Origin of the sequence: Campylobacter concisus, from assembly GCF_902460415.1 — a bacterium.
In the GTDB taxonomy this organism is placed as follows: Bacteria; Campylobacterota; Campylobacteria; order Campylobacterales; family Campylobacteraceae; genus Campylobacter_A; species Campylobacter_A concisus_Y.
On record NZ_CABPTY010000002.1, the window covers coordinates 356,564 to 407,540 of the forward strand.

The window sequence follows — 50,977 nt, forward strand, 5'->3', positions numbered from 1 at the left end:
GTAAAGATACTCTAACTCTAGATCAAGACTCTAACAATAACGAAACAGTAGCTGATATCTCAGCTTTACAACAAGCCATCTTAAAAGGAACAGATCTTAATGCTCTAGAAGAAACTGCTGCAGGTGGTCCACAAGCAGGTGGTAATGGTGGAGATGGCGTAAGCTTATCTTCTACTAGCTTTGCAGAAGGAGGCCACATTAGTAACATATATGCTAATTATGGTAATCTGCCAGATAATGGAGGTAATTACGTAAGTGATTATTCTGCAATAAGTGGAGGTAGATTGGATACGCAGGATGCGACAAATACCATTATACCTCCTACTCCGACCGTAAAATTTACGGAAGATAAAAATGGTGACCACCTACTAAATAAAGACGAAAACAATACCGACGGCGATCAAAACAAAACGACGGTAAGAATAACCGTTCCTAACAACGGTAGCGTCGAAGTTGGCGATACTTTAAATATCGTAATTTATAAACCGAACGGTTCTAGCGAATCTAGAAAAGTACCTATAACGCAGCAAATTATAGATAACGGACACGTTTTGACTGACGTTCCGGTAGAAAATAACAAAAATTCTGTAGTAACCGCCACTATAACTAACAAATACGGAAACACCGGCGGCGAAGGCAGTGATACGGTAACTACCGATACGATCGCTCCGACTACTCCAACCGTAAAATTTACAGATGATACAAATAATGACAAATTTTTAAATGAAAGCGAAAATAAAGCAAATGGTGATACAAATACTACTCCTGTTAAAATTACCGTTCCTGCGGACGCAAAGGTAGGAGATAAGCTAGAAATTACTATTACTAAGCCAGACGGTACGACCGAGAATATAACCAAAACCATTACTCCTGAAATAAAAAACAACGGTTATATAATACCTGACGTTCCAGTTAAGAACGGAGAAACTTCTACCGTAAGTGCTTATATAACAGATCAGGCTGGAAATAAGGGCGGTGAAGGCAGAGATACGATAACTACCGATACTACGGCTAAAGCACCGATTGTTACGTTTGTCGAAGATAAGAACGCGAAAGCTACGCCAAATCCTACAAACCCTGACGATACGAGTGACGGTATACTAAATAATCCAGAAAATGCGAGCGACGGCAAGATAGATACCTCAAAAGTTGAGATAAAATTTCCAGGCGATGTAACCGCTGGTGATAAACTAAACATAACCATTAAGGATCCAACGAACCCTAGTCCTACGACGCAAGAAATAACTATAACTCAAGCCATGATAGACAACGGCAATAAATACTCGCTAGACGTTCCAGTTAGAAACAAACAAAATTCTAAAGTAGAAGCGACTATTACCGATAAGGTAGGAAATACTAGCGAAAGCGCATACGACGAAGTAAAACTAGAATCCGATAAACCTAAGCCGCCGGTAGTAAAATTTACGGAAGACGTATACGTTGATCATATTTTATCTCGCGAAGAGAAGGGAGATCCGAAAGATACTTCTCCGGTAAAAATAACTATACCGGATCAAACCGGACTGCCAGATAGTGAGAAAGTTAAAGTAGGCGATACACTAAATATAAAAATCTTCGGTGGAGGCAACAATGAAACATTTAACGTCAAAATTACTAAAGATATTTTAAACGACTTAAAAGGCAACGGCTTTAAGTTAGACGGTTCAAACAGCTTTGAAAATATAAAATCGGACGGCTCCACCGAAACTGTGAGGCCTAATCCTAAAGTTAGAAATTTCGATCAAACGACCGTTACCGCTACGATAACAAACGAATACGGCAATGCTAGCGATCAAGGAAAAGACTATGTTACGCCTAAAGTTGCTCCGAGAGTTACCTTCACGGAAGATTCTAGTAACAACGGAATGCTAAATTTTTATGAAAACAGAAGCGGCGATAGTAATCTAAAAACTACGACGGCAAAGATTGAGCTTCCTTACGGCGTTAAGGCGGCTGACGATTATTTAAAATTTGATATTACAACAGACAGTACGTCTAATATAAAGCTTAAACTAAGTAATCTTTCGGATACGACCGAGACTACGATAGCTCCCGGTATAACAGCGACTATTTCGGCAGATAAACAAAGTATTACGCTAAAAGGCGTACCGGTATCTAGAGATTTTAAGACGACCATAGAAAATGCCGTAGTTTTAGAAAACAACGGCGTTACCAAAAAAAGCGACGAATCTAATAAAGACGAAGTTATAGTCGAAAAAGAGGGCATATACGTAGAATTTGCCGAAAAACAAAGCGTAAAAGTAGGTGGTGGCAACGACGCGCTATCAAGATCAGACAGCATGAAGGACGGCAAGGTAAATGAAATAGATGCAATCATCTCAATCCCTAAAAACGTAAGAGATGGCGATATATTAAGACTTGAAATAAAAGATCCTATCAAAGGGACGACAACGAGAGAATACACTATCCACACGGACGCAAAAGGATTTTTAAACTCTATAACGTCAAATAAACCAAGCGATTATCCTGACCTAGAAAGTAAATTTCCGTCTGCCGAACCGACTTCAAATCAAAAATACGAATATATACTCAAAGGCGTAGGGCTAGAAGCCGGCAAAAAAACTACCGTAGAGGCTACCTTAGACTACCGAAAAGGAACGGATGACGATACGGTAACGACGGACGTAAGCAAAAAAGCGACTACCCAGATAGAGAACATCAAGGCCCCAGAAGTAATATTTGAAGACGCAAAAGGCGGTACAAGTGTAAGTAGAACCGATGCTAGAAAAGGCGCAAATGGCGACTACCTAACCGACGTTACTATAAAAATTCCATCAAATGCGGTAAACGGCGATAAGATAGAGGTAAAAATATATGAACCAGGTAAGCCAACCCCTACGCCAAAAATTTACACCATAAATAAAAGCAATAGTAAAAGCGGAAAGATCGACAGCCTAACTGATGAAAAAGGTCATCAAATAAATACTACGGCGGATAAAAAAGGTTTCGTTATAAAAGACGTAGTGATGAAAACCGGCAAGCAAACCGAAGTAACAGCCAAAGTACTCTCGGATGCTACTCATAATAACGTAGCCGTCGATGAAAGCCCAGTAGCTGAAGCCTCTATAACCGTTTCTAATCTAAATAGAGTTTCAATAGCGTTTGATAAAGACAAGAATGAAAATTCGCTACTCTCAAGACCTGAAAGCGCAAGCGAAAATAATTTGGCGATCTATAAAACTACCGCTAAAATAACGCTTCCGAATAATATCTTGGAAAAAGACAAGGTAACTATTGATATAGATGGAACCCAAAAGGATTATATCGTTGAAAAAGATTCAAACGGCAATCTGCTTCTTTCTCATGGAAGCGAAAAATTAGAAATAAAAGACGGTGCGGTAACTATAAAAGATATAGAACTAAAAACGAGCGGCGATACGAAGATTTCGGTTAGCGTTACCGATAAAAACGGAGCGGTCGCAGAGGCTAAAAATAATATATCTATGGACACCTTAAATAACGATATGTTAATTAAGTTTGACGAAGACAAAAACAACGACGGAGCCGTATCTACGGATAAGGACGAAACTACTGCGAGCATTAAGCTTCCGTCGAATACGGTTCACGGAGATATATTAAAGCTTAAGATAGGCAATGAACCAGAAAAATCATATATCATTGAGAAGAATGCGAACGGAAAATTTGAAATTACCGAAATAGATTCCGCTAAAAAGAAAATAGACAGGCCGATAGAAGCCGACGATAATAAAATAGTTAAAGTTCCTGTTCCTATTAATGATGTAAGTCCTACGAAAGTTAGCGCCGAGGTAGTCGATTACGAAGGTAAGGGCGTAGCCGTGAAATCAGAAAACGATATTAAAAAAGCTTCCGGCGGCGGCGATTCGTTGATGGTAACTTATGAGGAGGATACTAATAGAGATGCTAAATTAAGTAGAGCAGAAGCTAATCAAGACGGAACAGCGAGCAAAACGAATGCCGTTATAACGCTACCTGTTGGCAAAATAGTAACCGGTGATAAACTAACGGTAGATATAAACGAGCCAATCAAGCCAAGCGAGCCAAACGGCAATAGAAAGCTAGAGTACATTCTTACTAAAAATAGCGACGGCTCCGTAAGTGCTGTGGACGAAAACGGTAATCCAGTAAATATCGAAGAAGGGCTCATCAAAGTTCCGGTAAACGTTAAAGTCGGTACGCAAACGACTACGAAAGTAACGCTAGAAGATAGCACCGGGGTTAATAAGGGCACACCCGGAGAAAAATCTATAGAGTTAGAGAAAGGACTAGATAATAAGCCTATTAAGGTAACGTTCGACGAAGATAATCTAAATAGGGATGGCACGATAGACCGCGTAGAAGCCAACGAAGATGGCAATATTTATACTACTACGGCAACTGTGACTATACCTTACAACGCATCTATCGGTGATAAATTAAAAGTAGAGATTAGTACTGAATTGACGCCTAGAGAATACGAGCTAAAAAGCGTAGACGGTAAAATAAAAGCGGTTTCGTCAAGTGGCGAAATACTAGACGTGATAGATAACGCGATAAAAATTCCTAACGTTAAGCTTGCATATACTGCGCCAACTTCGGGAAATCCGGCTCCAGCATTGGTTCCGACTACGGTAAAAGCTACGTTAACCGACGCATACGGCGAAGATAAAACGATAGACAATAAGAATATAAATTTAAATATGGGCTTTAGCGGAAAACTCGAAGCGGTATTCACCGAGGACTTAAATCACAATAAAGTTCTAAGCAGAGACGAAGCGGCGATAGACGGCAATGCCGGTAAAACTACTCTCAGCCTAAAACTTCCAAGTAATGTTATTGCTGGAGATAAGATTAGTGTTACTATAAAAACCGACGGTCAAGTCACCAGAACCGAAAAATTTACGCTTGAAAAAGAAAACGGTGAACTTGTTGCTAAAAGCGCTAATGGCGACAAGATATCTCTTGAAGGAGGAGCGATAAATCTAAAAGATATAGACGTGAGCGAAGGCCATAAGTACAGTGCAGAAGCTAAGTTAACTAACAGTAAAGACGAATACGAGCAAACGTCTACGAACGAGGTCGAGCTAGAAAAGATGCAATATATAAGCTCTTATAGTGAAAGCGAAGATGCGAGCAACAAAGGCTTGCATAACGTAAAGCTATATTTACCGGAAGATGCTAGAGAGGGAGATAAAATTTCTCTTACTTATACAGATCCGAACGATCATAGTAAAACCGTTACGAAAGAGCTAAACGGACTAACTCAACCAGACATAGATAATGGTTACATTTCGACTCAAATAAACGTAAATCCGGAAAAAGACTACGACGTAAAAGTAGTGGCTCAAACGGCTGATTCAAGTGGTTCAAATCACAGCGTAGCATCTTCGTTTACTATAAAAGTAAAGCAGGATAGCGGTGACGATACGGTAGAATTTAACGCAAACAACAATAGAATGTACGGCGGCAACGGTACGGATACTTTAGTATTTAAAGAAAGCGTAGATCTAAGTAATGTAGCGAATCTGGGCGATAAAGTTTATAAATTTGAACAAATTAAGCTTGGAGATGACGGAGCGAGCGGTGCGGTTAATCTAACGATTAATCCGAAAAACGTTTTAGATATAACTGACAATAAAGACGTTAGATTAAAAATTATGGGCGACGATCACGATAAGGTTAATTTAGATAGTCATGAATGGAAAAGAACAGCAGATACCAATAGTGGCAACAAGACCTACGAAAGTATGTATGAAATCAATGGACATACCGTTAAAATAGAGGTAGACCAAAAAATTCATACCGACTTCTAAGAAGGTTTTGCGACGAGCTTAAAACTCGTCGCAATTTTTATCTTCATATATTGATCTTGTTTGCATTATTTCTAATATAAATTTTTTTATCAACAATAGTATTAAGACGTTTTGCTAGATGGCTTAGTCTAAAACCAAACACATAGACTACAAAGTACCTACAGTTTTTGGTTCCGATAAAGTCGATAAAAAATGGATAGTTAAATTTAGTGTAGTTGGTTGATTTTATTACACTAATAGGTTGATCTTGCTGGTAGCCTAGCATCTACCTTTCATTAGTAATTCAAAGAACCATTATAAAACGATCTATTTGCTCTTTAAAAATTCTCAGTGCTATATCTTTAAAAATTCTCAGTGCTATATCTTTAAATATTCTCAAGTTTTTATTGGATCCTTAGTTATAATTTAAATGTTTTATTACCAAAAATCATATTTAATGGATAAAGTTCGTCTAAATTTTTATATTTTTCTTTGCTCGGTCAAATAAAAATTTTGCCCGTCTGGCTAAGACCTTACAGCAAGCTCAGCCCGAGCTTGCTAAGTAAGTTTATCAACATATAAAAATGTTGATGCTTAATAGGGGTGAATCTAGATAATTAAAGTGTATGGTAGCATAATTTTACGTAATGTTACATAAAGTAAAACCACGTAAAACACGTATAGTGAAGTACAGTAAGGTAAAACACGTATACCAAAGTAAAACTACGTAAAATAGGTATACCTAAGTATAGTAACGTAAATTAAGTATAGTAAAGTAAGTATACGTAATTTACGTATAGTGAAGTCACGTGAAGTATAGTTAAGTGAAGTTAGGTTAAGTATAGTAAGGTATAGTGAAGTAAAACAAGTATACCTAGGTAAAACCACGTAAAATAAGTATAGTGAAGTAAAGTTACGTAATAAAATGTATTATGAGATATATTAGTAACTTACCATTTCAACTTTTGCTTTTAATACACTAGCATTTATATTTGTAGCATAGGTTCCTAATAAAATTTTATACTGCTTCTCATGTCCTACTATTTGAGCTATGATATTTGGCTCTACTTCTTGTTGGACAAGCGTATCTATAAAATAGTGTCTAAAAGAGTAAAAAGTCTTTTGCTTGTTGCTACTTATTAGTTTTCGTTGTATTTGAGATCTAAAAATTTCTGAAAAGTCTTTATTGCTTACTTTGAAGATACTTTTGTTTGTACTAGCTCTTTGTTTTACAAACTCTATTAATCCAAGCTCTATTAACTTACTATGAACTGGTACAAGCCTTATGGAATTTATATTTTTAGTACTCTTGCCATCATCTCTATTTATACTAAAACAAAGCACGTTATTATGATAAATGATGTCACTTGCTCTTAGCTGAACTATCTCATTTATTCTCATGCCACTATATGCTGCTATCATAGTTATATAATATAGATCATTTGCGTTTATCCGTTTGCTTGGTGACTTGTTTATTTCTTTAAAATTTTGGACTATTTTAAAGATAGTATTAGCCTCTTCTTTGCTATAAGGCAGAACCTTACGCTCCATTGGATTTATCTCTACTTTTACGTTTAGATCATTTACGATGCTCTTACTTATGTAGTCACTGTTATAGCAATACTTAAAAAACTGAATAACCCTTATCATATACTTTTGTATAGTTACTTGTGATAGCTTGGGATCGTTTTTACCTATGCGTATGATTTGCTCTAAGTTTTTGTCTTTGTATTTAGCTTTTTGATTTAGCTTGGTTGGTATGAGGGCCAAAGTATTTCTAAATTTAAGCAGATCATCTCGTGATATGGTTGTGATATCTCTGCTTGGATGAAAAAATTTAAACAATATATTACCTACTATATTTACCAGATCCATAGTGCTATTTGACCACTTTTGGCTAATGCTAGTATTTGCTATAAAATTTTCAAATGCTGTTTTTAGTGTGATGATCTCTTTATTCTCTACATTTCTTTGGCTGGTAGAGCATGGTACTATCTCATATTCTTGTCTTATTTCATCATTTAAAATACCTACACTAAAGCTTTTATCTCCTACTTTTATGCGTTTACCTATGATATGACTACCGCTAGTTAGTATCTGCTCTACACTTCTCTCATCATCTTTGGTTTTTACTAGCTTAAGAGGAGTGTTGAGTCCATATTGTTGCTTGGCAGTTGTCATTATGGCATGTGAGAAATTTTTAGTTAGATTTTTAATGCCTTCCTTATTAAGAGGTAGTCCATGTGTTTCATTAAGGGTTTCAATATTATCCTGAAAGCTATCTATATTGTTTGATTCAAATCTATAATTTTCATCTTGTTTGTTTAAAAATTTAAGCTTTTTAGAAACGAGGTTTGTGCTTTTATCAAGCTTTGATATAAGATAGTTTAGTGATAATATATGTTTCTCAAGCAAGGTTTGAGCTATACTGGCTTTATCATCTTGATCTATGGCTTCATCTAAGTTGTTAGATAAAATTTCAGCTTTATTTATTAAAGCCTCATTACTTTGTTTGAGAAGATTAGGAAAGCCATCATTTTTTAAGGCTTCTTTGAAGTGCTGATTTAGTGCATCCGCAAAGTCAACATCTATCTTTTTATCATAAAGTGAATGCTCTTTTATGCTCTTGTCTACCTTTGCTTGCATAAAACTATCAACTAATGAATCTATAATTCCTTGATTTAGCTTCATATCCACTGCCTTTGTTATGAGATAAATATATCTATCATAAATTCTAGCAGATTTTCTGGCTTTTAATATGGAACAAGTCCCCAAGGAGAAGCATAACTCTCTTGAACAATTAAAAACTTTTCTTGCTTTTGGGGTGATGACACTTCGGTAGTAATAAATTCCATTACGATTTTTTAGATGTACCATGGATTTGTAGTGGAACAAAAGTGGGACACTTGACTAATGCTTATTGGAAAAAGTTGTTTGTAATGGTGATGTAGCAGGGCTTTAAGCGATATTTAAAAATTTATCTCATAAGCCGGAGGTCGGGAGTTCAAGTCTCCCCCGTGACACCATAAATACCTAAACTACGATGTTTCTACAATATTATATTGCAGTCACCTTTCATGAAATATAGCTTAATGTTTGTAGCAAAATAAAATTTTATGTAGCAAATTCTTAAGCTTGCAGTAATTTTAACACGTTTTTGTAAAATTTTTAAAAAACAAGTAAAATTTTTTAACGAATAATCTACTATAATATAATCTGTCACTTTGCCGGGTTAAATTTTTATCATAGTTTAAATAAAATAAGTATAGATGTATAGTAGAAATGGCGTTTGTAGCTATTGAATATTGGCTAAAAAATATTTTTGATGATTATTATACATTCATACCCCTAGTGATAAAACACAAAATAGAGATAGGCTGCATAAGCATCACGAGATCCTGCGTATGTCAAATACTGGCTACCATTTATAAAGATAAAAGAGTCAGAGTATTTAAAGGCAAAATTTGAGAATTTGTTTGGAGAGTATTTGGTGCGCAATTGATGATGATGCAATAATTTTTATTTGGTAATTTTAAGATATTTGTTTCGATTCCTCATATAAATACTAGCATTAAGTAATTCATAAGTATTTTTATGCTATACAATCAATTATAAGCAAAAACCCCTTGATATATCGTGCTTTTTAAAACATAAAATCATTTTTTTATTCTACTTACTATCAAATTCATTGACTCGACTATAAAAAAAGATTATAATGCTCACAATTTTTAAAAATAAAATATTTTTAACCAAAGGAGGTTAAGATGATCAAAATTAGTTAGAAGCAGAGGTTCTGTTTAAGTGTTAGAAAAGAACCTCTACGATAAATTTTAGCGTTTTTATTGTAACCGTTCTCTACTTTTAAACTACTTAAATAAGAACTTCATTAATACCAACCATATTGAGTTTATTGGGCAAACTATAGGTATGTCTATTTTGGTGAGATGGCTATTGCTGTCTTTATAAAATTTTAAAAAGTCATAGGAGAAAAACATGGCTAATAAAAAAATGCTTTTAAATGATTTAAAAGCTATCAGAAAAAATAAAATAAAACAGGAGATTAAACAAGCATGCATTGAAGCCTTGTTTCCACAAAAAGCTACGATCAAAGAGTGCAGGCTAGTAATCGAAGATCGTTTTGGTATCAAGCTATCAAATAATGAGTTTTCCAAATGGAAGAAAGAATATGAGGCAAAAAATGCAAACCAACCCTCTGATGCATGTCATATTCTCGGTTCCAAAGAAGACGAAAAAAACGATGAGGAACTAAGCAATGGCACTAACAATCAAGAGTAGTGATACAGCAGTTGCGGCAAACGCAGTAATTGCTCTACAAGAACATATCGAAATTGGTAATAAGGTTAGTGAAAATATTAGAAATAATATTGAACTTTTTAATCAAGCCGCAGATAGCTTTGATAAAAGCTTTAAAGAAAAAATAGAACTTATAGAGCAAGGAGGTATTGAACTTATAAATGCAACAAAAGAGATTCAAAACAACTTTCAAAATACTCTAAAGAGTGCAGATAAAACTATATCAAAGATTAACTCATCTTTTACCTCTTTGATGAAAAAGATAGCATATGTGTTAATTACCATTGTGTTTATAGAAGCACTCTTCTTTTTTGGCTACTTGTTTTATGATAGCCATAAGACAAATGAAACCAAATCTTCACTACAAAATAGGCTAGATAAAGCACTTTATAACGTGTCTAATCTTCAAGGCTTTATTATCCATATTTACAACCAAGATGGTCAAAAAGCTAGCGAGGATTTTACTAAATGGCTAAACACAAATGGTGACAGCAATGTTCAGTAGCAAGCAAATTTTTCTAATAGCAAGACACATACAATGTATGACACTTCGTTTTCATACCTTGTATAATCTTGCTCTGCCGAGGGCTGCAATGCGAGACATAAGAAGCGTTAAAACGCTTCTTCTCGCTATCACATTTTATGAAAGGATATCATATGTCAAAAAATGTCAAGGATAAGATGCTCTCCGTAAGGATCACTTATCAACAATACAATAAGTTATATAAAATAGCTCTAGAGCTAGATATGTCAAGATCAGAAATCATTTCCTATCTTATAGATAATGGCACTATAAATTCTGAATCTATAAAAAAGAAAGAGCTATATCCAGCAATAATTGCAAATTTTGCTAGACCTTTTAATAACATTAATCAAATAGCAAAGAAACTAAATATAGCTTATAAGACTAGTGGCAATATAGCTTTAGAAGTGATACTGCAGACACAAGAAGAGTTGTACAAAGTTCAATCAGTGCTAACTGAAATTTTAAGCCTAATAAAGAGTAGCTATGATAGCTAAGATCTCAAAGGGAGAAAAAGGCATAGCTGATTATCTAAAAACTGGCAAGAAAAGAGATTCAAAGCTAACTAGAGATGAAAAAGATGATAGATTACCACTGGCTGGAAATTTAGATCTTATCGAGATGTCTGAAAAGCACCAGAGCAAGAAAAAGAATAAGAAACATAACTACTATCATATATCCTTGTCATTTACTTCAGAGGAGTGGAACAAACTATATGAAAGTGGCAATATAGATGAGCTTATAATAGACTTTCTCAGACTCACTTTCCCAAATCACGACATAGATGAGCTACTTTTTTATGCTGAAGCTCATCTGCCTATAATCAAAGAAGAGCCATATATTCCTCGCCCAGAAGGGGCACTAGAAAATAGAACATTAAACAAGAAACATAAAAATGGTGAACCACTAAAAAGAGAGCCTCATGTTCATCTAATAGTCTCTTTTGAAAATATGAAATTTACCCATAGTGTAAAAACCGGTGGAGTTATATATACAAAAGGTGCAGCCAAGCAACAAATAAAAGCTGTTATGGCTAAATCAGCAGAAAAATTTAAAAGAGTGGTTAATGACATCTTATCTAACAAGTATGGTCTAAATAATATAGAGCCTTTAGGTATGGATGAAGACCAACTAAATAAACAATATGAAAGCTTTAAAAGTGCAGCACAAAAGGTTAAGAAAGGCAAAGAAAAAGATACACAGATAAAGATAGAAACAGATGTTGTGATCGAGCCAAAAGCTAATACAAAAGAGCAAAATATAAGTGTTGAAGAGTTACTAGCTGATGCTAAAAATTCTACAGCTGATTATCTATTAAGAATGATAGAAGAAGATGAGAGTTTCAAAAAAGACTATTATGATAGGGCAAAGAGGCTTAACGCAATGGATATAAGAGAATTTTTGCCTATGATCAATGCAAAATTTAACATTACCGCAAAACCTGAAATGGTAAATGACAAATATAAAGTAAGAGTGGATGGTTTTAATGGAACTTATAATCTAACTGACCTAATGTGTAAGATAGTCTATAATGGCAGAAAAGGAGCGTTGTTTCACGTAGTTAATGAGCTAGAGCAAATGCTTATAGAGCTTGAGGCCAATAAAAATGAGCCAAAGATAACATTAAGTGTAAGTAGTGACTTTGGCACGCCAAATAAAGACCCAAAAGCTCAAGTGTTAAATAGCTGGAAAACGATACAAATAGAGCCATACAATCTAAAATCAATACTTAAAAACTATTCAGCTATATCAGTGGCAAGTTTCAAAGATAAAAGTGAAGAAGCTAGCAGTATTGATGGCATAACTCCTACGCTTATATATGATATAGATAACTCTAAATTTACTGCAAATGATGCTCAAAATTTACTACAAAGTAAAGGAATAAAAGGCTTCATACACCCAACCACCTATCAAGCGCCAGACACAAAAGTAGAGAAATTTAAACTCATCATACCCACAACAAAGACTCCAAGCTTAAATGAATATGATGAATACATAAAAGAGATAACAAGAGAGCTTGGGTTATGTAACATAGTAAATAACTCCAGCTTGCATCCTAGTAAATTTCACTACACTCCAGTGCCAGGATCTGAACTTGTAAGCATTAGTGGAAAAACTTTTGATAATACAAGAGCCATTGAAGATGCTGGCTTAAAAACAGATATTAATAATATGGATATTAAAGCCATATATGAAGATTTACAAAATCTAAGAAAATATGAGCTTGGTCATGAAACAAAAGATACCAACTCACATATTAAAAGAACAAGCTACCAAGCTATATCATCAAAGATTCCGATAAAAGAGTTAATAGAATACTTTGAAGAAAACACTATGGTTAAAAAATATGAAGATTGTCAAATACTTTTTAATAATAACAGTAGATATCTATACTTGCCAGAAGAAAACACAGCCTATTCTTTTAACCAAAATAGACACTATACTCCATATATCTACATTAGAGATAAATTTTATGAAGCAGCTAGAAAGATAAAAACTGGATTTTATGATGATGATCTCATTCAAAAGCTAAGACTTAAACAAAATGAATATAAAGGCTTCGTAAAAGGTATCGATGATCATCTAGATATAAATAGATACTATTTAGCTTTTATAAATAGAACTGAAAACTTTAAAAAATATCTATCGAATATAGCTAAGACTAACTATAAAGGCTTAATTTATAATATAAAAACATATATGAAAGATTGGCAAGATATGCAAGGTTTTAATAAGCTAAAGGAGCGTTATAGAACAGATAAGATATATCTAACAGAAGATCATATATTATTTGGTTCACTAAAAATAACAAAGCAAGAGCTATACGATCAAGGACTTGATAAGAATTTTGAAGTAGAGCAATCAAAACAACAATCAAATGAGATAGAGGGCAAAGAGCAAAATGTGAAGTCAGAGTATGATGGTTTGGGAAGGTAGATTATCGTAAGCTGTTATAGAAGACAAATTATTAGCATTGTATCTTCTTGTCCTTCTCTCATCCCATAAAACCAAACGGCAATGCAAACATATCATCATCTAGCTTCATAGCCGTATCTCCAGCATAAAAAACTATGCCTTTATCAAATTTGCTTTGTAAATTTTCTTTTAGATGGTAGATATGCTTAAAGTCATCTTTACTGATAGTTTTTGAGGACTTGACCTCTATGGCTATGAGTTTGCCTGATATCTCAAGGATAAAGTCTATCTCTTTTTGATCACTCGTTCTATAGTAGTATATATTTGCTCTTTTTTTGCTACTGGTATTTGCTTTTAGTAGCTCATCAAATACAAATGTCTCATATATGGCGCCTTTATAAGGAGAATTCGCAAGCTCTTGCGCTGATGAAATTTGAAGTAAATGTGCCAGCACCCCTGTGTCGGTAGCAAAAATTTTAGGTGTTTTTATGAGCCTTTTTAGAGCGTTGTTAAAATATGGCTGAAGCTTTTGGATCTGATAGGTATGCTCTAGCACGCTAAAATAGCTATCAAATGTCTTATTATCAAGCCCAGACTCTAGACATAGCTCGTTTTTGTTAAAGATATTGCCACTTCTTAGCATACATAGGCGGTACATAGTGATAAATTTATCCATATTTCTGATGTTGCCTATCTCTTTGGCATCTGATTCTATATATGTTCTTATATATGAGCTAAACCAGAGATATTTTGATTTCTCTGAGTCTATCTTTGTGATCTCCGGGTAGCCGCCGTTTATGATCTTTTCAGATAAGCCGTCGTTGTCATACTTCTTTAGCGCTAGATGGCTTATATCGCCACTTAAAATATCTATCAAATTTTCATCACTATGGCTTAACTCTTTTTGAGAAAGCGGATAGAGTTCCACTATGCCTATCCTACCAGCCAAAGAGTCCGAGATATCTTTAAAGCCTTTTAAATTTGCAGAGCCAGTTAGTATAAACTGCCCGTTTGTTCTATCTTTATCTACAAATTCTTTTATTGCTAAAAGCAGTATGGGCACTCTTTGTATCTCATCTATCACGATAGGCTTCTCGCAATGCTCTATAAAGCCTTTTGGATCGTTTCTTGCGGATTCATATATATTAATATCGTCAAGCGTTACGTAATTTGGTATATCTAAATTTAAAGCAAGGGTTGATTTGCCAACTTGTCTAGCTCCGCTTATCAAAAGCACAGGAAAGCTTTTCATATACTCTTTTATTTCGTCGCTTATGGCTCGTTTGATGTACATAGTATTTTATCCTTAAATATTTAGGAGTATAATACTATGATTTATATAAATTTACAAGGATGGTTTGGTTAAGATAATTGTATATTTAAATTTAATTCGAACTAAAACTGGCAAGATTAAGTCAGTCACTGTGATTTTCCATCACACTGAGTATTTTATTGGTAGAGTTTTAAGCAATATCACCTCAGATTTTCATATTGACAAATGGCAGTCAAATTTTACCTCAAAAGGAGCAGCACAATAACCATTTTTGGAATATTGCACAGGCTCTTTTATACTGCGACCTAACTTCCCAATAAATTTTTACCTCATAACTTTATCCAGTAGTGATTTATAGCTATCCACTACGTCATAGACCACGCTATCGTTGCTTATAGCCTTAAAATGCTCCTTTGCGCAGTGGATTTTGGACTCTTCGACTTGGCGAAGCTGCATAGAGTTCATAGACCCTTTAGTCTCCGCGACAAAATAAATATGCTTAATATCTCCCTCATAAAATGCAATCGCCCTAAAAAGACAAACCTCTCCAGATACATCAGTCATATATATAGACGAATTTAAAGGAAATATAGAAAAAGAGAAATATCAGCTAGCGATGTATGATAAAAACCGTAAACTAGTAGATATATTAAGAAATAGACATTCACAAACAATAAAAAATATAATAAACGAATTTGAAATACAACCACAAGTAGTTGTAATGGATATGTTTAAGCCATTTAGAAGCATAATAAATAGTAATATAGTTCAGGCCCAAATAGTAGCAGATAAATATCATGTAATAAGACAAGGGATATGGGCATTAAGAGATTTAAGAGTAGAATTATTTAACAAAGACAATGAAAAGTATAAGAAGTTAAAAAAATATTGGAAAATACTAAGTAAAAGCCCAATAAGTCAGTTTAGTCAAAGACAAAAAGAAATATTAAAAGAGATATTAAAAGTAGATAAGACATTGAAAAAGATGTATAGAATAATAAAAGAATTTTACAAGATGTTTGAGAGCAAGACAGTAAAGACAATGAGAAGGAGAATAGAGCAATTAATTGAAAAATTGAGAGTATTTAATATAAAGCAAAGTATAAAACTAGCAGATACAATAACAAGTTGGAAAAAAGAGATAATAAATATAGTAGAATATAAAATAAACAATGGGTTTATAGAAGGAAATAACAACAAAATAAAAGTAATAAAAAGAGTATCTTATGGACTAAGAAACTATGAAAGATTTAGAAAATTGATATATTTACGTCTTTGCAATAGATAGAGGTGTTTTTACACCCCCACTATTGACAAAGAACCATAATAAATTTTATCCGCTCTATAAATTTAAAAATTGAATACCCTTTTTACATACATTTAAAAGAAAAATTTATATATAATCCTAAGATAAAAAATTAATAATTATACTTAAGGAGCAAACGTGCAAATTCCTATTCGCTACGGCAAAGATGATATCATCGACCTAAGCGTTCCGGAAAAAAATTTACTGGGAGTTTTTAACCCCAACCCCGTGGCTAAATTCGACGAAGCAGCGCTTATCGCAAAGGCTCTGGCAAATCCGATAAACCAAAAAAGCTTTGACGAGTTTATCGCCGGCGATGAAAAGATCGTTATCATCGTAAATGACGGCACAAGGCCTACGCCAACTGCTAAAATTTTAAAGCAAATTTATCCAAAAATTCGCGATAAAAATAAAATTTTCATCATCGCCACCGGCTGCCACAGAGAGGGGACGCTAGATGAATACAATATGATATTTTCTAAAGAAATTTACCCAGAGATCAGAGCTAAAAACGAGGTTCATGACCACGACTCAAAGCACGATGAGATGGTATTTTTAGGCGAGTCCAAAAACGGCACGCAGATGTATCTAAACAAAATAGTAGCTGAAGCTAAAAAGGTGATCGTTATAGGTTCAGTCGAGCCTCACTATTTTGCAGGCTACACTGGCGGTAGAAAGGCGTTTTTGCCAGGCACTGCCTCATACGAGAGCATCACGCAAAACCACAAACTAGCCCTTAGTCCTGACGCTCAGGCTCTGCGTCTTGAGGGCAACCCTGTGCATGAAGATATGATCGATGCGATGAAGGTTCTTTCAAACATCGATGTCTTTTCTATACAGACAGTGCTTGATAGCGAGCATGGCGTCTATTACGCGAGTGCTGGCGATCTAAACGATAGTTTTTATGACTGTGTGAAAAAGGCTGATGAGGTCTTTTGCGTAAATATCCCACAAAAAGCTGACATCGTGATCTCGGTAGCGCCTTATCCTATGGATGTCGATCTTTATCAGGCGCAAAAGGGTGCGGACGCAAAAATAGTCATCTTGCCGTTTGGCTCTATGACTGTGCCTAAGGTTTAAGTATGGCTAAAATTTTATACTATGATGCTAGCTGCGGTATTAGCGGCGATATGAATTTAGGCGCGCTGGTGGATCTGGGCGCGGATTTTAGCTATCTTTGCGCCGAGCTTGCTAAGCTAAATTTAGCTAGCGAATTTTACCTACGCAAGCGCAAAGTGCTAAAATGCGGTATCTCTGCAACCAAAATAGACGTCGTTTGCGCGGCAAATCCGAGCCAAATTCCGCTTGGCCTCTTAGGCGCTAAATTTAGCCCGCGTCAAAATTTAAACGGCAAAATTCACGGCGCCGAATTTAGAGCGGATAAGCCCGCCCAAAACCATCCGCGTCCGCGAAATTTCACGCAAATTTTAGAGCTTATCGAGGGTTCTAGCCTAAGCGCTTTCGTAAAAAAAACGGCAAGCGAAATTTTTAGCGTTATCGCGCAGGCCGAGGCCAAAATCCACGGCACTAGCGCAGAGCAAGTACATTTCCACGAAGTGGGCGCCGCGGACAGCATCGCGGACGTAGTGGGTGCGGCTATTTGCTTGGAGGCCTTGGGTGCGCCGCAAATTTTTGCTTCGCCTATCGAGCTTGGCGGCGGTTTTGCGCACTGCGCTCACGGCAGGCTGACCGTACCGGCGCCTGCGGTTTGCGAAATTTTAAAAGGCGCTCAAGTAAGCCTAGGGCGAGCGAATTTCGAGATGACTACGCCCACAGGAGCGGCTATTTTAAAGGCCTGCGCACTAAATTTAAGGGAGCAAGACCGCCGCGAGTCGCCGCGAAATTTTAAAATTTTAAGCACGGGCTACGGCGCTGGCGATAAAGACGTCGCAGATTTTGCCAACGCGCTTCGCGTGATACTTTGCGAAACGAGCGAGGATTTAGGCTTGAGAGATGAGCCAAATTTGAGCGTGCAGATCGGCTATGGCGAGCTTTGCGAGCGGATTTTAATCTCCACTAATATCGACGACATGGACGCCGAGAGCTTTGCCTTTGCGTGCGATATTTTGCGAGATAGCGGCGCGCTGGACGTATTTAGCAGGTCTATTTTTATGAAAAAGGGGCGCGCGGGCTTTGAGCTAAACGCGCTGTGCCGCAAGCAGGACGCCGCGCGGATAAAGGGGCTAATTTTCGCGCATACGACGGCGATCGGAGTTAGAGAGTGCGCCGTGAGGAAAACGGAGCTTGCGCGCGAGTTTTGCGAGGTAGAGACTAAATACGGCAAAATAAGGCTTAAAATTTCGCGCGGCCGAGTTTGCGGTTTTAACGCCGAACAAAATTTAACGGACGAAAATTTAGCCCGAAATTACCCCGAAATTTTAAAAATCAAGCCCGAATTCGAGGACTGCAAAAAAGCCGCGCAGAGATTTCAAACGACGATCCGCGAGGTTAGAAACGAGACTTTAAAAAAATATGACGAAACTAGAAATTCTAAAAAATGATATAAAAAAGCTGGAAAATTTAGCCGTAGCGTTTAGCGGCGGCGTGGATAGCTCGCTACTGCTAAAGGTCGCTGCGGACGTGCTTGGCGAAAATGCGCTAGCACTCACGGTAAAATCGCCCTACATGTCTTTGCGAGAGATAGACGAGGCGGTAGAATTTGCTAAATTTTATGGCATCAGGCACGAGATATTTGAGGTAGGCATCGCTGATGAGATAAAGCTCAATCCGCAAAATCGCTGTTATCTTTGCAAAAAAGCAGTTTTTTCAAGGCTTATCGCGCGTGCAAACGAGCTAGGCTTTACAAATGTCGCTGACGGCACAAACAAAGATGATCTTGGCGAATATCGCCCGGGGCTTAAGGCAAAAGAAGAGCTTGGCGTGCTTTCTCCGCTTTTAAATTTGAGCAAATTTGAGATCCGCGAACTCTCACGTGAGCTAAATTTAGCAACTGCTGAAAAGCCAAGCTATGCATGCTTGCTAACTCGTTTGCCGCATGAAAAAGAGATAAGCATAGATGAGCTAAATTTAGTAGAGGCGGCTGAAAATTTACTGATAAAAAGCGGCTACGCAAATGTGCGAGCAAGGCTTGATGATAAAAAAATGAAGCTGCAAATGCCATTTTCTAGCATGCAAAGCTTTTTAAACGATGTGAAATTTAAGTCTATCGTTAAAGAGCTAGTAGCACTTGGTGCAGCAGAGGTGATGCTTGATCTAAAGGGGCTTAGAGAGGATGTTTTGGCATGAGCGAGGCTGAAATTTTAGAATTTATCGCCAGTATAAAAAATGGCAAGATGAGCGAGCAAGATGCGCTAAAGTATCTAAAAAACTATCCATTTAATGACATCGGATGTGCTAAGATCGACACTCAGCGTGCTTTACGAAATGGTACTGGTGAGGTGATATATGGGGCAAATAAAACAGATGATGAAATTTTGCAAATTGCTAGTGCGATCGGCGAAAAAAATGAAAATATTCTAATCACAAGAACAAATGAGAATGTTTTTGAACGCATACGTGAGATCTTTCCGCAGGCAGATTTTAATGCTCGTGGCAGGGTGATTAGCGTCAAATTTAAAGAACTAGCACCCACAAAAAGCTACATCTCGATAGTCTCTGCCGGAACTGCCGATGGTGCAGTCGTGGAGGAGGCCTATGAGACGGCAAAATTCTTAGGCAACGATGTGAGAAAATTTACCGATGTTGGTGTGGCAGGACTACATAGGCTGGTCGCAAAGCTCGATGAGATACGTGGTGCAAAGGTCGTCATCGCCGTTGCTGGTATGGAGGGCGCGCTAGCTAGCGTGTTAGCAGGCCTTGTAAGCTCTCTAGTGATCGCAGTGCCTACCAGCGTGGGATATGGGGCAAATTTTGGAGGACTAGCGGCACTGCTAGCCATGCTAAATAGCTGTGCAAACGGCGTCAGCGTCGTAAATATCGACAACGGATACGGTGCTGCGTATAACGCTAGCCTGATAAATCATCTATAAATTTATGCTTGCGTAGCGGCGGATAAATGAGCTAAATTTAAGGAAAAAACGTTGCAAGAGATAAATTTAGGCGATCAAATAAAAACGCAAAGACAAAGCGTACGAACAAGACTAGCCTTTTTAGTCGCGGCTGGCGTGATCTTGGCGGTCGAAATTTACATCGCAGTTTGCGTAAAGGGCGGCTTCGTGCGCCATTATCTGGGCGATGTTTTGGCGGTTATCTTGCTTTACGCGTTTGTGAGAGCTATATTTAGCGCGCCGCCATCAAATTTAGCGCTTAAAATTTTTGCCTTTGCGGCAGCTTTGGAACTTGTGCAGTATTTTGGCACAGTGCAAATTTTAGGCATAGAAAATAAAATTTTAAAAGTAATAATCGGCGGAACGTTTGATTTTACCGACCTGCTCTGCTACGCTGTGGGCTGCGTCCTGGCGAGCGCTTATGAAAAATTTGAAAGTAAAATTTAGCAAAGGAGAGGCGATGGATAAAGAAAAAGCCGTGCAAAAGATGACTGAGGTCATGGCGAAATTCGTCGGCTACACGGGCAAGGTGCTGCCAGACGACATGACGGCGAAGCTGCACGAGCTCGCTGAGCGTGAAACGCAACCACTGGCAAAAGAGATCTATAAAACGATGTTTGAAAACCAGCGCCTTGCAAAGCAGCTAGACCGCCCGTCCTGTCAGGATACGGGCGTGATCCAGTTTTTCGTCCGTTACGGCGCAAATTTTCCGCTAATTGGCGAGCTTGAGGAGCTGCTACGAGAGGCGGTGCTGCAAGCGACTCGTGAAGCCCCCACTTCGCCATAACAGTGTCGAGACGTTTTACGAGTACAACACCGGCAAAAACGTCGGCAAGGGCACGCCGAGCGTATTTTGGGAGATCGTGCCAAATAGCAGCGAGTGCGAGATACACACCTATATGGCGGGCGGTGGCTGTAGTCTGCTAGGTAAGGCAACCGTACTGATGCCCGGCATGGGCTACGAGGGAGTCGTGAAATTCGTCATGGACATAATGACCAGCTACGGCATAAACGCCTGTCCGCCGCTATTAGTGGGCGTTGGCGTGGGGACTTCGATCGACGTGGCATCCTTGCTATCTAAAAAGGCGCTGATGAGACCGCTTGGCTCTAAAAATTCAAACGAACGTGCCGCATTAATTGAAAAGTTGCTAGAAGATGGCATAAATAAAATAGGTCTGGGCCCACAAGGCATGAGTGGTGCAAGCTCCGTGATGGGCATACATATCGAAAACTGCGCCCGCCATCCAAGCGTCATAGCCGTTGCTGTAAACGTGGGCTGCTGGTCGCACCGCAAAGGGCATATCGTCTGGGACGCTGATCTAAATTTTGACGTAAAATCGCACAAGGAGTTTGCGCTATGAGTAAGAAAATTTTAACCACGCCTATAAGCGCCGAGGATCTTTCAAATATCAAAATCGGCGATGTGATCTATCTAACGGGGCACATCAGTTTGTAGATTTGGCTAGCACACAAAGAGAGCTAGCAGATGAATTAGGAGCTAAGTTTTTAGAATTTTGTAGTTCATACCTAAATTAAAAATGTGTTATTGCCAAAAGTGAATTTACTTACCAAGAATCTTTTTTGCCAGCAAGCCTAACTATCGAAGCCTACACTAAAAAACCGACTGCTAACACAACAATGGTAGATGCGTACATTGGTAATGTGCATTTTAGGTTAAATTATGATTATGTATATGAAGAGTATGATGATGATCATTTTAAAGATGAATATGCGTATCAATATCTTGACTTTCAAATATAACAAGTGCTATAATACAATCAAGTTACATTTAAAGAAATGAGGGTAAATCATGGCAAACGGAGATTATGAAGTAACTCATAATAGGATTCTTAATAGTGTAAAGAAAAAATATCATTCATACAAAGGTAAAGTAGGCAAGATTGCTGATAATATAATAGACAGAAATTTTAAAGCTGATAAGCCGTTACAAAAATGGAGTACTGATGTATCTCAATTTAACTTTTCATGGAGTAAATGCAACATTTCACCAATACTTGATATGTATACAAATGAAATAATCTCTTATGACTTATCCTTAAGTCCTAATTTAGAGCAAATATCTAAAAAAATTTTGTTAACTTCTTTATATTGAGGATAGGAGACTATATAAAAGATTTTTACTATTAATTAGAAAGAGTGGATAAATGGGGAAAGGTTTCTTTAAGAATAAAAAATTATGCATATTGGTTCTCTTTGTATTGCTATTGCTTTTAATACTAACTTGTATTTGTTTAGGAAGATATCAGGTTAGCCCCTATAAAGCATTTATGATTATATACAAAACAATAACCGGAGATGTTAGCGGCTTAGATGTACATGAAACTAGTGTAGTAATTGACATAAGACTACCTAGAATACTTATGGGAGTTTTAGTAGGTGCAGGGCTATCACTGGCAGGAGCAGCATATCAAACTGTTTTTTCAAACCCTTTAGTTAGCCCGGACTTACTAGGGGTGTCTTCAGGAGCAGGTTTTGGGGCGGCTTTATCTATATTATTATCCCTAGACATGATAGTGACTCAGCATGTTTCTTTGCTTCTGGGGCTTTTAGCAGTTTATATAGTTTTAAACCTATCCAGAGTAAAAAAACGAACAGATTTGTATGTGTTAGTTTTATCCGGAGTAATTGTAAAGTCACTATTTGATGCTTCAATATCATTTATTAAATATATAGCAGATCCGGAAGATAAGCTTCCAACTATCACTATGTGGTTGCTGGGAAGTTTAGCAAGTGTATCCTATAGAGATCTTGTTATTTGTTCAATAATAATAATACCTTGTATTTTCGGCTTCTTTCTATTAAGGTGGAAATTGAATCTTTTATCTCTAGATTCTGATGAGGCTAGGTCTTTAGGAATTAATGTAAAAAAATTACGTATTGTGGTTATCTTACTCTCAACATTGATAACTGCAACTACAGTTTCTGTATGTGGAATTATAGGATGGATAGGTTTAATAATTCCCCATTTGGCGAGAATGGTTATCGGAAATGATAATAGGTACCTTATTCCAACTTGTTGTGTTATGGGAGCAATTTATTTATTACTGATAGATACCCTTTCAAGAGCAGCTACAAGCAATGAAATTCCCATTTCAATATTAACAGCATTTATAGGTGCGCCATTATTCATAACTATACTTAGAAAGAATTCGGGAGAAAGAAGATGATACTCCAAGTTAAAAAAGGTACTTTTTCATATGACAAGAGAAAAATTTTAAAAGATATTTCATTTGATTTAAAAGAAGAAGAAGTAATGTCCATTCTTGGACCCAATGGGGTGGGTAAAACTACTTTCTTAAGGTGTCTTATGGGATTTTTAAAATGGGACACGGGAAAAGCCTTATTGTTCGGCAAAGATATAAATGAATATGCAGAAAAAGAATTATGGGAAAACTTAAGTTATGTTCCTCAAGTTAAGAAAAGTGTGTTTAGTTATGGGGTTTTAGAAATGGTTGTGATGGGTTTAGACAAGGAAAACAGTTTTTTCCATATCCCTACGAAGGAAGATTATGATAAAGCTTATGAAACTTTAAAAGAATTAGGAGTTGAAAAGCTATCAAATAGATACTGTGATGAGCTATCCGGAGGAGAGCTTCAAATGGTTATGATTGCGAGAGCTCTTGTTTCTAATCCAAAACTTCTTATTTTAGATGAACCGGAGTCAAACCTGGATATGAAGAATCAAATTAGAATCATAGAGGCAATTAAACATATAAATGTAAATAAAAAATCTGCTTGCATAATAAACACTCATTTTCCTAGTCATGCATTGCAGATATCTGACAAAACTTTGTTTATCGGTAGTGACTACAAAACAACCTTTGATGAAAGTTCGAAAGCCATTACTGAAGATAACTTACAAAAGTATTTTCAGATCAAAGCTAAAATTTTAATTTTTCAAGCAGAAGAAGTTGAATACAAAACAGTTGCACCTTATAAAGCCATATAGAACTGTTAGAAGGAGGTTAATGAATGGAATATAGAAAATTAGGATCTACAGGCATACAAATTTCAAGAATATCTATGGGAAGTCATCACTTAAAGAATCCCCAAGATATAGATAAACATGCAGAAAATTTCTTCTATGCATATAAACAAGGAATAAATTTCTTTGAAACCGGCGATACTTATGGAAACAATTGTTCAGAACTTATATTAGGTGCAGCCATAAAAGAAATGAAGAAGCATAAAAAACCATTTTATATTATGTCAAAGACACATGCCGGAGATTCTAAAACATTTCGAAAAAATCTTGAAAATTCTTTGAAGAATTTAGGAATAAGTTGTATTGACTCCTTTACTTGTCTTTGGGGTGTAAAATCTTTTGAAGAATGGAGAGGAGCTAAAAACTATGGAGCTATAAGAGAGATGGAAAAAGCAAGAGAAGAAGGACTTATTAAGCATATTACTTTTTCTTCACACTTACAAAATAAAGAACTAATTGAGATGATTGGGGAGTATAAATTTGATTATAGTTTACAGGGCTTTAATATAATTAATTCCAAATACAGATTAAAAGGAATAATGAAGACTCATGAAAAAGATATAGGGACAATAGCTATGAATCCGCTGGCAACAGGAGACTTGTTGCTTTATGAAGATATATTTAACGCTATTCGTATAAAAGAAGACCAAACTTTGGTTCAAGCGGCATATGCATATATTCTGTCCTTTCCTTTTATAGATTCTGTACTGGGAACCTTTAATTCAAAAGATGAAATTAATGAAGCTATTAAAACCCTATATCAAGAACCTTACTCTGCTAAAGAAAGGAGTGAACAAGAAGGAAAATTAAAAGAAAGAATTAATCAAGTTGATTTAGAAAGAAAGATAGAAGTTGGCAAAGCTCTTAGACAAAGACCTCATATATTAAGAGAAGAAGTTGCAGATTTGTTTGGAGTTTATCCACTAAGTGTATAATTTTCAAAGGAGGAAAAATGAAAAGAAGGATTAGTTTATTATTATTTTTAGTACTAGCATTAATTTTAAATGCTTGTGACGGCAGCTCTCAAAGTAATAAAAATGAAATCAGTGAAAACAAGGAAAAAGAAGCTAGTCAAGTGCGAGAAGTTAAAGAGGTAAAAGAAAGCGAATACTCGGTTACTGATGTTAGAGGAAAAACGATTAAATTTGAAAAAACACCGGAAAGAATTGCAACGGTGGACAAGCCTCTTCCGTCTATAATATATGCAATTGATGGAAAGACAGATAAAATTGTAGGATGCAACCCATCTTCTATTAAAGCTTTTGAAGAAAGTGTTTTAAAAAACATGTATCCACAACTAGCTAATGCGAATACTAAATGGTGTTCAAAAGACTCAGTTGTTAACGTGGAAGAGTTATTGAAGCTAAAACCGGATGTAGTGTTTATTTATTCGAATATTGAGAAAGAAATTGAAAAAATGGAAGCTGCAGGACTTAAGGTAGTAGCTTTAAAGAGGGCAGAATTTGACAGTATAAAAGAAAATATAAAAATGATATCTGAAGTACTTCAAAAGAAAGAACGTGGCGACTTATTAGTTGAATATATGGACAAAGGAATTAATGAAGTAACATCAAAGTTAGCTGAAATAAAAGATGAAGATAAACCAAAAGTTATAGAGTTTTATAGTGACATGAAAATAGCTGTAAAAACATACGACCATTGGATGAAACCAAGTGGAGCCCATAATCCGGCCCACGAGCTTAAGGGTAAATTGGCTGAAGTGGACATGGAGCAGATGATTGTATGGAACCCTGATATCATTTATTTAGGAAATCATTCAGACTTAATGCCGGAAGACTTTATTGAAAATAAGCAGGAAGGTAGAGACTGGTCAACAATTAAAGCTGTAGCTAACAAACAAGTATACAAAATTCCTATAGGTGTTTATAGGTGGGATCCTCCTGGGGTTGAAACTCCGCTTACAGTTAAATGGGCTGCAAAAATACAGTATCCACAATTGTTTTCAGATATGGACATGGAAGTAGAGTTAAAGAATTTCTTTGAATATGTATATGATTACAAATTATCAGATGATGAAGTTGCTACAATATTGAGGAAGTAGTTTTAACAAGAAAGGAAGAAACATGGATAAATAAAAGTATTAGAAATATGATTACAAATTATCAGATGATGAAGTTGCTACAATATTGAGGAAGTAGTTTTAACAAGAAAGGAAGAAACATGGATAAAATAAAAGTATTAGAAAAAGGACATGAATTAGAATATAGCTTTGATGATTTACTAAACTATCATGGTGTAGGTTATCCCGGGGGAGTAGCTCATGCATTTCAAGTCATGAGTAGAGCCTTTCCACTTTTAGATGATGGGAAATTATTAGAAAGAAGAGAGATATATCTTATTACAGCATTTCCGGGACCGGGAGGGCTAGATGCTTTTGAAATGGTAACAAGATGCGTAACAGGTGGTAGAATTTCCGTTGATATTAATTTAAAAGAAGCTGAAGAAGTCTTAGAAAGTCCCCATGGAAGATATTATTTTAAATTCAAGTATAGAGATAAAACAGTCGTTATAACCATAAAGCCAGGTTTTGTACTAAAAGAATTTATTGAATTATCAAGAAAAGAAGATAGAAGTGAAGAAGAAGAGACTACTTTGATTCAGATGAAAAAAGATATGGCAGCAAGACTATTGGCCGCTAAGCCCGAAGAAGTATATAACGCAAAAGTTCTATAAAAGAAAAAGAGAAGGGTTTTGATATGTACCCTCTTTACTGGACAAACCAGTAAGGAGGGTATTTTTTGAAAATAAAGATGCGTTTGAGTTATTAGTGTTTGGTTCTTATGGAACAAAATACAGTAATTTTTTAGGCTGTATAATAAATATGGGGTTTTAGGGACTATCCCTAACGAGGTATTTTTGTCTGACTCGTCAGACAAAAAGTATCCTCGCCCAAATGAAATACAAGATGGCTTTTGGATAGCAGATGCAAGCTGGTTTAGGTTATGTTTTTCGTTGTTTATCGATCCGTTTAAGATAAATCAAATAACATATAGTAAAATATTAAAAAGCCATAAAATTAAGCATAATTTTAGAATCTTAAATAACCTTAAATTATAAATCAACCTTTACTATTTATGTTAACAATCCCATCATTTTAAATAGTTTACTACGCTCACCCTTCCCCTCCTTGATAAAAATTTACCTCCTCGACTAGATCCTTTAGAATTTTAGGAGTTACTGGTTCGCCATAAGTATTCATAGTGATCTTGTATTGTTGCTCATGCCCTACAAGGGCAGCTATATGCTCAACCCTCTGGCCGCTTTGGATGAGCTTGTTTATGAAAGTGTGTCTAAATGAGTGAAATGTCCTTGTTTTATCACCATCTTTTATAACTTTAGTATTGATCTTCTTTCTAAAATACTCAGAAAAGTCTTTATTGTCACAGCTAAATAGCCTAACTGCTTTGCCGCATTTCCTAGCTAGATTCTTTTTACTCTCTATAAATTCAAATAGCCCAATGCTACTTAACTTAGAATGGATAGGAACTATCCTTACAGAGTTTCTAGTCTTTAAAGTCTTACTCTTACCTGTTTTTACATCTATTTTTGTATTTAAACTAAAGCATACTATGTTATATTTTTCAACTATGTCATCTGTGTTTAACTGGATTATCTCATTTAGTCTCATGCCAGAATAAGCTGCTATATGAGTAACAAAAAATAGCTCATCTTTGCTAATCCTTTGGCTTTTGGTATCTCCACTTGATCTAATCTTACTCACAATATCCAAAAGTGCGTTTACGTCACTATCTTCATAAGGGTTTTTATTTGTAACATCATCTTGGTTTATATTTATTTGCAGATCTATAGCTGGGTTCTTATCTATATAGTCGCTATCGTAGCAGTATTTAAAAAACTCACTAACTCTAACAATATACTTCTTAATGGTTGATTTAGAAATTTTTGGTCTATCCTTTGCTAAAGCTATGATCTCATCTAAGCTTTTATCTTTATAGAGACTATTTTGAGAGAGCTTGGTTGGTAGTTGTAGTAAGATATTTCTGAAATTTAGCAAGTCATCTCTTTTTATCTTTTTAATATCTAGCCCATCACCAAATTTCATAAACATCAGCTTTCCTACATGTCTAACAAGACCAAATGTGCTATCACTCCAGTTGTTTGAAATACTCGTGTTTGATACATAGTTTTCAAATGCACTCTTTAGTGTGACCATGTCAGCTTTGCTCTCGCTTTTGGTAGTTGATGTTAGATTGGATTTAAAGCTTTTGGCTCTATTTGAGAAGAGCTTTTGAAAGAAATTTATAGCTTCATTGAAAGTCATGCCACTAGCATCACTTGCATCATCTATCGCAAGGTCTTTAGTCTCAATATCACTTAAAACTATGCCCTTATCTTCATATTTATCTGCCTTGTATATCTTTACCTGACCACCAAAGGTAGGATCATCTAAATTTCCATACCCAAATTTTAGATCATCACTTAGCTCGTTGTCTCCATCTGGTGATAACTCACAACCAAATATTCTTAGAATATCGTTTTGTGTGAGTGCGCCTTTTTGCTTGGCTAGCTCATTTATAGCATCTCTTAGCTCGCAAATAGAGTGCTTTAAGGACTTTTTAGTAAAAGGTAGCACCAAATTCTGCTTTTTTAAAGTCTCTATGTTATCTTGATAGCTATCTATGTTAGCCTCTTTAACGCATTTAGCTATCTCGTCTTTAGTATTATCATCTAAATTTGCACTCTTGTGCTTTTTACCAAGTGGTACAAATATCTGTTGCTTATCATTTAGTAGCTTTTGGTTTTTGCACATCTTATATGATATGTGATTTATGTTATCTATCGTTGCTTCAAGCACTCTTTTGCCAAGAAGCTTTTTGGTGTGAGAGTCGGTACAAGATAGCTTTTTGCAGATATCATCAACCTCTTTTGATATGGCGCTGGGCAAGCTATCTTCTTTTAAACTCTGTTTTAAAAACAAATTTAGTGATAGTAGTCCATCTAAATTTATATATCTGCCAAGCATATCATGCTCTTTGATACTTTTGGCCTCCTTGGCTTTTAAAAGCATAAGCACCAAGTGCTCTATAAGTTCGCTGCTCAAATTCATCTTCCATGCCTTTTTGATCGCGTTAAAAATTATAGAGTAGATCTTAGCACGATTTTTTGCTGTATCAAAGCGTTTTGTGAGGAAGGAGGTTATATATTCGGTTTTATTACCAAAATAAGGCCTCAGATATAGTGGGATAGCTACTCTAAAGTAGTATATGCCATTTCGTTTGACTAGATATTGCATCTTTGTTACCTATGCAATATAACTTTGTAGCAAAATGTAGCAGATATCTAGTGTGAAACTAGCTGTGTGCCGTCTTTTTGGTGCTTACATAAGGTTTATTTTTAAACCCTCATAAGCCGGAGGTCGGGAGTTCAAGTCTCCCCCGTGACACCAAAACACACTATTTTAGGCACTAGCAGTGATGCTTTTGTTCTTTCCCTTTCTTTAAAATTTCCTTTAAGAGTGGAACACTTAGTTACTAAAGTGGGACAGTCTCTTAAAAATTCCAATGATTATAAAACCATCACCCTTTTAATACCATAAAAATAAATTTGTTTTAAATTCTTGCTTCTAGCTTTTATTTTAGGTCACCTTTAAAATACCCCAAGGAATATCCAGCTACTGCCAATAGTTAAGCTTCAGTAAGCTTAACAGTAAAGATGAAGAGCTTCATAGTAGAGCCTTTGTAAAGAATTTTCTTAAAGGCTTTTAAGAAAGCTTTGAGAAAGACTATACCGCACAGCCTTACTTACAAAAAATGAAAGAGGATATAATAACGAAGAAATAAAAGGTTTTACAAGCTTGCAAACTGGATCTAGCTATATAAATTTCAAAAACATAACCAATATGAAAGATCTTGTAAAAACCATAACCCATGAAAACCAAAGATCTATGGATATATAAGATCATATAGATATAAATCAAAACAGAGATGATGATACTAAATACGCATCAAATTTCTCAGACTTTGCAACTAGATATTTCTCTCATGCTCTATGGCTAAACGATAAAGGTTTTTCTAAAACGCCTTTAACAACAGCTGTAACATCAAGCATGATAAATAACAATAGAGAATTTGCAAAACTGGATAAGAATTTAGGGACTAATAGGATGCTAACAAGCAATGAACATGATCTTGCGATGGAATTAGCATATAGATATAGTAAAGAAAATAACGTACCTTATGCCCAGGCAATAAACATTTTTATTCTTGCAGCTAAAACGAATGTCGATAAATCTCAAAAAGAAGCTTTTGAACATGTTGTATCTACATTAGAAAGCGCCGATGAAGTCGAGGTGCCTAGGTATAGCATGGTATTTGATAGGGATAAAATAGATGAGGCGTATGATATATTGGCAACTACTGCCAAAGAGAGAAATCTGTACTTTACAGACGTTTATAAAGAGAGTATGACGAGTTATCCTTTATACACCGCAACCAAAGAGCAGTATGAGGATAAAGATTGGAACCCGGAGCATACCATAGGACTAGGAGATACAAGCGATATACTTATACCGTTTACTAAACCGGCCGTCGGTGCTGCAAAACAGCTATCATCAGCTCTGTACTCTAGTTCAAAAAATGCAATAAAAGCTCCATTTGTAGAGATGCAAGCAAGGATAAACGAAAAACTATTAGCCAATACCCCAAAAGGAGGAAAATTAGGTAGCGACGGTATATTAAGACATAACGGTAAAGAGTATGTAGCTCGTAGTATTGATATAACAGGGAATAAAGTGATATATCAGCAATTAGGTAAAAACAATAAACCAGTAGAGGTTTATAAAATTACTAACGATAAAGGTTATTTTATAACAGTCAGTAAGCCAAAGATATCTGCTCCGGAAAGTAGCTCTAGTACTTTACTAAAAGATATGACAAAAGATATTAAATTTTATGATAGCTCTAAAACAGTGGGTATAGTAACAGGTGGCATTATAAGTGCGGGCATAGATACATATTCACAGTATAGTAAAAACAACAATAGTTTTAATAACTACGACCCATTATCGGCTGTTATAAATACTGCCGTAGGATTATATACGGGCGGAGCTAGTCATATGCTAAGCGCCATAACAAGAGGTGCTGCTGGAAATGCAGCTAGTGAAATATATTCTCAAGCAACTGATCTTTCAAAAGATATAGATGGAGAAAGAGTGATTATTAAGGGTATAATTGGAGCAGGAGTGGGAAGCGCAACAGATATAGCCGGAAAGATAGGCGAGAAGATACCAAGAGGCAAAGATGGTAACTATAAGACTATATTTGAAGTAGGTACTGGACTAGTAGGCGGCGTAATACAGTCAGATATGGATAATAAACAATGAAGAAATTTGCGATAGTATTCAGCGGCGTTATAGCAAAAAACGGTATCAAAAAAATTGATCTCACTAGCGATAACATTAAACACATGGAGATAAAGTACGCTAGCGTAGCTTTATTCTATGTAGTTATCGAGTCTATCTTATGGGTATTATTAATATACTTAAGAAAATAAATTTACAAGGCAAATTTGGTACAGGTATGGTAATAGGTGTTGGTAATTTACTATCAGCAATAGGTAGTGACGCTTTTGTTAACTCATCTACCGAGCTATATTCTCAACTTAAAGACAGATCAAAAGATCTAGATGTAAAGAGAGTAGCCGCAAAATGTTTTGCCGGTGGAACTTTTGGTGCATTCGGCAATATAGCAGGAAATTTTGGTAAAAATATAAAAGTTGGCGATAGAGATTTACAGACCGCAGCTGAAGTAGGAACAAATTTTCTTACTACAACTGGACAAGCTATTGCAGATAGTGTAGAAAGCAAAAAAGAAAAAAACAAAAAAGCAGATAAGTAATGAAGAAGAATTGGATTGTATTTTTTGGGTCAATAGTATTTTTTATAGTAGGCGCTATTTGTATAATAATCCTAAAACTTCTTTTCGGAGAACACTATGTTGATGCTATGGCTGTATTGCTAATATTTGCAAACGTATGTTTTATGATAAAAAACGGTATAAAAAAGAGCGATTTTAAAAAAGAATATATACAAAAAATGGAAATAAAAAGAGGTGGTGTCGCTTTAATCCACTCTTTTTTAGTTTTTGTATTTTGGCTTCTTTATAATGCCACAAGGGGATAAACATAAAGTCGGCGATGGGGATTTATGGACTGAGGCTGAAGCCGAGGAAGTATATTTACTGGAGTAGCACAGGCGGCAGCCGATAGTATGAATAGTAAAGATAATAAAAATAACAAAGACGATAAAAAAGAATGAGAACTGATATAAAAGTTTTGTTTAAGAACATTAATTTTAAAATGAGCATCATCTAAATTTTTTAGATATAATTACGCAAAAATAATATTATTAAAATCAGGTAAAGGAACTCATGAAAAAAATATTTAAATTTCTATCTTTTTTAGTATTTATGCTATTTCTTACAGGATGTGCAAAAGATCTTATTATAAGCAATATGCCAAATTCAAATTTAAACTATCATGGCGATAATGTTCCTATAACTATCATAGCTTATAAATTAAGAGATGTGGCTAAATTTAAAGAAGCTAGCATTATCGATCTAGCCGAGAGAAATGGTGAAATACTAGGCTATGACAAGATTGACTCTATAAAAACACAAATTCAGCCAAATACAAATAGATATGCTTTTACAAATGTATATCCTGACGAGGTTCCGTATGTCGGTATTTTGGTACTTTATGCTGATCAGAGCAAGACAAATATCAAGGCTTACAAGGCTACAAAAGAGATAAAAGAAAAAAATATAGTTTTTGAAATAACAAAAAATGGCGTAAATGTTTTAGACGCTAGTAGCTCTAAAATACAAGCAAGCAAATAAAATGTCTGAAAAGCTAAAAGTCGTTTGGTATAACGGAATGAACGTTGATAAGGTTCATTTCGAGCAACAAGAAAGATATTTTGAGAGAAATTTAAACCTAAAAACCATCTCTTCTTTTTCAAATTTATATGGTGTTTTAGATTTAGAAATTTCAAGCGATCTTTTGCTTCAAGGCAAAATAGGGCTAACTAAAATTTCTTGTATCTCTCAAGATGGTACGATTTTCAATGCGCCAGATCAAGATGAATTACCAGAGCCACTTGAGATAATCCCAAGTGAACTAAACTCAGCCATTATAGTGCTAAAACTACCTATTAGCTCAGGTCTGGTTGATATCAGCTTGCAAAATAATTTACCAAATTTAAAATTTACAGCCAAGCAAGCACTTATTAGCTCAAGAGTGCATGATGAAGCTAGCAACGATATATTAAACGAGTTAGATGATAAAGATGATTTTGAACTATCTTCTGCCTTTGCACAAGATAAAGAAAATATAATCCTAGCGAGCCAAAGATCATCTCTTGGAGTATTTGGCTCAAAGATGCCTTACGAGCTTAGCATACCAATTTGTAAAATAAAAAATATAGACCTAAATAAGCAAATAATACTTGACGAAAAATTTATTCCAACTTGTATTAACATTAGTAAAAACACCTTTATAACAAATTTTATAGAGGAGCTTAGCTTTGCTACAAAGCAACATCAAGAGAGTTATTTTGGGTTGTTAGGAGGTATTGATCAGGCTAAAAATAGACTTGATTTTTCAACGTATTTAACACTAAATATGCTAAAAAAATGGCATTTAATATTCTCTTATTTGTTAAAGAAAGATAAATTTCACCCAGAGTATTTGTATGAAAAATTAGTTGATTTTCAGTCTGATCTGTTGGCACTTAGTCACGATAATAGTTTTAGCGAATTTATAGCCTACGATCACAATAACCTAACTCAAACTTTTGTGCCTTTGATAAATAATCTAAGACTTTTATTCTCACATATCTTATCTCCAAAATATATAATGGCACAGATTGTTAAAAATAATCACGGCTTTTATGACTGTATTTTTGATAATCCAAGCATTATTGAAAACTCAGAAATTTATTTTGCTATTCACAGCGATACAAAAAATGAGTATCTTCTTAAAAATTTCAAAGAGCAATGCAAAATCCATACTCAATCAAATATAAAAGGCATAGTTTCTTCACAGCTAAGAGGTATAAACGTAGAGCAAATTTCTGTTGTTCCTAGTACTTTACCAAAGTTAAACGATTATATCTATTACAAGATAGACAAAAAAGATGAAATTTTTAAAAGCTTTGCAAATCAAAATGTGATTAGCGTTTATATAACAGCAAATTTACCAAATGCTGACATTAAAATGTGGGCTTTATTATAAGGATAAAAATGAACGAAAATCAAAATGAAACCTCAGTTTTAAGTCAAACAAATCTTTTAGGTCTTGGCACAAATCTTGCACTAGATCACGTGTTACCATTACTTCTTTTGGCAAATAGGGTTTCAAAACTACAAAATTTTTCACAAAGTGAAATGGCAAATTTACGTGAAAAATTGATAAATGATATCTTAAGCACTACTTCAAAGATATCAAATCTAGGTATTTACGAGGAAGACGATATTATTAGGCTTAGATATTGCCTTTGTGTTTTTATAGATGAGAGCTTGCTAAAAAATGAAATTTTTATGAACAGCTTTTGGGCCAATAATACCCTGACAACAAGATTTTTTAATGAAAATCTAGGTGGAAATAAATTCTTTGGCATTATGGATAAGTGGTTTGAAAATGTTGGCAAAAATAAAGATTTCTTGGAATTTATATATGCTTGTTTGGTGCTTGGCTATAAGGGAAAATATGAAACCCAAGAAGATTGCAATGAAAAAATCTCTTATCTTTGTGAAAATATAGCTGCAGCCGTTTCTCCGCTCATAAAGGCTGATGAAAATGTATTTGAAAAGAGCTACTTAAAACAGACAAAGAAAAGTTTTCTTGAGGTATTTTCGTTAAAGCGTTTAAAATTTTATTTCATTTTGCTAGCCATTGCTATGATTGCAGCTGCATTTTTATATAGTACATATTCTATGGATCAAAACAATATCAGAAACGATAGTATCCTAAATAATAAGATAGAGAATTTTATGGATAACAAGTAAGTGCAAGATAATTTTTGTAATAAATTTAATGAAGATTTTTTAGAGAATGAGCTTTATATTAGTTTAACTGATGAAATGTCAAAGTATAAAACTTTGATGCATGACAGTATAAAGTGGGATTATGTATTTAGCTCATCTTTAAAGGCATTAAGTGAATTTAGTCTTGACGCTAAGCTTTTAAATTTCTTAGCGATTTCTGCTATAAATTTAAACGACAAAGAGGCTTTTAAGACACTTATAAAAGCCTTTTCCTTTTTTCTATCTATTTTGAAAAAAGAGCCAAATTCACTTGCAAAAAATGAAAAGCAGCTACCTACTAAAAAAAAGATAATAGCTCAAACAATAGAGCTTTTTACTCAAGCTAATGATAAAGCTTTGGATCAAGCTGACGCAAAAGCGTTTAATGACCTTGTGCCTGAGCTTTCGCAAGAGTTTGGCACACATTTTGATACGCTTTATATAGAAGAAAAAAAAGAAGAAATTTTAAAAGCTAAAGAGCCAAAAGTAATTACTAAAACTGAGCCAACTTACGATCAAAGCGTTTCATTTAGCGGCAATGACATTAGTACATTTAATGATAGAGAATTTAGAGAATATTTTATAAATTTATCACTAATGCTTTTAAAGAGTGATATTAAAAATTTTACCGCTTATGCTTTAATTTTTGAAGCAATGTGGGGTAGAATAAAGGCACTTCCATCAAGTAGCGATCAAATGACGCAGATACGTTACCCTGATGAAAATCTGATTATGCTTTTTAAAAAAAGTAATGAACTAAATCTTGATAATTTAGAAAAATTTATAAGAAATTTAGCACTTAATCCATTTTGGATAGAAGGCATTAAAATATTTTGCGAATTTTTAAATAGCGCTGGACTTGCAAGGCAAATCGATCTTGTTTGTGATATGGTTTTAAATTTTATTGATAAATTTCCAGATATAAAAAAGCTCAAATTTCAAAGCGGAGAAGCTTTCTTTAGTGAAGATATAAGTAAATTTTTTATTAAAAGTAACTCTTTGGAATTTACTTCCAGCAGTGATAGTAAAAAAGATATGAGTTTTGAAGATCTAATAAAAGAACTAGACAAAAGCAAGCATGCTTCAAGTGCTCAAAGCGAGCTTAATTTTATGCTTGAATTATCAAAAATTTTTACTGCTCAAGGTATGAATAATAATGCAAAAGCTACCTATGCACAAATAGTTAATTTCATAGAAAATACCGAGCTTAAAGATTATTTATCAGACATATATATAAAGGCAAAAACATTTGTGTGATAAAATATGTTTTTTTAAATCACCTTTAATTTTATTTAAATATAATTCTTAAATCATTTACGAAAAAAGGATGTTACTATGGCAGATAATCTAATCCCACCAAAAGAACGCATAAATATAGTTTATAAAACTAAGACAAATGACCAAGAGGCTGATGTAGAGCTTCCATTAAAACTTATGGTAGTTGCAAATTTAACTGGTGAAAACCAAACTCCACTTGAAGATCGTGAAGTGATTTCTATCAATAAAATAAATTTTGATCAGGTTATGAAAAGCTTAGATATTCATACAAATTTCTCTGTAAAAAATAAGCTAAATTCTAATAATGAAGACTTAAATGTTGATCTTGATTTTGAAAGCATCCATGATTTTAATCCAGATAATATTATAAATCAAATTCCTGAGCTAAAAAAACTTTTACAGCTTAGAAAAGCTTTAGTTGCATTAAAAGGTCCTATGGGCAATATGCCTGATTTTAGAAAAGCGGTTTTAGAAGCTATAAAAGATGAAGATAGTAGAAAACAACTTCTTTTAGAGATTAAAGACGAACAAGATAAGGAATAAAAATGTCTGAAACTAAAGTTAAAACTCCTATCATTGAAAGCATAATGCAAAGGAGTAAATATTCAAAAGATGACGAGAGTTATAGTGTTGTAAAGCAAGGAGTTGCTGAGTTTATTTCAAATATAATAACAACAAATAATGCTGAAGATAAAATAAATAAGCTCGCACTTGATGAGATGATAGCTCACATTGATACCCTTTTATCTGCTCAAATGGATGAAATTTTACACAATAAATCTTTCCAAGAGCTAGAATCAACTTGGCGTGGAATTAGATTTTTGGTCGAGAGAACGAATTTTAATGAAAATGTAAAAATTGATCTTTTAGATGCTACAAAAGAAGAAATTTTAGATGATTTTGAAAACAACCTAGACATAACCCAAAGTACACTTTATAAACAAATTTATTCAGCCGAATATGGACAGTTTGGTGGCGAGCCAGTTGGTGCGATAGTGGCTGATTATGAGCTAGATAAATCAAATCAAGATATGACTTTTTTAAATAAAATGTCATCAATTGCTGCAATGAGCCATTCGCCGCTTCTTACATCTCTTTCTGCTAAATTTTTCGGACTTGATAATTTTGGTGAGCTTGAAAATATAAAAGATCTAAAAAGCATGCTAGAAGGTCCACAATATACAAGATGGAGAACTTTTAGAGAAAATGAAGATGCAAAATACACAGGATGTATGGTAAATAGATTTCTTACAAGATCTCCTTATGTGCCAGAAGATAACCCTATAAAGAGCTTTAATTATAGAGAAACTGTAAATAATCATGATGATATGCTTTGGGGCAATGGAGCTTATGCGTTTGCTACAAGGCTTACAGATAGTTTTGCTGATTATAGATGGTGCGGCAATATTATTGGGCCAAAAGGTGGCGGTGCCGTAAAAGATCTTCCAACTTATACTTATGAAAATTATGGAAGCGTCCAAACAAAAATTCCAACCGAAGTTTTGATCACAGATAGAAGAGAATTTGAACTTTCAGAAAATGGATTTATCGCTCTTACTTTAAGAAGAGATAGTAATAACGCTGCATTTTTCTCAGCAAACTCTGCGTTAAAACCTAAAATTTTCCCAAATACTCCAGAAGGTAAAGCTGCTGAGACAAATTTCAGGCTCGGAACTCAACTGCCTTATGTGTTCTTGATCTCTCGTTTGGCTCATTATCTAAAAGTGCTTCAAAGAGAAGAGATAGGTACATGGAAAGAGCGTAGCGATGTTGAGCGCGGCTTAAATGAATGGCTAAGACAATACATCTCAGATCAGGAAAATCCACCAGCAGATGTTAGAAGTAGAAGACCATTTAGAAGCGCAAAAGTAATCGTCAGTGATATAGCCGGCGAGCCTGGTTGGTATAAAATAGAGCTTCTAGCTAGACCTCACTTTAAATTTATGGGAGCAAATTTCGAGCTTTCTTTGGTCGGAAAACTAGACAAAGAGTAAGCTTGCTATGTCGCTGATAGATAAAATTTTGTATGAATTTAGTGATGAATCAAAGCTACGTCCATATTTTAAAGATCTAGACAGCGACATAAAAGATCACATTGATACTATCTTAAACTCTAGACTTGGTAACTACGGCCGATTAAATGATAGTATTATTGATCTTTGGTCGATGGGTGTTGAGATAAACGAGCTTGGTCATAAACTTGGTATGGCAATATATGAATTAATCAGCTCAAATGAGAATAGAATAGAAGTAACATCTATCGGATATGATGACTCACTAAAGCCTTGGCGTATCATCTTTAATATAAACTACAAGCATAAAAACGATAATTTCAAAGAATATTTGCTAAAGGTTATCTTTAAAAACAATAGATATTGTGAGATTTTATAATGGACTATAATGAAAATAATCTAGCTTATTTTCAAAAAGAGATGGCGTATCTTGATGAAACAAGAGCTCTTTTTATTAAAAATTTTCCAAAAGTAGCACCCTTTTTAGATACTAAAAGCAAAGATCCTGATGTCGAGAGTATAATAGAAAATATGGCTATTTTGACATCTAGGATTAGGCAAGAACTAGATGAAAATATCCCACTAATCGCTGAGTCTTTAGTAAATATCTTAATGCCAAGCTATACAAATCCTTTTCCATCAGCTTGTATGCAAGAATTTACCTTAAGAGATGACTTCTCTGGGGTGAGAGAATTTATACCAAAAGGAAGTATAGTCGAGTCAAAGCAGATCAATGGCATAACGTGCAAATTTCAAACGATCTTTGACATAAATTTACTTCCCTTAAAGATAACAAAAGCTTTTATGACAAACAACAAGAGTGATTATCTTCTAAATTTAAATATAAGCGTTACAAAGGACGAGCTTAGCACAAAAGAACTTGATATAGATTTTTTAAATTTATATCTTGGAAATAATGTTTACTTCTCTTCTACGCTCCTAATGTGGCTAAAAAATTACTTGAAATTTATTACAATAAGTTTTGAAGATAGCGATCAAGAGATAAAGTTAAGCCCTGATAAACTTAGTTTAGATGAGTTTGATGAGCGTTTGATAAAGAGTGATGAGTTTGGATTTGAAGCATTTGAGCTTTTAAAAGAGCTATCATTTTTTCCTTCAAAGTTAAATTTTATGCGATTAAATGGACTTGGCTTTCTTAAAAATTTTTCCGCAAAAAGCTTTAATATTAAATTTATATTTTCAAAAGATATGCCAAGTGGATATGTGCCAAGGCTAGAGTATTTTTCTCTTTTTGCTACGCCTGCAATAAATTTATTTGCAATGAGTGCCGAGCCTATTTTGAATAACAATAGGCGAAGCGAATATAGAATTTTTCTAGATCGCTCAAATATCGATGCTTATGAAATCGTTTCAATCAGTAAGGTGGTCGCCCACAGCAGTAATAATGAAAAAAGGATATTAAAAAACTATAAAAGTTTTGAGAGATTCGAATTTTTAAATGATGAGCGAGCAAAAGATTATTATTTTGTCAGCAATAAAACAGATATAAAACTAAACTCTTATAAAGAAATTTCTTTTTTTAAAAGTGACTCTAAAGATCAAACCATCAGCATAGATGCGTTTTGCTGCAATGGTGATTTACCTTGCAATCTAAAGCTTGGTGAGATAGATAGAGTGTTATCCCACCAAGGTGTAACAACTAAAAATTTAACTATTCCAACTAGTGTAAAGCGAGTAAAAATAGATGGAAATCTTCTTTGGAAACTAGTTAGTATCTTATCTTTTAGCTATCAAAGTATACTAGAGAAGGGCTCTTTTTTAGCACTTCTTAATACATTTAGCGCACCAGATGATGAGTTTTTTAAAAAATTTGCCAACTCGCTTTATGATATAAAAACAAAGCAAATTTATAGAGTTGATCAAGGCTTTGCAAAAAGAGGGTTGCTCTGCATATTCTATATAGATGAAAGTGAATTTGAGAGTATCGGAAATGTCTATGTTTTAGGTATAAATTTGGCTAAATTTTTATCAAAATTTGCCTCAATCAATTCATTTTGCGAGCTTAAAATAAAGTGTATAAAGAGTAAAATTTTGCTTAATTATGACTTTTTAGGTGGTACAAAAAAATTAATATGAACAAAGAACTAAATCAAGCTTCTTTTTTTAAATTAGTAAAGAACTGCCTAAAGCACCACGATAGAAGAGATATTTTTTTAAAAAATAGTCCAAGTTTTGCTTATCCGATTAATGAGCTTGAGAGCTTAAATAAAGAGGATGCAGTAAAAATCGTCGTAAATTTTATGGGTCTTTTGGGAAGTGGCTCGCATCTTACAAGCTATATTTTAGAAAAGATCTCAAAGAGTAACGATAATAATTTCGAGAAATTTTTTGACTTTTTTGATAATTACTTGCTTTGGCTTTTCTTTGATAGCATTAGTCTAAAAAATTATGCAAGATCCTTTGAAAAAGAGCTTAATGATAAAATTTCAAAGATTTTATTAGATATATTAAACATAAGCAATAAAAAATTAGCAAAAAAATTCTTACCATTTTCTCCGCTTATTATTAGTCAAAGAAGACCTAAAAGAGAGATTGAGTTTGCCTTGCAGCGTCATTTTAATTTAAAAAATAAACTATTTTTGCTAGAAAATCTACCAAATCAAATTTTCATAGCACCTTCAAATTTAAATTCGCTTGGCATCAAAAATAGGGCTTTGGGTAGAAATTTTATACTTGGTAAAAAGCTTTTTGAGAAACAAACTAAGATAGCAGTTTATATAAATGGCATAGATTATGAAGAAGCTATTGATTTTTTCCCAAAAAGAAGAAAGTTTAAAGAGCTTCAAGATACTCTTATCTTTTTTACGAACAATGAATTTGTTGCCGATTTATACATAAAAATAAACTATTCTCCAAAGATGCAATTAAAGCTTGGGATAGATGAAAGTTATAGTAAAATAGGCCTTGGTGCAAGGCTTAAAAGTAATAAAAATATGTCAAATTTTATAAAATTTAGGATTTGCTCTTAAATTTTTAGATATAAAATCTAAAATATTTGTTATTATTACATTAAAGAAATATATTTATTTGTAAAAGGATGTGCATCAATGGCATTTATCGATTACCTAAGAAGATTTTTTGTCTTTTTTAGATTCAAACACAGTACAATTTTGGTAGCTTCTATTGCACTAAGCGTCTTATTTTGGCTTTACGCTCCACTTATAGCTTTTAACGATGTATATAGCTTTGCTAGTATAAGTTCAAGAGTCACTATATTAATTGCATTTTGGGCAGTTATTTTATTTTTTGTTTTAATCAAGCCACTAATGCACTATTTAGCATCTCAAAAAGATGAAAAAAACAATAAGCTAAAAGAGATAAAAAAAGAGTCTATGGATAGTTTTGGTAAGGCAAAAAGAAATTTTATACTTTCTTTGAAAGATGCCAAAACAACATGGAAAAAAGATATAAATTTTAAAAAATTACCTTTAATAATGATAATGGGTAATGAAGGTGCTGGAAAGAGCGCATTTATAAACTACTCAAATATCGAATTTCCACTATCTGATAGTTTAGATACTTATAAAAAAATACACAAAAGTACAACAAACTTTAATCTTTACATATCAAAATTTGGTGCACTTTTAGATACTGAGGGTATACATTTTGCACAAGAGAGCTTGTATCAGCCAACAGCTACTGAAGAGCTTCCTGAAGATGATGTAGATAAAAATAGGGATTACTTGCTTAAAAAAAGTATCTGGAGTGAATTTTTACACTTTTTAAAACGAAATGATTTTAACGCTAGATTAAGTGGTGCGGTTTTAATCATAGATACTAAAAAATTCCTTGAAGGCACGCAAGAATATTTTGATGAATTAATTAGATATATGATAAAAAGGGTTAATGATTGTGAGAAACATCTAAATATTAAATTCCCTATTTATATTGTTTTTAGCAAACTTGACTTAATAGATGGCATGGGAGATTATTTTAGGCTTTTCAATGAAGATGTGGCAAATAAAGCTCTAGGAATAAACTTAGATCCAAATTTCTCAAAACAATCACTAGAAACTGAACTAAAAAACCTAAGCGAGTCACTATTTAAACATCTCATGAGTAAGAACTCGATTTCGCATTTATTGGAAGATAAAAAACGTTCATATCTATTTTTAAAACAACTTGATAATTTTTTTGCTTTAGTGAAAGATTTTGTAACAAAGCTAAGCTCTCAAAATGCACTTAAAAATAGCTCAACCATAAATGGAATTTATTTCGTCAGTGCTTATCAAGAAAATATACCTATAAACTACCTTACAAACACTATTTGCGATAGATATAACATCAAAAAACCACTTTTAAGAGCGGTAAATAACTATAGTAAACAAAGCTATTTTGTAAAATCATTTTTAAAAGAGATAGCTTTTAAAGCTAACTTAAATAAATTTGGTGCTCAAAATAGATTTACAAAATTTGCAAATTTTGTTTTAGTAGCCATACTTTGTGCTGGAGTATATTTGGGTTCTAGTTTTATTTTAGATACTAAAAATATAAAAGAGCAAAATGCTATAAATAATGCAAATAAAATTTCTTCATACCTTGATGGTAAAAAATACAAGGATCTCTCTCCGACACAAAAGATTGAGCTTCTAAATTTACTAAAACAAAGTCTAAATGACTATCCAAGAATCTTCAGCGGTGATACTAAATTTGAGTATATAACACTAGATACTTCGTATAAAGGCTTTACTCCAGTTAAAGCGCTTTACTATGATTTAAATGCTGATTTTTTCAAAAATACAGTTTTAACTGAAATGGAAAATATACTAAAAAATGAAAGCGATCCAGATAAGCTAATAAAAGCATTTTATATGTATGATTCACTCTTTGACAAAGACTACACAAATGTGGATTTATTTAAAATTTGGATTAGCACAAACTGGGATAAATTTGAAAAATATGGCGTTGCAAAAGATGAATTCTTAGCTCATATTGAGGCTATTTTAAAGGCAGAAAATTTAAACATAACTGCGGACACAGTTGCTCAAAGTATAGCAAATACGAGACTATCACCTGTTCAAAGAGCACAAAGACTCTACTATATACTTGAGTTCATATCATTTAAAGACGATAAATCTTTTTATGATATTAAAAAAGATATTGAAAATTTATACACAGTAGTCCAAGAGAAAGAAGCATTTAAGCCATTTAATAAAATTTATACAAAAGAAAATTTAAGAGATTTCTTATCAAAGCTTAGCTCAAACATAGATCAAACAGCTGGAATAGAATCTTGGCTAATGGAGACAAATTCTTCTTTAAAAGATATTAGCTCAAATGATAAGAAAGAGCTAAGCATTGCTGTAATAGAGCTTTATTTGCAAAACTATGCTGATAAGTGGAGCCAAATTTTAAGAGAAATAGAACCAAATGAATTTACCACAAAAAAAGAGGTCATAGAAGAGCTCGACATCTTGTCAAAGAGAGAAAATCCTTTAAATTCTTTAATAAAATTAACTAATCAAAATACAAATTTAAATGATGAGAATTTACTAAAATATATCTACTCTCTAGGATTTGCTTCAAGTGAGATAAAGCGTGTTTTCAGTGATTTTAGTGCTAAATTTACTAACTATCATGCGTTAAATTCTAATGACTTGCTAGATATTATAAGCAATGATGTAACAAGCGTTTATAAAAAAGTTAGTGACTATAACTTCGAAATGCTTCAAAGTAACGATGATAAAATAGTTTATGCCATAAATGGCATAAAAAACGAAAACGACCCATTCATTGTCTTAAATAATGATGCTAAGAAGCTTCCAGATGAGTTAAATGAATATTATCAAAAGTTATCGACACTTGCATGGAAACAAGTAGAAAATGGTGCTTCGGCGCTTTTATCAACAGCATATAGAGATGATGTTTTTGATGATTTTGAAAGTCTTATCAAGCCATTTTATCCATTTAATGAACAATCTCCAAAGGCTGTTAGCATAGAAGAATTTAAAAGATTCTTTGGCAAAAACGGAACTTGGAATAGCTTTTATGATAGATATCTAAAACAAATCTTAAGTAAAACCGCTGATGGTTATAAAATAAGACCAAAATATGCAAAAGAGCTAAGATTTAGTAGGGATTTCCTTAAAAATATTGCCTATATAGACAGAATTTCAAATTTAATGCTTGATTCAAATGATGAGCTAAAATTAAATTATAATTTAAAAGCTGTCGACTTATCGGCAAATTTTAGTCATATAAATATTAGTTATTCTAATAACTCTTTGACTTATGATCATACAATCGCCTCAAATTTGATAGTTTCAAGTAAAAATTTTGATATATCAACACAGTTTAAATTCAATGCAGTTTCAAGCACTGGAAGTGAGAGAAAAGAGCTAAGTTTTGATGGAGAATGGGGCTGGTATAAGATATTAAAGGCTTCAAATTTTAGTAGCGTTGGCGTTAGTACGCTTAATTTTGATGGTAGAAGAGATTCGTATTTTGGCTTTGAAGTAACACCAAATGGAGGAGAGCTTTTAGAGCTTATGGATATCATACCAACGATAAATTTACCAAAGAAGATGCTTTATTAAGGATAAAATATGCAACAAATAGCAGCAGTTATACAAAATTACGATAAAGCGTCAAGCTTTTCAGCTCAATTTATCATTTTTGATGAAAATGGCGGTGATATAGGCTCATTAGACACTACAAAATTTTCTTGTAATGATATGAGCGATTCAATCGCACCCAAACACGCTCATGTTGGATTTGAAGAGGGGGTTTTCACAATTTGTGGCTATAAAGATTGTGAAATTTTTTATAGTGATTCATATTCAAAGCTTCCAGATGACTATGAGAGCGTCATAAATTTGGGTGATGTCTTTAGGATAGGGGAGTTAAAATTTATATTTATAGACCCTTCTAGGATTGATGAATATATAGGAAAAGCCCATAAGATAATAGAAAATACGAAAAATTTTGATAAGCTTGATGATAAACGTTTTGAGCCAGTTGGTAAAATTTCAAATGTTGATTTTAAAGAAGAGCCAAAGATAAACTCATTGATAAATGATAAAAAAGATATCACTTTAAATGAAAATGCGCACGATGCAGTTTTAAATTTAAATGAGATAGCTCAAAATTTTGATGAAGAAGAAAATGCAAATAATCAAAATATGCTAACTGCAAAAAGCATGGATGAGCTTTTGACAAAGATAGTTGAGAGTATAAAATTGCAACCAAATATGAGCCCTATAAGTGAGCAGACTAGGACTTTAAATACAAAAGATATGGAAACAATCATGAAAACTCTTCCTCTTAGTGACTCGACAGAACTAATAAATACTGTTTTGGTTAAGCTTATATGCAAAGAGCTATATAGCCAAATGTATGATATAGTCGAGAATAACTCATTTTTTAAATATCTTTCAGGAGCCGTACTAAAAAGCACTAAGGAAGATAAGGAAGCGTTTAATTATCTATTGCATAAAGCTCTTCAAAGCTATATGTTAAAAAAGTAATGTTTTTAATAAAACAGAAAGTAAATAAAAGATAGAATAATCCAAACTTTTTAATAGGAGTAAATATGTCACAACCAGTGTATATTAAAGTGAAAGGTTCTACACAAGGACTTATTTCAAGTGGTGCTTCAACAGAAGCTAGTATAGGTAATCGCTATCAGTCAGGTCACGAAGATGAGATCATGGCTCAAGAGGTTTCTCATATAGTAACAGTTCCAACTGATCCACAAAGTGGCCAACCATCAGGCCAAAGAGTCCATAAGCCATTTAGTTTTACTACATCACTAAATAAAGCTGTTCCACTTCTTTACAATGCTTTAACACAAGGTGAAAGACTTCCAGAGGTTGAGATCTATTGGTATAGAACATCAACTAGTGGTGGTGCGGAGCATTTCTTCACTACAAAACTAGAAGATGCAACTATAACAGATATTACTCTAGTAAGTCCAAATGCTCAAGACAAGCTAAACAGCGACAAAACAGAGCTTTTCAAAGTTTCAATGAACTATAGAAAGATAGTTTGGGAACACGTAGCTGCAGGCACAAGCGGAAGCGATGACTGGAGAGAAGCTACTAAAAAAGCTTAAAACCAACCTAGGGTTTACCCCTAGGGTTAATAAAATCATCTTCTAGCTAGAAGGACACAGATGAGCCCTTTTTATCTTTATCTTTTAAATTAACATGATATGTGAAATGCGATATGAAACACCTAGTTATAGTCATATTTCTCATAACATCTTTATATTCACACGAAGCAAATTGTTTAAATATGTTTACTGTGATCTTTGATAAAAATACGACCGATGAAAATACTGCTAAATGTATAGAATATTACATAGATGAGCTTGGGTGTGATGCTAATATAGTCCCAAGTTTCGCTAATGATGGCTCCAATTTACTAGATGCTGCTTATGAAAATAATAAGACTAAAACGTTCGACTTACTTTTGAATAAAGATATTACGCCAGATAAATGGCTAACTGCAATTATAGCAACAGAATTCCTAGTCTTTTTTAGAGAAAATAACGATGGCATAAAAGACAAAAAAGCAAGCCCTGAGCTATTAGAATTTATAAAAACACCAAAATATAAAGAATTCAAAGAGGAAAAATTTAAATTAATCAAAAAACTATTAGATCATGGGCAAGATCCTTATTATTATGGTTATTTGAGAATTGTATTAAAGATAGTAGGAGATGAAAAAGATCTAGATAATTTATTAAAGAATAGAACTCAAAAGGAATTAGCGCAATGAAGCAATTGGCAATAATTATATTTCTCATAACATCTTTGTATTCACACGAAGCAAACTGCACGGATATGTTTGGGCTCATTTTTAATAAAAATTTAAGTGACACTGAAACAGCTAAGTATATAAAATACTACATAGATGATCTCGGATGCGATGCTAATGCTAGCGTAAAATTAAATAATTTAACGATTAGATCGAATTTATTGGAATTTGCTTACGATGCAAATAAAACAAAAACTTTTGATACTCTTTTGTTAAAAGGAACATCAGCTAATGCTAGTTTAGCAACGTCCATAGGCATGAGCTTTGCATTTTTCTTTAGGGAAAATGGTGTCGGTATAGACAATAAAAAAGCTAGCCCTGAGCTACTTAAATTTATAAAAACTCAAAAATATAAAGAATTTAAAGACGATAAATTTAGGCTAATTAAAAAGCTTTTATTGCACGGACAAGACCCAAAAGACTATGAGGTTTTAAAGGTTATTTTGAAAATTATAAATGATGAAAAAGATTTAGAGAAATTATTAAATGGCGGAAATAAATAGTGGATTTCTTTAACGTGAATAAAAAAAAGCTAGATGTAAAAAGTAATAATTCAGAAATAAAGAATTACGAAAAGCAAGATACATTTACAAAATTTAGTGAAGTCATTGATGGCACTGGTAAGACTTTTGGTGTATTGGGTTGCAAAACATGTGAAGCAGTTGCTGAAGTAGCAAAAACTGGAATAGATAACCAAAAAGAAAAAATTTACAATGAATACAAAGAAGCAAAAAGAGGTGGAATAGAAGAAAGTGTAAAAACTATGCGTAATCTCACCGACACCGATATTGAAATGTTTGAAAAGGCATTACAACAAGAAGAAGAAAACGAAAAAAAGATTGAAAGAGCAACAAATGGACAAAAATTTAACATCGCCAACATCATCACTGACTAAGCCTGTCATGCTAGCATCCGGTAACTCAGTTGCAACAGATGGCTTTGTGGACTACGGCGTATCTAACGATACTTTCTCAACTCTTCAGATAGCAAACGAGTCAAACGATAAATTTATCGTTACACGTGCAGATATTTATGAAAATTTAGAAAGTATATTTAGCATAGAGTGCTTCGCCTACATAAATTTGGTTAAAAATCCGCTCTATGAAAATTTAGATAGCATATACAACGACAAAGGCCAGGCTGGTATATATAAGTATCTAGACAAAAGTATAAAGCTAAGCATCAAAAAGCCATCATCAACTAACAAAAGTATAATTCCTGGCAACAACACAAGCGATACTATGTACTTTAACGGTATCGTAAGTGACGTGGAGTATCTTGGCGTAGATGATGAGACTAGTACAAATATAGATAAAAAATACTTCTTTAAATTCAAGCTAACTTCGCCACTATATAGACTAAGCATAAATAGGGCAAATAGAATTTATACAGACCAGAGCATTTTAGAAGTAGTAAAAGATATTTTGGCTTTTAATAAGCAAAGGCTAACCAAAGAGCTGGACTTCTCAAATATCAAAAATAACTACAACAAGAGAGAATTTATAGCCCAGTACAATGAGAGTGATCTAGCTTTCATAACAAGACTTTGCCATGATAGTGGCATATATTTTTACGAAGATAATGAAAAAATTTACTTTCATGATACATTTATATTAGCTTATAGCAATCAAAATGAAAATTTTACTTCAAATGATACAGGTAATGCCAAGGAAGCTACAAAAGTAAGTTTTAATGTAAATTTGAATAATAATCTAGCAACCGAACACATAAATAAAATAACAAAGAGCGAGACGCTAAAAGCAAATAGCTTTACGCACTCTTTTCAAAATACAGCTTATCCAAATGTGCTAGAGAGTAAAAATGAAAAGATATTTGACGAGCAGGTAAATATCTATGATAAGCATATAAATTTAGATGAGTATTCATTTAGTGATACTAGCTTGCTTGAAGTTAGCACCTACCTTAAGAAACTAAGAAGCGATATGCTTTTAAAAGAATTTACCGCTAGCTCAAATGTATTTGCGCTAAATTTAAATGACAATATCTCGGTAGCTATTGATGCTAGCAAAGGTGAATATGAGTTTAAAATAATAGCTTTAAAGCATACTTATATTGATGAGAGCGTTTTAGAAAATACCTTAAATTTGGGCGATAATGTCCCATTTAAAGATAAAAAATTTATAAGCTCATACACAAACGAGATAAGCATCATTCCAAGTAGTGTGAAATTTGTCCCAAGCTACAAGCAAAAGCCAAAAGCACCAGATATCACGCTAGGTCTTGTAGTCGGTCAAGATGGACTAAACAGCCAAAATAACACGATCCATACTGATAGCTATGGTAGGGTAAAGGTTAGGTTAAATGCTTTTAGTACGCAAGAGATAATCGATAAAGACGACGCTATCAACGCAAGCTATCACAAGAGTGCTTATCTAAGAGTGATAACGCCTATTGCTAGCAATAGCTCAGGATTTTTTGCCATACCAAGGATCGGCGATGAGGTTATCATCTCTTTTTTACAAAACGATATAGACAACCCAGTGGTAAGTGGTAGCCTATATAATGCCTCAAATACGCCACTTGTAAATGTGGATAGTAACTATCACCAAACATCTCTTAGCTCAAAAACAATTGGTGCAAATGAGACTGGTATAAACGAGATCACTTTATCAAATTTAAAAAATAAAGAGCAAATTTATGTAAAAGCAGAAAAGGACTATGACGAGCTTGTAAATAACGACTTTTCTCAAACAATACTAAATGACAAAAGCTCACAGGTGCATGGAAGTTATACCGAACGAGTAAAAAAAGCCCACATTCAGACGATAGATCTAGCAAAAAATGTAAATGTCGGAGGCGAGTATCTAACAACAGTTGGACTTTCAAAAGATACAGTAGTGGGCGTCTCAAATACGCTAAATGTAGCTGTTGACAACAATACAAGAGTAGGTCAAGATAGTCATGAATTTGTGGGACATGATAAATTTGTAGAAGTAAAATCAAATCTTAATACGACCATACATAACGATGAGATGAAAGAGGTAAAAGGCACAAAAGAGCAGAACATAGATGGTGGCTATAAACTAAATTCACAAAAAGGTATAAATGAATTTAGTAACGAGCATATCGTGCTTCAGGCAAATAGCTACATTGATATAAATGCTAAGTCAAATTTCACAACAAAAACAGCTGCCCAGCACACTGAGATTGCTAATTCAAAATTTAGCAATATAGAGACAACTTATGAGGTAAATGCTAAAGATAAGGTAATCCATCAAGTAGGTAGCACAAAAGTAACGATAGAAGGATCAAGCGTCGTGATAGAAGTAGCTGGCGTAAAGGCGATATTTGATAGTAGAGGGCTAAGAGTTATCGGCGGAGATATAAAGGCTTTATAAGATCATATTTAAAGACTTACTTTGTATTTTGGTAGGTCTTTAAATTTTTAAATAAAATCAATTTCTACTAAAACTAATGCTAAGAATTCTAAAGGCAAAGGCTAAATTTTAGAGGGCTGAGATAAAAGCTAGCCATACAAATTTTTCAACATTGTACCCCAGTACAATAGACAAGTCCTTCTAAAATTTATATAATTCATTCAAAATTTCAAATACTATAAACAATAAGGAGAACATGATGGCTAAAGAAGCCGGAGTAGTTAAAAGCGTAAATGGAGGAATAGCAAGAGCACTTAATGACTTAACAGGAGAGGTAAGACAATTAAGTGTAGGAGATATTGTATACCAAGGTGAAAAGATAGTTACAG

41 protein-coding genes and 2 pseudogenes are annotated in these 50,977 nt (G+C 34.1%); 38 read left to right on the forward strand and 5 right to left on the reverse strand.

The genetic code is table 11. From position 1 onward, the window contains the following. Positions 1-5,792 (forward strand): hypothetical protein (locus FZ940_RS05850; protein ID WP_187422145.1); only part of this gene is annotated, 5,792 nt, incomplete at its 5' end. Between the two features lie 43 nt (positions 5,793-5,835). On the opposite strand, the gene FZ940_RS05855 is transcribed toward FZ940_RS05850, so the two are convergent. Continuing rightward, positions 5,836-6,057, reverse strand: a complete 222-nt coding sequence (locus FZ940_RS05855) for a hypothetical protein (protein WP_107793907.1) — start codon at positions 6,055-6,057, stop codon at positions 5,836-5,838. 656 nt (positions 6,058-6,713) lie between these two features. After that, a complete protein-coding gene (locus tag FZ940_RS05860; protein ID WP_148821904.1) occupies positions 6,714-8,462 on the reverse strand; it encodes a site-specific integrase in 1,749 nt (582 codons plus the stop codon). A gap of 1,302 nt (positions 8,463-9,764) precedes the next feature. On the opposite strand from FZ940_RS05860, the gene FZ940_RS05870 reads away from it, so the two are divergent. The 4 genes from FZ940_RS05870 (at position 9,765) to FZ940_RS05885 (ending at position 13,545) form a co-directional block, all read left to right on the forward strand. Then, entirely contained in the window at positions 9,765-10,067 is a 303-nt protein-coding gene (locus tag FZ940_RS05870; protein WP_035142770.1) for a hypothetical protein, read from the forward strand. Beyond that, positions 10,045-10,590: a hypothetical protein gene (locus tag FZ940_RS05875; RefSeq protein ID WP_107687083.1), complete on the forward strand. Its 546-nt coding sequence runs from the start codon at positions 10,045-10,047 to the stop codon at positions 10,588-10,590. Before FZ940_RS05870 ends, FZ940_RS05875 begins: the two co-directional genes overlap by 23 nt. Positions 10,591-10,742: 152 nt before the next feature. Then, positions 10,743-11,105: a plasmid mobilization relaxosome protein MobC gene (gene mobC / locus FZ940_RS05880; protein WP_103644673.1), complete on the forward strand. Its 363-nt coding sequence runs from the start codon at positions 10,743-10,745 to the stop codon at positions 11,103-11,105. Beyond that, positions 11,095-13,545 (forward strand): aminotransferase, encoded by a 2,451-nt coding sequence (locus FZ940_RS05885; RefSeq protein WP_148821905.1) that lies wholly within the window; start codon positions 11,095-11,097, stop codon positions 13,543-13,545. Before mobC ends, FZ940_RS05885 begins: the two co-directional genes overlap by 11 nt. 58 nt (positions 13,546-13,603) lie before the next feature. Here the strand turns inward: FZ940_RS05885 and FZ940_RS05890 are convergent, their stop codons facing one another. Both FZ940_RS05890 and FZ940_RS09845 read right to left on the reverse strand, forming a co-directional pair. Beyond that, positions 13,604-14,818: an ATP-binding protein gene (locus FZ940_RS05890; RefSeq protein ID WP_103578014.1), complete on the reverse strand. Its 1,215-nt coding sequence runs from the start codon at positions 14,816-14,818 to the stop codon at positions 13,604-13,606. Between the two features lie 303 nt (positions 14,819-15,121). Then, positions 15,122-15,361 (reverse strand): restriction endonuclease, encoded by a 240-nt coding sequence (locus tag FZ940_RS09845; protein WP_087580539.1) that lies wholly within the window; start codon positions 15,359-15,361, stop codon positions 15,122-15,124. A 4-nt stretch (positions 15,362-15,365) separates the two neighbouring features. On the opposite strand from FZ940_RS09845, the gene FZ940_RS05900 reads away from it, so the two are divergent. From FZ940_RS05900 to FZ940_RS05970, 14 genes and pseudogenes are all read left to right on the forward strand, one after another. After that, positions 15,366-16,085, forward strand: coding sequence for a DUF1722 domain-containing protein (locus tag FZ940_RS05900; RefSeq protein ID WP_258030415.1), 720 nt, complete (start codon positions 15,366-15,368; stop codon positions 16,083-16,085). A 156-nt stretch (positions 16,086-16,241) separates the two neighbouring features. After that, a pseudogene (locus FZ940_RS05905) lies at positions 16,242-17,132 on the forward strand (lactate racemase domain-containing protein); the annotation flags it as partial. A gap of 53 nt (positions 17,133-17,185) precedes the next feature. Beyond that, positions 17,186-18,604 carry a nickel pincer cofactor biosynthesis protein LarC gene (gene larC, locus FZ940_RS05910; RefSeq protein ID WP_103574092.1) on the forward strand — a complete coding sequence of 473 codons (1,419 nt, stop codon included), beginning with the start codon at positions 17,186-17,188 and terminating at the stop codon, positions 18,602-18,604. Continuing rightward, positions 18,576-19,349, forward strand: coding sequence for an ATP-dependent sacrificial sulfur transferase LarE (gene larE, locus FZ940_RS05915; protein WP_103601089.1), 774 nt, complete (start codon positions 18,576-18,578; stop codon positions 19,347-19,349). Before larC ends, larE begins: the two co-directional genes overlap by 29 nt. Next, on the forward strand, positions 19,346-20,092 hold the full coding sequence (gene larB / locus FZ940_RS05920) for a nickel pincer cofactor biosynthesis protein LarB (protein WP_103579079.1): 747 nt from the start codon (positions 19,346-19,348) through the stop codon (positions 20,090-20,092). Before larE ends, larB begins: the two co-directional genes overlap by 4 nt. A 51-nt stretch (positions 20,093-20,143) precedes the next feature. Continuing rightward, a complete protein-coding gene (locus FZ940_RS05925; RefSeq protein ID WP_103601087.1) occupies positions 20,144-20,557 on the forward strand; it encodes a ribosomal maturation YjgA family protein in 414 nt (137 codons plus the stop codon). A 13-nt stretch (positions 20,558-20,570) separates the two neighbouring features. After that, positions 20,571-21,471: pseudogene (gene ttdA / locus FZ940_RS05930) on the forward strand (L(+)-tartrate dehydratase subunit alpha). A gap of 220 nt (positions 21,472-21,691) precedes the next feature. Further along, entirely contained in the window at positions 21,692-21,871 is a 180-nt protein-coding gene (locus FZ940_RS05940) for a hypothetical protein (protein WP_148821906.1), read from the forward strand. 49 nt (positions 21,872-21,920) lie between these two features. Continuing rightward, positions 21,921-22,223 (forward strand): hypothetical protein, encoded by a 303-nt coding sequence (locus FZ940_RS09535; protein WP_198425265.1) that lies wholly within the window; start codon positions 21,921-21,923, stop codon positions 22,221-22,223. A gap of 52 nt (positions 22,224-22,275) precedes the next feature. Then, positions 22,276-23,298 (forward strand): FecCD family ABC transporter permease, encoded by a 1,023-nt coding sequence (locus tag FZ940_RS05950; RefSeq protein WP_021086678.1) that lies wholly within the window; start codon positions 22,276-22,278, stop codon positions 23,296-23,298. Further along, positions 23,295-24,080, forward strand: a complete 786-nt coding sequence (locus tag FZ940_RS05955) for an ABC transporter ATP-binding protein (RefSeq protein WP_009295486.1) — start codon at positions 23,295-23,297, stop codon at positions 24,078-24,080. Before FZ940_RS05950 ends, FZ940_RS05955 begins: the two co-directional genes overlap by 4 nt. A gap of 23 nt (positions 24,081-24,103) precedes the next feature. Further along, a complete protein-coding gene (locus FZ940_RS05960) occupies positions 24,104-25,051 on the forward strand; it encodes an aldo/keto reductase (RefSeq protein ID WP_021086681.1) in 948 nt (315 codons plus the stop codon). Positions 25,052-25,068: 17 nt separating this feature from the next. Beyond that, positions 25,069-26,178 carry an ABC transporter substrate-binding protein gene (locus FZ940_RS05965; protein WP_103559558.1) on the forward strand — a complete coding sequence of 370 codons (1,110 nt, stop codon included), beginning with the start codon at positions 25,069-25,071 and terminating at the stop codon, positions 26,176-26,178. A gap of 119 nt (positions 26,179-26,297) precedes the next feature. Further along, positions 26,298-26,810, forward strand: a complete 513-nt coding sequence (locus FZ940_RS05970; protein WP_034965947.1) for a hypothetical protein — start codon at positions 26,298-26,300, stop codon at positions 26,808-26,810. A gap of 439 nt (positions 26,811-27,249) precedes the next feature. Here the strand turns inward: FZ940_RS05970 and FZ940_RS05980 are convergent, their stop codons facing one another. Then, positions 27,250-29,391 (reverse strand): tyrosine-type recombinase/integrase, encoded by a 2,142-nt coding sequence (locus tag FZ940_RS05980; RefSeq protein ID WP_148821907.1) that lies wholly within the window; start codon positions 29,389-29,391, stop codon positions 27,250-27,252. Between the two features lie 813 nt (positions 29,392-30,204). Here FZ940_RS05980 and FZ940_RS05985 point away from each other — a divergent pair. From FZ940_RS05985 to FZ940_RS06075, 19 genes are all read left to right on the forward strand, one after another. Continuing rightward, entirely contained in the window at positions 30,205-31,479 is a 1,275-nt protein-coding gene (locus tag FZ940_RS05985; RefSeq protein WP_187422146.1) for a hypothetical protein, read from the forward strand. Positions 31,480-31,618: 139 nt separating this feature from the next. Beyond that, a complete protein-coding gene (locus FZ940_RS05990) occupies positions 31,619-31,993 on the forward strand; it encodes a hypothetical protein (RefSeq protein ID WP_148821909.1) in 375 nt (124 codons plus the stop codon). Continuing rightward, positions 31,993-32,277 carry a hypothetical protein gene (locus FZ940_RS05995; RefSeq protein ID WP_107793917.1) on the forward strand — a complete coding sequence of 95 codons (285 nt, stop codon included), beginning with the start codon at positions 31,993-31,995 and terminating at the stop codon, positions 32,275-32,277. Before FZ940_RS05990 ends, FZ940_RS05995 begins: the two co-directional genes overlap by 1 nt. Positions 32,278-32,524: 247 nt before the next feature. Beyond that, positions 32,525-32,992 (forward strand): type VI secretion system lipoprotein TssJ, encoded by a 468-nt coding sequence (tssJ, locus tag FZ940_RS06000; protein ID WP_054195914.1) that lies wholly within the window; start codon positions 32,525-32,527, stop codon positions 32,990-32,992. Between the two features lies 1 nt (position 32,993). Then, positions 32,994-34,388, forward strand: coding sequence for a type VI secretion system baseplate subunit TssK (tssK, locus tag FZ940_RS06005; protein WP_107793916.1), 1,395 nt, complete (start codon positions 32,994-32,996; stop codon positions 34,386-34,388). A gap of 8 nt (positions 34,389-34,396) precedes the next feature. Then, the gene (gene icmH / locus FZ940_RS06010; RefSeq protein WP_084110013.1) at positions 34,397-35,161 is read left to right on the forward strand and encodes a type IVB secretion system protein IcmH/DotU; all 765 of its coding nucleotides are present in this window, start codon (positions 34,397-34,399) and stop codon (positions 35,159-35,161) included. Next, positions 35,162-36,436, forward strand: coding sequence for a type VI secretion system domain-containing protein (locus FZ940_RS06015; protein WP_148821910.1), 1,275 nt, complete (start codon positions 35,162-35,164; stop codon positions 36,434-36,436). A gap of 78 nt (positions 36,437-36,514) precedes the next feature. Further along, positions 36,515-37,000 (forward strand): type VI secretion system contractile sheath small subunit, encoded by a 486-nt coding sequence (gene tssB / locus FZ940_RS06020; protein ID WP_103604109.1) that lies wholly within the window; start codon positions 36,515-36,517, stop codon positions 36,998-37,000. 2 nt (positions 37,001-37,002) lie between these two features. Further along, positions 37,003-38,451, forward strand: a complete 1,449-nt coding sequence (gene tssC / locus FZ940_RS06025) for a type VI secretion system contractile sheath large subunit (RefSeq protein ID WP_054195919.1) — start codon at positions 37,003-37,005, stop codon at positions 38,449-38,451. 7 nt (positions 38,452-38,458) lie between these two features. Continuing rightward, positions 38,459-38,848 (forward strand): GPW/gp25 family protein, encoded by a 390-nt coding sequence (locus tag FZ940_RS06030; protein ID WP_054195920.1) that lies wholly within the window; start codon positions 38,459-38,461, stop codon positions 38,846-38,848. After that, positions 38,848-40,566 carry a type VI secretion system baseplate subunit TssF gene (tssF, locus tag FZ940_RS06035; protein ID WP_148821911.1) on the forward strand — a complete coding sequence of 573 codons (1,719 nt, stop codon included), beginning with the start codon at positions 38,848-38,850 and terminating at the stop codon, positions 40,564-40,566. The genes FZ940_RS06030 and tssF overlap by 1 nt, the downstream gene beginning before the upstream one ends. Beyond that, positions 40,563-41,459, forward strand: coding sequence for a type VI secretion system baseplate subunit TssG (locus FZ940_RS06040; protein WP_148821912.1), 897 nt, complete (start codon positions 40,563-40,565; stop codon positions 41,457-41,459). The genes tssF and FZ940_RS06040 overlap by 4 nt, the downstream gene beginning before the upstream one ends. 78 nt (positions 41,460-41,537) lie before the next feature. Then, a complete protein-coding gene (tssM, locus tag FZ940_RS06045) occupies positions 41,538-45,026 on the forward strand; it encodes a type VI secretion system membrane subunit TssM (RefSeq protein ID WP_148821913.1) in 3,489 nt (1,162 codons plus the stop codon). Positions 45,027-45,035: 9 nt separating this feature from the next. Then, positions 45,036-45,956 carry a hypothetical protein gene (locus tag FZ940_RS06050; protein ID WP_085658348.1) on the forward strand — a complete coding sequence of 307 codons (921 nt, stop codon included), beginning with the start codon at positions 45,036-45,038 and terminating at the stop codon, positions 45,954-45,956. 65 nt (positions 45,957-46,021) lie between these two features. Beyond that, entirely contained in the window at positions 46,022-46,543 is a 522-nt protein-coding gene (locus FZ940_RS06055; RefSeq protein WP_054195925.1) for an Hcp family type VI secretion system effector, read from the forward strand. Between the two features lie 182 nt (positions 46,544-46,725). Next, positions 46,726-47,211 (forward strand): hypothetical protein, encoded by a 486-nt coding sequence (locus tag FZ940_RS06060; RefSeq protein ID WP_148800683.1) that lies wholly within the window; start codon positions 46,726-46,728, stop codon positions 47,209-47,211. Continuing rightward, entirely contained in the window at positions 47,208-47,753 is a 546-nt protein-coding gene (locus FZ940_RS06065) for a hypothetical protein (RefSeq protein ID WP_223155235.1), read from the forward strand. The genes FZ940_RS06060 and FZ940_RS06065 overlap by 4 nt, the downstream gene beginning before the upstream one ends. Continuing rightward, positions 47,753-48,145 carry a hypothetical protein gene (locus FZ940_RS06070; protein ID WP_148800686.1) on the forward strand — a complete coding sequence of 131 codons (393 nt, stop codon included), beginning with the start codon at positions 47,753-47,755 and terminating at the stop codon, positions 48,143-48,145. Before FZ940_RS06065 ends, FZ940_RS06070 begins: the two co-directional genes overlap by 1 nt. Further along, positions 48,105-50,609, forward strand: a complete 2,505-nt coding sequence (locus FZ940_RS06075; RefSeq protein ID WP_187422147.1) for a type VI secretion system Vgr family protein — start codon at positions 48,105-48,107, stop codon at positions 50,607-50,609. Before FZ940_RS06070 ends, FZ940_RS06075 begins: the two co-directional genes overlap by 41 nt. The last annotated feature ends 368 nt before the right edge of the window (positions 50,610-50,977 follow it).

Coding starts and splice junctions, on each gene's coding strand:
- FZ940_RS05855 (WP_107793907.1), bottom strand. CDS start 6,057: ATGCTAGGCTACCAGCAAGATCAACCTATTAGTGTAATAAAATCAACC.
- FZ940_RS05860 (WP_148821904.1), bottom strand. CDS start 8,462: ATGAAGCTAAATCAAGGAATTATAGATTCATTAGTTGATAGTTTTATG.
- FZ940_RS05870 (WP_035142770.1), top strand. CDS start 9,765: ATGGCTAATAAAAAAATGCTTTTAAATGATTTAAAAGCTATCAGAAAA.
- FZ940_RS05875 (WP_107687083.1), top strand. CDS start 10,045: ATGGCACTAACAATCAAGAGTAGTGATACAGCAGTTGCGGCAAACGCA.
- mobC (WP_103644673.1), top strand. CDS start 10,743: ATGTCAAAAAATGTCAAGGATAAGATGCTCTCCGTAAGGATCACTTAT.
- FZ940_RS05885 (WP_148821905.1), top strand. CDS start 11,095: ATGATAGCTAAGATCTCAAAGGGAGAAAAAGGCATAGCTGATTATCTA.
- FZ940_RS05890 (WP_103578014.1), bottom strand. CDS start 14,818: ATGTACATCAAACGAGCCATAAGCGACGAAATAAAAGAGTATATGAAA.
- FZ940_RS09845 (WP_087580539.1), bottom strand. CDS start 15,361: ATGACTGATGTATCTGGAGAGGTTTGTCTTTTTAGGGCGATTGCATTT.
- larC (WP_103574092.1), top strand. CDS start 17,186: ATGGCTAAAATTTTATACTATGATGCTAGCTGCGGTATTAGCGGCGAT.
- larE (WP_103601089.1), top strand. CDS start 18,576: ATGACGAAACTAGAAATTCTAAAAAATGATATAAAAAAGCTGGAAAAT.
- larB (WP_103579079.1), top strand. CDS start 19,346: ATGAGCGAGGCTGAAATTTTAGAATTTATCGCCAGTATAAAAAATGGC.
- FZ940_RS09535 (WP_198425265.1), top strand. CDS start 21,921: ATGGCAAACGGAGATTATGAAGTAACTCATAATAGGATTCTTAATAGT.
- FZ940_RS05950 (WP_021086678.1), top strand. CDS start 22,276: ATGGGGAAAGGTTTCTTTAAGAATAAAAAATTATGCATATTGGTTCTC.
- FZ940_RS05955 (WP_009295486.1), top strand. CDS start 23,295: ATGATACTCCAAGTTAAAAAAGGTACTTTTTCATATGACAAGAGAAAA.
- FZ940_RS05960 (WP_021086681.1), top strand. CDS start 24,104: ATGGAATATAGAAAATTAGGATCTACAGGCATACAAATTTCAAGAATA.
- FZ940_RS05965 (WP_103559558.1), top strand. CDS start 25,069: ATGAAAAGAAGGATTAGTTTATTATTATTTTTAGTACTAGCATTAATT.
- FZ940_RS05970 (WP_034965947.1), top strand. CDS start 26,298: ATGGATAAAATAAAAGTATTAGAAAAAGGACATGAATTAGAATATAGC.
- FZ940_RS05980 (WP_148821907.1), bottom strand. CDS start 29,391: ATGCAATATCTAGTCAAACGAAATGGCATATACTACTTTAGAGTAGCT.
- FZ940_RS05985 (WP_187422146.1), top strand. CDS start 30,205: ATGATAAATAACAATAGAGAATTTGCAAAACTGGATAAGAATTTAGGG.
- FZ940_RS05990 (WP_148821909.1), top strand. CDS start 31,619: ATGGGTATTATTAATATACTTAAGAAAATAAATTTACAAGGCAAATTT.
- FZ940_RS05995 (WP_107793917.1), top strand. CDS start 31,993: ATGAAGAAGAATTGGATTGTATTTTTTGGGTCAATAGTATTTTTTATA.
- tssJ (WP_054195914.1), top strand. CDS start 32,525: ATGAAAAAAATATTTAAATTTCTATCTTTTTTAGTATTTATGCTATTT.
- tssK (WP_107793916.1), top strand. CDS start 32,994: ATGTCTGAAAAGCTAAAAGTCGTTTGGTATAACGGAATGAACGTTGAT.
- icmH (WP_084110013.1), top strand. CDS start 34,397: ATGAACGAAAATCAAAATGAAACCTCAGTTTTAAGTCAAACAAATCTT.
- tssB (WP_103604109.1), top strand. CDS start 36,515: ATGGCAGATAATCTAATCCCACCAAAAGAACGCATAAATATAGTTTAT.
- tssC (WP_054195919.1), top strand. CDS start 37,003: ATGTCTGAAACTAAAGTTAAAACTCCTATCATTGAAAGCATAATGCAA.
- FZ940_RS06030 (WP_054195920.1), top strand. CDS start 38,459: ATGTCGCTGATAGATAAAATTTTGTATGAATTTAGTGATGAATCAAAG.
- tssF (WP_148821911.1), top strand. CDS start 38,848: ATGGACTATAATGAAAATAATCTAGCTTATTTTCAAAAAGAGATGGCG.
- FZ940_RS06040 (WP_148821912.1), top strand. CDS start 40,563: ATGAACAAAGAACTAAATCAAGCTTCTTTTTTTAAATTAGTAAAGAAC.
- tssM (WP_148821913.1), top strand. CDS start 41,538: ATGGCATTTATCGATTACCTAAGAAGATTTTTTGTCTTTTTTAGATTC.
- FZ940_RS06050 (WP_085658348.1), top strand. CDS start 45,036: ATGCAACAAATAGCAGCAGTTATACAAAATTACGATAAAGCGTCAAGC.
- FZ940_RS06055 (WP_054195925.1), top strand. CDS start 46,022: ATGTCACAACCAGTGTATATTAAAGTGAAAGGTTCTACACAAGGACTT.
- FZ940_RS06060 (WP_148800683.1), top strand. CDS start 46,726: ATGTTTACTGTGATCTTTGATAAAAATACGACCGATGAAAATACTGCT.
- FZ940_RS06065 (WP_223155235.1), top strand. CDS start 47,208: ATGAAGCAATTGGCAATAATTATATTTCTCATAACATCTTTGTATTCA.
- FZ940_RS06075 (WP_187422147.1), top strand. CDS start 48,105: ATGGACAAAAATTTAACATCGCCAACATCATCACTGACTAAGCCTGTC.